Origin of the sequence: Acidovorax sp. Root70, from assembly GCF_001428225.1 — a bacterium.
GTDB lineage: Bacteria > Pseudomonadota > Gammaproteobacteria > Burkholderiales > Burkholderiaceae_C > Acidovorax.
In genome coordinates, this window is sequence record NZ_LMHQ01000012.1 from 55956 (window position 1) to 111776 (window position 55821).

Genomic DNA, 55821 nt, shown 5'->3' on the forward strand with positions numbered 1-55821 from the left:
GTGGCACGAGCCCCTGGCAAGAATGTTGTCTATCTGGGTTGCGCCTTGCTGATCCTGGGCGTTTTTGCCATGCTCTACGTGCGCGAGCGACGCGTGTGGGTCTGGGTGGCACCTCAGGACGGCCGCACACAAGCCACCATGGCGTTGTCCACCAACCGCAAGACCATGGACGGCGACCGGGAGTTTGTCCAGCTCGCACAAAAACTGATCGGGGCGTCGCCCCGCGAAGGCACCGCATGAACACCGCGACTTCTTCCTCGACCGCTACCACGATCACCTTGAACGAGGGGTTCTTCTCCCGTCGCAACTGGCTGGACTGGTTGTTTGCTGCCATCGTGGCTGTGGGCGGCTTGTATGCATTGCAGCGCTATGGCGCCTACATGGATGTCTATGAAAAAGGCATTCTGCTGAGTGCCATTCCGTGCACGGTCTGGCTGGGCTGGTTCTGGCGCCCGTTGCGGGTGCTGATGCTGGTGGTGGCGGCCGTGGCGCTCATGGCCATCGGCCTGTACCAGCAGGACGGGGCGGGCAGCCTGGCCCGGGCGGACACGGTGTTTGGCCTCAAGTATTTCCTCTCCAGCCAGTCTGCCATCCTGTGGATGAGCATGCTGTTTTTCATCAGCACCGCGTTCTACTGGATCGGCATGTTCTCCCGCGGCGAGGGCCAGACCATGAGCATGCTGGGCTCGCGCATTGCATGGGTGGCGGTGGCCATGGCGCTCATCGGCACGCTGGTGCGCTGGTACGAAAGCTACCTCATTGGCCCGGATATTGGCCACATCCCGGTCAGCAACCTGTATGAAGTGTTCGTGCTGTTCTGCTGGATGACGGCAGCGTTCTACTTGTACTACGAGCAGCAGTACGGCACGCGGGCCCTGGGCGGCTTTGTGATGCTGGTGGTCAGCGCCGCCGTGGGCTTCCTGCTCTGGTACACCGTGGTGCGCGAGGCGCATGAGATCCAGCCGCTGGTCCCTGCGCTCAAGAGCTGGTGGATGAAGCTGCATGTGCCTGCCAACTTCATTGGCTATGGCACGTTTGCCCTGTCGGCCATGGTGGCGTTTGCCTATCTCATCAAGCTCCAGGCCACCGAGACCCGCTGGTACAAGCTGGCCCCGCTGTGGCTGCTGGGCGTGGTGCTGTGTTTCGAGCCCATCGTGTTTCGCCAAGGTGCGACGGAAAATGGTGGCAGCTACTGGATGGTGTACTTCGGTATTTCGGCGTTGATCGTGGCGGGCATCCTGCTGGGGCGCAAGCGCATTGCCGAGCGCCTGCCCTCGTTCGAAATTCTGGATGACGTGATGTACAAGTCCATCGCCGTGGGCTTTGCGTTCTTCACCATCGCCACGGTGCTGGGCGCGCTGTGGGCCGCCGAAGCCTGGGGCGGCTACTGGAGCTGGGACCCGAAGGAAACCTGGGCGCTGATCGTCTGGCTCAACTACGCGGCCTGGCTGCACATGCGGCTCATGAAGGGCCTGCGCGGTACCGTGTCCGCCTGGTGGGCACTGGTCGGTCTGGCGGTGACGACGTTCGCGTTCCTGGGCGTCAACATGTTCCTGAGCGGCCTGCACAGCTACGGCACGCTGTGAGAGGGTGAGGCGGCGGGGCGCGCATCCGGGTATCGCGCGTGCGTCGGGCATTCGCAGCTCGACAGCAACTATTGCGTCTTCGGTGTAACCTGAGCGGTCCAGGGAACGAACTAACAGTTGTTCTGCTCTACCGCTGCAGCTGTTCCCTCCCACCATGACCGGAGCCCCCTATGCTGATCCCTGCGCGCGATTCGGGTTTTAACCACCCGCACTCCTCCGAAATCACTCCCCGCTCGGTGTATGAAGACCGCCGCCAGATGCTCAAGCTCATGGCAGGCGGTGCTGCAGGTGCTGCGATGGCGGCCTGGGCAGGCCGTGAGGCGCTGGCGCAGCAGGCTGCTGTTACGCGCCCCGGCAAGCTGGCTCCGCTGGCGGGTGCCAAGTCGGCGGTGGCAGGGGCGGTGTCCATGGAGAAGCTCACCGACTACAAGGACGCGAGCACCTACAACAACTTTTACGAATTCGGTACCGACAAGGCCGACCCCGCCCGCAATGCGCACACCCTCAAGACCGCGCCATGGACGGTGGAGGTTGAAGGGCTGGTCAAGAAGCCCGGCAAATACGGCATCGAGGACCTGATCAAGCTCAGCGCTCAGGAAGAACGCATCTACCGACTGCGGTGCGTGGAAGGCTGGTCCATGGTCATCCCCTGGGTGGGCTACTCGCTGGCAGAGCTGATCAAGCGGGTGGAGCCACAAGGCGGCGCCAAGTACGTCGAGTTCGTGACCTTGGCCGACAAGGCCACCATGCCGTTTGTCGGCTCGCGCGTGCTCGACTGGCCCTATGTGGAAGGCCTGCGCATGGATGAAGCCATGCACCCACTGACCTTGCTGGCCTTCGGCATGTACGGTGAAGTGCTGCCCAACCAGAACGGCGCCCCTGTGCGTCTGGTGGTGCCGTGGAAGTACGGCTTCAAGAGCGCCAAGAGCATCGTCAAGATCCGCTTTGTCGAGAAGGAGCCGGGCACGGCCTGGAACAAGGCGGCTCAGCAGGAATACGGGTTTTATTCCAACGTGAACCCCAATGTGGACCACCCGCGCTGGAGCCAGGCGACCGAGCGGCGCATCGGCGAAGACGGCCTGTTTGCCAAGAAGCGCAAGACGCTGATGTTCAACGGCTACGAAGCCCAGGTCGGCCAGCTCTATGCGGGCATGGACCTCAAGAAGTTTTACTGATTGCCCTGGTCTCGTCGCTGTCATGGCGGTGTGCGAGGCAGTGGTGTTCACGGGATAGCGATGCGAAAACTATTGCTCCACCCCGCCGCAAAACCGGTGGTGTTTGTGCTGTGCCTGTTGCCACTGGCGTGGCTTGTCTATGCAGCATTTGCAGACCAATTGGGTGCCAACCCTGCAGAGGCCTTGGTGCGCGCGACCGGTGACTGGACGCTGCGGGCGCTGTGCGTGGTCTTGGCCGTTACGCCGCTGCGTGTCATTGCCTCCACCCCGCAATTGGCGCGGTTTCGGCGCATGCTGGGGCTGTTTGTGTTTTTTTATGGCGTGCTGCACCTGCTGAGCTACAGCTGGTTCGACATGGGTTTCGATGTTCCGGACATCCTGCGCGACATCGCCAAGCGGCCCTTCATCCTGGTGGGCACGCTAGCCCTGGTGCTGCTGGCCGTGTTGGCTGCTACTTCATTCAATCGCGCCATCAAAGCCCTGGGGGGCAAACGCTGGCAGGCGCTGCACCGCACCGTCTACGCAGTGGCCGGGTTGGCCATCCTGCATTTTTTCTGGATGCGTGCTGGCAAGAACAACTTTGGCGAAGTGGCGGTCTACGCCGGCATTCTCTGCGTGCTGCTGGGCTGGCGGCTTTGGCACCGGCTGCGCAAGCGTGCCACCACCTCGGCTGGTGCTGCTGCAAGGCGGTCTGCGGTAGGGGCACCTTGATAAGTGAAGCTATAAAAAATATAGCTGATGGCGTATGTAAATCATGCGCTATCAGCTGATTTGGCTTGATTTTTAGCTGTTGACCGCCCGGAGTGCAGGACGCATCTGTCGGGTTACAGGGTCGATGTATGCGCTGGGAATCTGGTAGGCGCGGTCATCGAACAGGTCGATGCCACACATCAGGTTCTCGATCCATTCAAAGAAGTCGTTGATGGCTTCCTTGCCCATGATGGGTGCGCCATGCTGAGGGACCAGCATGGCAATGTCGAGCTGCCGCACCATGCGCACCCACAGGCGCAGGATCTTGTTGGACACCATGTAGCGGCGGTGAAAACCTTCCATGCGCGGGATGTGCGCCTTGAGGTCGGTCACCGGCACGCGGGCCTCGGCCCCCGACATCATGGATACGCCCAGATCGCCCGTGAACAGGATGCGGCTGACCGGATCGTAGAAGTGGAAGTTGCCTTCGGAGTGCATGAAGTGCGCGGGCAGCAGCACCAGTTCATGGCGGCCCAGGGGCAGGTGGCCGCCGCCGTCCGGCACGCCGATCACGCGGTTTTCCGTCTTGCCGACTTTGGTGAAGTGGGGGGCAAAGCGCTCCCACACGCGGGAAATCACCAGATCGGCCTTGGTGCTGGTCATCCAGCGGTCCAGCGAAGCAATGATGTCTGGGTCCGCGTGTGAGGCGATCAAGTACGACAGCTTGTGCGGCGGAAAGTGCTTGGTCATGCCCATGAACAACTCGTTGAACGCGAGATTGCCGCCCGGATCGATGATGGCGCCCGTGTCATCGTCCACGATCAGGAACTGATTGGCCTGCACGGCCAGGCCGTCCTCCTCGATGAGGTCGGTGAACATCAGGCAAGCATGATTTTTGTCGCGGTAGAGTTCCAGGGCCATGGCCATCCTGCGGTGCAATAAAGCGCAGACTGTACGAGTACCCCTATGGGTGATGCTTGATAGAAATCAAGCGAAGCCGCATTGCGCGGCTTTCGGGCGCTGGCGGTTGAATTGTCAGCGGGGCTGGGAGGCGCTGGGGGCGGGCGCGGGCATGCCGGTGGTGGCGTCCTTGCCTGGTGTGAGTGTCTGCGGCAGCGTGGCGCGCTGCCCCGCAGCAGGGCCGGTCGGCAGATACAACGGCCCCCGCTGACCGCAGCCGAGGAGGGCCGCCGCACTGGCAGCAAGGACAAATGTCCTGACTAGAATTTGGGGAGCTTTCAACATGCGCAAATTGTAATGACCGACCTCGAATTCATGGACCACGCCGAACAACTGCTGCTTGCCGTCGAGCGCAGCTGTGATCGCATCAACGACACTTCGGATGCCGACGTGGACAGCCAGCGCTCGGGAGGCATGGTGATTTTGACGTTCCCTAACCGTAGTCAGATCGTGATCAATCTGCAAAAGCCGCTTCACGAGGTGTGGATGGCTGCCCGGTCTGGCGGCTATCACTATCGTTTCGATGGCAGCCACTGGCAGGACACCAAGGGCGCAGGTGAATTTTTTGCCTGCCTCACGCGCGATGCTTCGCAGCAGTCCGGGATGTCGCTGCAGTTTGCCGCCTGACATCCTCCGCACTCGCCCACGCCAGAGGGGGCTCGGCGGAGTATGCAAGGGATCAGTTGCGAAACAGGTCCAAGATGCGGCTGCGCTCTTCGGAGGGCGGCGGTGCTTTAGGGGCCACAGCAGATGATGCAGAGCGATCCTCTACACCCACGCTGGAGACGCCCGCATTGCGCGCATATTCCTCGTAGAACCATTCGCCGCCAACATTGATCACGCCCGGTGGCACGGTAGGCTCCATGACAGGCACGCCCTTAAGAGCGCGCTCCATGAAGCTAATCCACACCGGAAGGCTGAGGCCCCCACCAGTTTCCCGACTGCCTAGATTGCGCGGGGTGTCGTATCCGATCCAGGTGACGGCCGCGATTGTGGGCTGGAACCCTGCGAACCAGGCGTCCACTGAATCGTTGGTCGTCCCGGTTTTGCCATAAAGGTCGGGGCGCTTGAGGGTGGCTTGGGCCCGTGCTGCGGTACCGGTGCGGGTCACTTCCTGCAACAGGCTGCTCATCACGAACGCGTTGCGCGCGTCGATGGCCCGGGGCTGCTCGTTGAGCGCCGGAGGCGTCATTTCCGAAATAACCCGCCCCTTGTGGTCGGTGACCTTTGCGATCAGCCAAGGATTGACGCGGTAGCCGCCATTGGCAAACACTGAGTAAGCAGACGCCATTTGTAGGGGCGTGACTGAGCCCGCGCCCAGCGCCATGGTCAAGTAAGCCGGGTGCTTTTCAGGGTCGAATCCGAAGCGTCCCACCCATTCCTGCGCGGTTTTGGGTCCCACGGCCTGCAGGATACGGATGGAGATCATGTTCTTGGATTTCGCCAAGCCAGTGCGCATGCTCATCGGGCCGTCGTACTTGCCGTCGTAGTTTTTGGGCTCCCACGGCTGGCCCCCGGTCACACCCGCGTCGAAGAACAGTGGAGCGTCATTGATCACGGTGGCAGGTGTGAAACCTTTTTCAAGCGCGGCCGAATAAATGAATGGCTTGAAGCTGGAGCCAGGCTGGCGCCAAGCCTGCGCCGCGTGGTTGAACTTGTTCTTGTCGAAGTCAAAGCCGCCCACCAGCGCGCGGATGGAGCCGTTGCGAGGGTCCAGAGCAACAAATGCGCCTTCCACTTCGGGCAGCTGGGTGATTTCCCAAGCCCCTTTGGGCGTCTTGACCACGCGGATGATTGCACCGCGCCGGATCTTGATGTTGGGCGGTGCCTTGTCGCTGAGGCCCGACTGCACAGGCTTCAGGCCATCGCCGGTGATCTCTAGCGAGTCGCCATTGGCACGGGCGGCGAGGATGCGCTTGGGAGACGCCTCCAGCACCACGGCGGAAAGCAGGTCGCCGTTGTCTGGGTGGTTGGCGAGGGCGTCATCGATAGCGTCCTCCACTTCCTGGGCCGATGTGGGCAACACCACAAACTTCTCAGGCCCCCGGTAATGCTGGCGCCGCTCGTAGTCCATGATCCCGCGTCGCAAGGCAACGTAGGCGGCCTCTTGCTCGGCTGCATTGAGGGTTGTGTAGACGTTGAGGCCGCGCGTGTAGGCCTCATTGCCGTACTGGGCGAAGATCAGTTGGCGGGTCATTTCGGCAACGTACTCGGCGTGGATGCGCGTGTTGTCGGGCCCGGTTCGAATTTTCAGTTCTTCTTTCTTGGCTTGCTCGGCTTGCTGCGCAGTGATGAAGCCGTTTTCTTCCATCCGTTCAATGATGTACTGCTGTCGGGCCCGAGCGCGCTTGGGATTGCTGATCGGGTTGTACGCCGAAGGTGCCTTTGGCAGTCCGGCAAGCATCGCAGCTTCAGCGATGGAAACGGATTTCAGCGGCTTACCAAAATATGCTTCGGATGCTGCCGCAAAACCATAGGCACGGTTGCCAAGGAAAATCTGATTCATGTATATCTCAAGAATCTGGTCCTTGGTCAGCAGGTGCTCTAATTTGAAAGTTAGTAAAATTTCGTAAATCTTGCGAGTAAATGTTTTTTCCGACGAGAGATAAACATTGCGCGCCACCTGCATGGTGATCGTTGAGGCGCCCTGGCTTTTAACTCGCCCTAGATTGGCAAGGCCCGCGCGCAGTACACCCTTGTAGTCCACCCCCCCGTGCTGAAAAAATCGAGAGTCTTCAATCGCCAGCACTGCGTCCTTCATCACTTGCGGAATCTCGTCGATGGGAGTCAGGTTGCGACGCTCTTCACCAAACTCGCCCAGCAAAGCACCCTCGGCGGAGTACACGCGCAGCGGCAACTTGGGACGATAGTCCGCCAGATCCGAAATATCGGGCAGGTTGGGGTAGGCCACCGACAATGCCACTGCAATCGTGAGTGCCAGCCCCAGCGCCGCTGCGGCCGCCAACCCGGTGATCCATGCGGTGATGCGAACCAACCAGCGAAGCCATCCGGGCCGGGTGCGAGCGGGAGAGGTATCCGACTTGTCGGAGGACTTCGAGGGGGAGGGCGGCATATCGCTCCGATGAGGTAAGACCGCGCATTATAAAAATGTCTGCCTCAAGAGGCTGGAAATCCGATTCCGGGCTGGGCAGGTCGCCGCCGAAAGGCTTCGTGTGCCGGTCAGAAGGTATTGCAGTGCATAGAAATTTCGTCTGCTTTTGGCAACGCTCTACGGACGTTACAGGGGGAAAAATCTTTGCTGGAGAACTATCTTACTGATAGCATTCATGTGAAGTGTTAAGTTTTGTTGCCTCATTTTGGCAAGTTACAGGGGACCAATCTTGATCTCAATGGGGTCTTTGTTCAGTCGCCAGTCTGCTCCGCTGCTGGGAATCGACATCAGCTCCTCCAGTGTCAAGCTGGTGGAGTTGGGACGCGATAAGGCAGGTAGTCTGGTCCTAGAGCGTTGCGCGATCGAGCCTTTGGAGAGGGGCTGGATCACCGATGGCAACATCGAAAAATTTGACGAAGTTGCGGACGCATTGCGTCGGCTAGTCAAGAAGAGTGGCACCAGAACCAAAAATGTAGCCTTGGCACTGCCTCCCTCTGCAGTGATTACCAAGAAAATCACCTTGCCTGGTGGCATGACGGAGCAGGAGCTGGAAGTCCAGGTTGAGTCCGAAGCCAATCAGTACATACCTTTTTCACTTGATGAGGTGAGTCTGGATTTCTGCGTCATTGGCCCGAGCAAAAACGCGCCGGGGGATGTGGACGTTCTGATCGCTGCGTCTCGACGCGAAAAAGTGCAGGACAGGCAGGGGCTGGCAGAGGCTGCTGGACTAAAGCCTGTCGTGGTCGACATTGAGTCCCATGCGTCGCGTCTCGCGGCTGGGAGACTCATTGAGGCACTGCCAAACAAAGGCGTGGACGCCATGGTCGCGCTTTTCGAGGTGGGCGCCTTGACGACCAGCATGCAGGTGATTCGTAACGAAGAAGTCCTGTATGACCGCGATCAAGCCTTCGGTGGGGCGCAATTGACCCAGCTGATCGTCCGCCAATACGGTTTTTCTGTGGAAGAAGCCGAGAGTAAAAAACGCAGCGGTGATTTGCCTGAAGACTATCAATCGGCGGTCCTTCGTCCATTTGTAGACAGCATGGCCCAAGAAATTGGCAGGGCTCTGCAATTCTTCTTCACCAGTACGCCGCACAACCGTGTAGATCACATCATGCTGGCCGGCGGTTCGGCGCCGCTGCCGGGGCTGACAGAGGCAGTTACTCAGCAAACCGGTTTTGCATGCAGCGCCGTCAACCCGTTCGACGGCATGGAAATCGGAAGTTCCGTGCGATTGAAAAAAATGGTGCGTGAAGCGCCGTCATATCTGACCTCTTGCGGTCTCGCCATGCGGAGGTTCTTGCAGTGATTCTGATCAACCTATTACCTCACCGCGAGGAGGCACGCAAACGCCGTAAGGAAGCGTTCCAGGCGACGATGTTTGCCTCGCTTCTGCTAGGTCTCGCGATTGCCGGGGCCATTTACTGGTGGTTCCAGATCATGATCACGGATCAGCAGAATAAGAACGCCTTTCTTCAGCAGGAGATCAAGGTGCTGGAAGGGCAAATCAAGGAGATCGCCTCCATTGAAGACGAGATTGCCTCTTTGCGGGCACGCCAGAAGGCGGTGGAAGATCTTCAGTCTGATCGGAACCTGCCCGTCCACTTGCTTACCGAATTGGTCAAGCAGCTTCCCGACGGGGTGTACGTCACGGCAATCAGGCAGGCCGGGCAAACGATCACGATGCAGGGGATGGCTCAGTCCAACGAGCGCGTATCGGAATTGTTGCGTAATTTGGCAAGCAACACTCCATGGTTGGCCAAGCCCGAACTCGTGGAAATTACTGCCAGCACCGTAGCCCTGACCCAGCGAGATCAACGCCGAGTTTCTTCCTTCAATCTGAGGTTCCAACTGGTGCGCGCCAGCGACGCCCAAAAGTCCATAGCTGCTGCAAGTGCTGCCGCTTCTTCGCCTGGAGGTAAGTGACATGGCGAAAACCAAAGAAAAAAAGATAAATTTCGCTGAACGGATGGAATCTGTCCAGCGGCAGTTTAAGAACCTAGATACCCGAGATCCCTCAGTTTGGCCAGTTCTGCCAAAGGTGATTCTCTGCGTCTTTATCGCGGGTGCTGTGGCTGCGGTGTCATGGTTCGCTTTTTTGCAAGATTATGAAGTGCAGCTAGATGGGGAGCGAAACAAAGAACTTGCGCTGCGAACTGATTATCAAAAGAAGCTAGTGAAAGCCGTCAGTCTGGATGCGTTGAAGAAACAGCGGGAGCAGATTCAGCAGTACGTTATACAACTGGAAAAGCAACTCCCCAGCAAGGCTGAAATGGCTGCATTGTTATCAGATATCAATCAATCTGGTTTGGGTCGCAGTCTGCAGTTCGAGCTGTTTCGGCCGGGTCAAGTAGTCGCGAAAGATTACTATGCTGAATTACCAATTTCCATTCGGGTGACGGGAAAGTATCATGATATTGGTGCCTTCGCTTCAGATGTTGCGCACTTGTCGCGTATTGTCACGCTAAATAACATGACTATCACGCCCGGAGCTCGTGATAGTTTAACGATGGATGCGACTGCTCGCACTTTTAGATATTTGGATCCTGAGGAGATCCAGGCGCAGAAGAAAGCCGGGGGGGCTAAGTGATGAGAACTTATGCTGGGCTACTTCTTGTTGGCGGCGCTTTAATTCTTTCTGGCTGTACCCCCTCGGGTGAAGACGAGTTGAGGGGGTGGATGGCTGAGCAACGAGCGAGCACGAAGCCGAGCGTTCAGCCTTTGACTGAGCCGAAAAAATTTATTCCTGAGCCTTATACTCAAGACGGTGTTGTAGAACCTTTCAATCAAATTAAATTGACCCAAGCTTTGAAGCGAGATTCAAATCAGGTTGCATCGAACGCTGCTCTGATTGCGCCGGAAATGGCTCGTCGCAAAGAGCCTCTGGAGGCTTTTCCATTGGATGCGATGGCTATGGTCGGGAGCTTGAATAAGTCTGGTGCCCCCACCGCGCTGGTTAAAGTTGATAATTTGATTTATCAAATAAAAATTGGAAATTATCTTGGTCAAAATTATGGAAAAGTAACTCGAATTACTGAGAATTCCATTCAGCTGCGTGAAATAGCGCAGGACGCAACTGGGGATTGGATAGAGCGTTCAGCTTCGCTTGATCTGCAAGAGGGTAAAAAATGAAACAACATAGTGGCAATTTTTTTAGTTACTGCCGTGGCGCTGCTGTTGGCGTTTCAGCTATTTTTATATCCCTTGGAGCGGCTGCGCAAGGAGCTATTAGTTCAATCTCTGCAAGCGTTCAAGCAGGGGTTGAGACGTTGAAAATTGATTTTACTGAGTCGATTGTTAATAATCCAACAGGTTTTGCTACGCAATCTCCTGCGAGAATTGCTTTGGATTTTCAAGGGGTTGGTAATTCATCCGGAAAATCGGCCTATGAGGTCAATCTTGGTAATTTGAAATCTGTTAACGTCGTTCAAGCAGGCGAGCGCGCTCGCGTCGTCCTTAACTTAAAGTCCCCGGCGGCTTACAAAACCGAGCTCCAAGGTAAATCCCTTTTTCTATCGTTGGAGCCTATTTCGGGTGTATCGCCGGCCGCTCCAAATTCTGTAGTCGCTTTTTCGGAAGGTCAAAATAGAGATGTGTTACCGCTGAGGGATATCGATTTCCGCCGTGGTTCCGATGGCTCAGGGAGGGTGATTGTTAATTTAACAAGCAATCAAGTGGGTGTTGATCTGCAGCAACAGGCCAAAGGCATCGTTGTGGAATTCATGCGGTCGTCTTTGCCAGAAGGATTGCGCCGTCGGCTGGACGTTACAGACTTTGGTACGCCAGTGCAGACGGTGACTGCAACGCAGTCTGGTGAACGGGTGCGCATGCTGATTGAGTCCAATGGTGACTGGGAACATAGCGCTTACCAGACAGATAACCAATTTGTGGTCGAAATACGCCAGAAAAAAGTCGATCTTAGTAAGCTGACCCAAGGTCCTGGCTATTCTGGTGAAAAACTTTCATTGAATTTCCAAAATATCGAAGTTCGATCCTTGTTGCAAGTCATTGCTGATTTTACCAATTTTAATATTGTTACTTCGGATACAGTCACAGGCGCCTTGACTTTGCGACTTAAGGACGTTCCTTGGGATCAGGCGCTTCAAATTATCATGGATGCTAAGGGTCTCGGTATGCGCAAGACTGGCTCTGTGCTCTGGATCGCGCCTAAAGACGAAATTGATGCTCGGACAAAGAAGGATTTTGAAGCCGCTCAGGCTATTCAAAAATTGGAGCCACTGAAAACTCAGGCGTATCAACTTAACTATGCAAAGGCCGCTGATATTCTTACACAGTTAACGACGAGTTCTGGTTCCTCGGGCGGGGCGACGGGCACTCGATTCCTGTCAGAGCGAGGAAGTGCTATCTCTGAGCCTAGAACCAACCAGTTGTTTGTTACTGATACAGCTAGTAAGTTGGAAGAGGTTCGTTTGTTGCTGGCAAGTTTGGATGTTGCCGTGCGTCAAGTGCTCATTGAAGCGCGGATTGTCGAAGCGCGAGATACCTTCGGTCGCTCGCTCGGGGTTCGACTAGGGGGTACAGATTTGCGTGCCAATCGTGGTGGCGATGGCGGGTATGGGCTTGGCGGTAATAATCGCGTCGCTTTCGGCACTTCTTACAATGACGCCGTTGCATCGAGTGGTGCTGGTGGAACAACGAGTACTAGTGGTAATTTTGTGAATTTACCAGCCAGCCTCTCCAATGTGACCGGTGTTGGTAGCTTTGCACTTTCGATTTTTAATTCTGCTGCGAATCGCTTCTTGACGCTTGAGTTGTCTGCCATGGAGGCAGATGGAAAAGGTCGTATTGTTTCAAGTCCCCGTATCATTACAGCAGATCAAACCAAGGCATTGATCGAGCAGGGTACAGAGTATCCCTATGCTGTTACTGCGCCGAATGGAGCCACTACCCTTGCATTCAAAAAGGCTGTTCTCAAGCTAGAGGTCACGCCGCAGATCACTCCAGAAGGAAATATCATTCTGGATCTGGATGTTAATAAAGATAGTCGCGGCGAGACTACCACTCAGGGCGTGGCAATCGATACCAAACACGTGAAGACACAGATTCTGATTGAAAACGGTGGAACTGTGGTTATTGGCGGTATTTTTGAGATGGAAGAAACCAATCAGGAAAATAAGATACCGGTTTTGGGAGATGTTCCTGTTGTTGGGAATCTTTTCAAAAGCAGAACAAAAGAATCTACAAAACGCGAGATGCTGGTTTTCATTACACCCAAGGTGATTTCTGACAACGGGCCTAGAAAATAATTCACCACTCTTTGATTGACATGAAAAATATACTGAAAACTCTACTGATAGTGGCTGCAAGTACACTAATTGCTGCATGTGGTGGCGGTGGCGGTGGCGGCGGAACTCCTAATGGGCCTTCTGCGACCTTGAGAGTTTATCCACCGGTGGATGCCATCAGTTTACCTGTTGGTGCCAGTGGATCGACTGGTATTGAGGTGCGCGGAGGCAAGGCGCCTTACGGCGTCATCAGCTCCGACGCTTCGGTCAGTGCCATGTTGTCTACGGATGGGATATTGTTTATTTCTGGAAACAGTGACGGTACATCTACGCTGACTGTGTACGATGAGAGCCTGCCTGTCCAGCAGGTGAAAATCACGGTGACCGCAAAAGCGGTTCCTTTGGCGAGTAGCGCGGGTACTGCGATTACATTGCGGCCGAACCAATCCGTTCAATTCAATGTTCGCGGTGGTGTTGCCCCCTATTCTGTAAATAGTTCGGATACCGGTGTCGTCAGCGCTTCTATTTCAGGCTCTACGGTGACTCTGGTGGGTATGCCAAAATCGGGCTCTGCAACTATTTTGATTACTGATGCGGCTGGTGCGACTCTGAGCGTAACGGCCACCGTTCAGATTAGCTCATTGAGTGTATCTCCGGCGTCGATCACGGGTCCGGCTGGTACCGCAAACACTGTGGCAATCAGCGGAGGGGTTGCTCCATATACCGTGAGTTCGACGAATACGGCTGTGGCTACGGCGACCCTTTCTGGTTCTTCCGTCAATGTGAGCCTGGTCTCTCAGGGCGCTTCAGAGGTTAAAATCACGGACGCTGCTAATACCTCCTTGGTCGTCTCCGTCACGGTTACGAGCAATGTGTTGCAAGTTTCTCCCGCGAATCAAACGGTAGACGAAAAGAGCGCAACTTCCACAACGTTGACCTATTTGATTGCGGGTGGTACTGCGCCCTACACACCGCTGGTGAGTCCTGCGGACAGAAGTTACTTCACGACACTTTCGATTGCCGGTACCGCGCTGACCGCTACGCTTCCTGATTCAACGACAGGACCAAGGTGCGTTACTGCCGACAAAGTTATTCCAATCGATATTTATGACTCGAAGCTTGTCAAGCAGACTGTTTCCGTCACCATCAAGGATGGTGGTGCTGTGGCATGCCCATGACAAGATAATATGTTAAGTAAAAAAGGCCAATTTCTAATTGGCCTTTTTTCTTTGGAAATTGTTTTGGCTAAGATTGGTGTATTTTACAAATGAGCCTTGTGAAAATAGATTTGGGTGACAGAGCATACCAAATTCAAATTGGCAATGATGTCGACATAGCGCAGTCCCTTGCTTCTGCCAATGTACGCGCCAAAATTGCAGTTGTTGTTACAAATGTGATTGTTGCCAAATTGCATCTTGATCGCGTGGTCGCTGTATTGGGTGAAGTATTTGACAAAGTTCATGTGATTGAGCTGCCGGATGGCGAGTCATTTAAAACTTGGAATTCGCTCGACCAAATATTCACCTCACTTTTGAGCTGGGAGTGTGATCGAAAGACCGTACTGTTTGCTTTGGGCGGCGGTGTGATCGGTGATTTGACGGGATTTGCGGCAGCGACTTACATGCGTGGCGTGCCCTTTGTGCAACTCCCAACGACGTTGCTCGCTCAGGTTGACTCTTCGGTGGGCGGAAAAACCGCCATCAATCACCCGTTGGGGAAAAATATGATTGGGGCTTTCTACCAGCCGCAATTGGTCGTCTGCGATCTGAGTACATTGAACACCTTGCCTGCAGGGGAGCTCAGTGCCGGCTTGGCTGAGGTTATTAAATACGGACCTATTGCAGATGCTGAGTTCATGGCGTGGCTCGAACGCAACTTGGATTCGGTTCTATCGAGGGAGCCCAATGCGCTCGCTTATGTGGTCCAGCGAAGCTGTGAAATCAAAGCGTGGGTGGTAAGCCAAGACGAGAAAGAGTTTGGCCTGCGCGCTATCTTGAATTTCGGCCACACATTTGGTCACGCGATTGAGGCCGGCATGGGCTACGGTGTCTGGCTGCATGGCGAGGGTGTCGCGGCCGGTATGGTGATGGCGGCCGAGCTTTCCAGGCGGTTGGGTTTGGTGGATGCTGATTTTGTTCAGCGATTGACCGCGCTGATTCGGCGAGCTGGGCTGCCAATCAAAGGGGCTGTTATAGATGCGAATGACAATGCGGGCCGCTACTTGGAGTTGATGCGGGTGGATAAAAAGGCCGAGGGCGGCGAAATTCGTTTTGTGTTGATTGATGGCCTTGGTAAGGCGATAGTGCGTACCGCGCCAGACGCTCTGGTGCGTGAGGTCATCGATGCTTGCTGCGAATGAATGTCAGTCCTAGCTTCAATGCCCGTGGCGCTGAGGCGCATGCAACACTTCGCGCAAGGGCTGGGTCGTGACCGAGGGGGGCGAATTGCTGCCTTGTGCATGTGATCCAGTTCGTACCCGAGGGCGGCGCTATCCAGAGGCGCCTCCTCCCACGCGCTCCGAATACCAGCGTGACCGCGACCGGATCGTGCATTCCACTGCGTTTCGTCGGCTGGTCTACAAGACCCAGGTATTTCTCAACCACGAGGGGGATCTGTTTCGTACGCGGTTGACCCATTCGTTAGAAGTGGCACAGCTGGGGCGTTCTATTGCGCGTTCGTTGCAGATCAACGAAGACTTGGTCGAGGCCATCGCTTTGGCCCATGACCTTGGGCATACCCCGTTTGGACATGCTGGACAGGATGCCTTGAATGGTTGCATGGCCGGCTTTGGCGGCTTTGAGCACAACCTCCAAAGCCTGAGGGTCGTGGACCAGTTGGAAGAGCGCTATCCGGTGTACGACGGACTGAACCTCACGTTTGAAACTCGCGAAGGAATTCTCAAGCACTGCTCACGCGCGCACGCCAGGCAGTTGGAAGACCTGGAGCCTAACGGAGTTGGCGTGCGGTTCCTGCGCAACGAGCGGCCGAGCCTGGAGGCGCAGTTGTGCAATTTGGCCGACGAGATTGCGTACAACGCGCACGACATTGACGACGGTGTGCGTTCGGGGTTAATCACCCTTGCCCAATTGCAGGATGTTCCCTTGTTCGACGCGTACCGTTTGTCAGCCGAGGCGGAGCATCCCGCCCTGATCGAACCATCGATGCACCGCCGGCTGCTGTACGAGGCGATCCGGCGGATGCTGAGCGCGCAGGTGTATGACGTGATCGACGCCACCAAAGCGGCATTGCTTGCGCATGCGCCTACTCACTCAGATGAGGTGCGGCGACTCCCGGTCCTGGTGCGATTCAGCGACGACATGCGCGAACGCTCCAAGGTTCTGAAGCAGTTCCTCTTTCGGCACCTGTACCGACACCCCCGCGTGATGGAAACCACCGGTCATGCAAGAGACATCGTGCGCGAGTTGTTTGAGGCTTACACCACCGAGCCTCGAGAAATGAAACCAGCGTTCGCCGCGCAGGCGTTGGCGGGTGACGGGCAGGGGCGGGCTCGGGCCGTGGCTGACTTTATTGCCGGAATGACGGATCGCTTTGCTGTGCGAGAGCATGAGCGCCTCACGGGGCGGCGACTGCTGCAGGAGCAGTGAGAGGCCTCTAGGCGCTCACCGGGCAGCGCATTTTGACGGTTGGGGTGCCAGTTCGCGAGATCCGTGGAGCGAGCATCAAGGCAAATAGAGGAGGCATTCCTGCAACGGATTCCTTCATAACGGTGCTAGATTCATTCGTCGATGTAGATCGGTAGTCACTCAATGGCGCGCGCGCGGTGACCCGTCTTGTCGGCGTCTCATCGCGGTGTATCCGCTATTGTTCGATGGTCGGATGACGGGTCCCGATAAAATCCAAGCTTCCTCTTCAGCGCTCGCGCGCGCGCTCATGACATCCTCCGTTACGGCCGCCGACGCGGCGACTCTCCCTCATTCTGTTGACCCCTACATCTACGACACCGTTCGGTGGTTGGAGAGGGCGGTCATTGGGTTGAATCTTTGCCCTTTTGCGAAGGCAGTGCATGTCAAAGGGCAGATCCACTATGTGGTGACTTTGACTACGGCAACCCAGGATGTGCTGGACTTGCTGCGCGTAGAACTCGCAGCGCTCGCAAATATGCCGTCAGAGGTCCGGGACACCACCTTGCTGGTGATTCCGCACTGTTTGCAGGATTTTCTGGACTTCAATGATTTCCTGGGCGAGGCAGAGGAGGTGCTGTGCGCCCTGGGGCTGGAAGGTACGCTCCAAGTAGCGAGCTTTCACCCGCAATTCCAGTTCGCGGGCACCGATATGGACGACGTGACCAATTGCACCAACCGCTCACCGTACCCTATGCTGCATCTACTCAGAGAGGCCAGCATCGATCGTGCCGTTGCGGTGTTCCCGGAGGCAGAGGCCATCTTCGAGCGCAACATGGAAGTGCTGGAGGAGATGGGCATGGCCGGTTGGCAGTCGCTGGACGTTGGACCTCATGCCGGCGAAGTTGACAAAGCGGCGGTCAACATTGCAGGCGGCAGCAACGAGCCCGCACAAGGCACCGTTCTATGAAGCAGCAAAAACCATCGCCAGCGGCGTCCGGCGAACGGGTTCGTGGCAAAGGCAAACCCCAAAGCGAGAGTGCTGAGTTGCAGGAGCTGCGGCCTGGCCAATCCATCGAGCTGCTCAAGGAGTTGCATATCCTCACACGCGAGGGACGTCTCAACCAGGACTCGCGTCGCAAGCTCAAGCAAGTGTACCACCTGTTCAATTTCATCGAACCCTTGCTGACAGAGCCTTCTGCACACGGCGGCGGGCCCACGTTGGCTGACCACGGCGCGGGCAAGTCCTATCTGGGCTTCATCCTGTACGACCTGTATTTCAGGGCTTTGGGCCACGGGCATATCTACGGGGTGGAAACACGGGGTGAACTGGTGGAGAAGTCGCGGGCACTTGCCCAGCGACTTCACTTTGAGCGGATGTCGTTCCTGAATCTGTCGGTGGCCGAGTCGGCTGATGCGCGTGAACTGCCAGCCCAGATCGACGTGGTCACCGCTTTGCACGCCTGCGATACAGCGACCGATGACGCTATTGCCTTCGGGCTGCAAAAAAAGGCCCGGGCCATGGTTTTGGTGCCTTGCTGCCAGGCCGAAATGGCGGCCTGCCTGCGCCAAGGCAAGGCCCTCCAACTGGCGCGTACGCCCCTGGCGGAGTTGTGGCGTCATCCCTTGCACACCCGCGAGCTGGGCAGTCAGGTGACCAACGTGCTGCGTTGCCTGTACCTGGAGGCCAGCGGTTACCAGGTCACTGTGACGGAGCTGGTGGGGTGGGAGCACAGCATGAAGAACGAACTCATCATCGCGCGCTACACAGGGCAGAAAAAACGCAGTGCCGCCGAGCGGTTGCGGGCACTCTTGGGCGAGTTTGGCCTGGAGCAGGCCATGGGTGCGCGTTTTGGCGTGTCCGCGTTGACAGATTCGCTGCTGGATGGGGCAGAGGCGGCGATCTCGGGCTGACGGTGACTTGGTGATTGGCGAGAGGTGGCGTGCAGTTTGGCGCACCTCCCAACCATGGGGGCTGCCGATCTGGCTGTCGGGGTCTTGTTGGAATAAATAGGGACAGGTTTATGATCGCGGCCATTCCACTCCCGATCCATGACCCATGGCCCGTTTGCCCCGCCTGACCCTGCCGGGTCATCTGCACCACGTCATCTTGCGGGGCAACAACCGCCAACCCATCTTTGCTGGAGCGGACGATTTTGAGACCCTGCTGGCGCTGCTGACAGATCACGCGCAGAAATACGCCGTCGCCGTCCATGCTTACGTGCTGATGGACAACCACTTCCATTTGCTGGTCACACCTACCACGCCAGATGGGTTGCCCCAGATGATGCAGGCAGTGGGGCGCCGGTACGTGCAGTACTTCAACCGTCGACATGCCCGCACCGGCACGCTTTGGGAGGGCCGCTACCGCTCTACCGTGCTGCAGCCAGAACGTTACCTGTTGGCGTGCATGGTGTACCTGGATCTCAATCCCGTGCGGGCCGGACTGGTGCAGCAGCCTGCTGACTACCCGTGGTCGAGCCACGCCCACTGGCTGGGCCTGCGCAACGACCGGTGGTTGACACCGCACGCGCTGTATTGGGCGCTGGGCAACACCCCCTTTGCGCGCGAGGCGGCCTACGCCGCGCTGGTGCAGGCAGGCTTGGGCGCGTCGGTCCTAGCGTCGCTGACCGATTCAGCACTCAGCGGCTGGGCCCTGGGGGACGCCGATTTCCTTGGGAGTCTGCAACAGCAGACCCCGCGGCGTGTGACTCGCGGGATGCCTGGCAGACCTCGAACTGCAGAAAAGGCATAAAAACAAACTGATGTGCTGGTGCTATATGGGCAACATGCTATAGATTTTAATATGTCCCCAATATTGTGGCGGCGCTTGTCATTGGTTGTTAAATAAGAATCTGACCCCAATTAATTTGCTTGCCAAAATATGCTGCAATGCACTAATCTCAGCTCCCCTGCGAAAAATATAGGAGTGCGCCATGACCACGGCTGCCGAGATCCAGCATCTGCAACAACACGGTTTGTATTCATCGGGTAACGAACACGACGCCTGTGGCCTCGGGTTTGTGGCCCACATCAAGGGCATCAAGCGCCACGACATCGTGACGCAGGCCCTGAAGATTCTGGAAAACATCGACCACCGTGGTGCGGTGGGTGCTGACCCGCTGATGGGCGACGGCGCCGGCATCTTGATCCAGATTCCTGACGCGCTGTACCGCGAAGAAATGGCCAAGCAAGGCGTGACCTTGCCAGCTGCTGGCGAATACGGCGTGGGCATGATCTTCCTGCCCAAGGAGCATGCCTCCCGCTTGGCTTGCGAGCAGGAGATGGAGCGCGCCATCAAGGCCGAAGGCCAGGTGCTGCTTGGCTGGCGCGATGTACCGGTGAACGTGGACATGCCCATGTCCCCCACCGTGCGCAAGAAGGAGCCCATCCTGCGCCAGGTCTTCATCGGCCGCGGCAACGACGTGATCGTGCAGGACGCGTTGGAGCGCAAGCTGTACGTGATCCGCAAGACTGCCAGCGCCAACATCCAGGCCCTCAAGCTCAAGCACAGCAAGGAATACTACGTTCCCAGCATGTCCAGCCGCACGGTGGTCTACAAGGGCCTGCTGCTGGCCGATCAGGTGGGCGTGTACTACAAGGACCTGTCGGACGAGCGCTGCGTCTCGGCCATCGGCCTGGTGCACCAGCGGTTCTCCACCAACACCTTCCCTGAGTGGCCGCTGGCCCACCCGTACCGCTATGTAGCGCACAATGGTGAAATCAACACCGTCAAGGGCAACTACAACTGGATGAAGGCCCGCGAAGGCGTGATGGCCTCGCCCGTGCTGGCTGCCGACCTGCAAAAGTTGTACCCCATCAGCTTTGCCGACCAGTCCGACACCGCCACGTTCGACAACTGCCTCGAACTGCTGACCATGGCCGGCTACCCCATCAGCCAGGCTGTGATGATGATGATTCCCGAGCCCTGGGAGCAGCACACCACCATGGACGAGCGCCGCCGTGCCTTCTATGAATACCACGCTGCCATGCTCGAGCCCTGGGACGGCCCGGCTTCCATCGTGTTCACCGACGGCCGCCAGATCGGCGCCACGCTGGACCGCAACGGCCTGCGCCCCTCGCGCTACTGCATCACCGACGACGACCTGGTCATCATGGGCTCGGAGTCGGGCGTGCTGCCTGTGCCGGAGAACAAGATCGTGCGCAAGTGGCGCCTGCAGCCCGGCAAAATGTTCCTGATCGACCTGGAACAGGGCCGCATGATCGACGACGACGAGCTCAAGGCCAACGTCGTCAACACCAAGCCCTACAAGCAGTGGATCGAGAACCTGCGCATCAAGCTCGACAGCATCGAAGCTGGTGCCCAGGCTGCCGCGCCCCAGGCCGCTGACCTGCCCCTGCTGGACCGCCAGCAGGCCTTTGGCTACACCCAGGAAGACATCAAGTTCCTGATGGCGCCCATGGCCAAGAACGGCGAAGAAGGCATTGGCTCCATGGGCAACGACAGCCCGCTGGCCGTGCTCTCGGGCAAGAACAAGCCGCTGTACAACTACTTCAAGCAGCTGTTCGCCCAGGTGACGAACCCGCCGATCGACCCGATCCGCGAGGCCATCGTGATGTCGCTCAACAGCTTCATCGGTCCCAAGCCCAACCTGCTGGACATCAACCAGGTCAACCCACCGATGCGGCTCGAAGTGAGCCAGCCCGTGCTCGACTTTGCCGACATGGCCAAGCTGCGCGATATTGCGCAGTACACGCAAGGCAAGTTCAAGAGCGCGACCATTGATATTACCTACCCGCTGAGCTGGGGCCGTGAAGGCGTGGAAGCCAAGCTGGCGTCGCTGTGCGCGCAGGCCGTGGACGCCATCAAGGGTGGCGCCAACATCCTGATCATCAGCGACCGCGCCGTGAGCGCCACGCAAGTGGCCATCCCCGCGCTGCTGGCACTGTCGGCCATCCACCAGCACCTGGTGGGCGCAGGCCTGCGCACTACGGCCGGCCTGGTGGTCGAGACCGGCACCGCCCGCGAAGTGCACCACTTCGCAGTGTTGGCAGGCTACGGCGCCGAGGCCGTGCACCCCTACCTGGCCATGGAAACCCTGGCCGAGATGCACAAGGATCTGGGGGGTGACCTGTCGGCCGACAAGGCCATCTACAACTACGTCAAGGCGATTGGCAAGGGCCTGTCCAAGATCATGTCCAAGATGGGCGTGAGCACCTACATGAGCTACTGCGGCGCGCAGCTGTTCGAGGCCATCGGCCTGAACACCGACACCGTGGGCAAGTACTTCACAGGCACCGCCAGCCGGGTGGAAGGCATCGGCGTGTTTGAGATTGCCGAAGAAGCCATCCGCATGCACAAGGCCGCCTTTGGGGATGACCCTGTGCTCGAAACCATGCTGGACGCGGGCGGTGAATACGCCTGGCGCGCCCGGGGCGAAGAGCACATGTGGAGCCCTGACGCGATTGCCAAGCTGCAGCACAGCACGCGTGCCAACAACTGGAACACGTACAAGGAGTACGCCCAGCTGATCAACGACCAGAGCAAGCGCCACATGACGTTGCGCGGCCTGTTCGAGTTCAAGATCGACCCCTCCAAGGCGATCTCCATCGACGAAGTGGAGCCTGCCAAGGAAATCGTCAAGCGCTTCGCCACCGGCGCCATGTCTCTGGGCTCCATCTCCACCGAGGCGCATGCCACCCTTGCCGTGGCCATGAACCGCATCGGCGGCAAGAGCAACACGGGCGAAGGTGGTGAAGACGCTGCCCGGTACCGCAACGAACTGAAGGGCATCCCGATCAAGAAGGGCGATACGCTCAAGAGCGTGATCGGTGCCGAGAACGTCGAAGTCGATCTGCCCCTGCAGGACGGCGACTCGCTGCGCAGCCGTATCAAGCAGGTGGCCTCGGGCCGCTTCGGCGTCACCGCCGAATACCTGTCGTCGGCCGACCAGATCCAGATCAAGATGGCCCAGGGCGCCAAGCCCGGCGAAGGCGGCCAGCTGCCTGGCGGCAAGGTCTCCAACTACATCGGCAAGCTGCGCCACAGCGTGCCCGGTGTGGGTCTGATCTCGCCCCCTCCGCACCACGACATCTATTCCATCGAGGACTTGGCCCAGCTGATCCACGATCTGAAGAACGTGGCACCGCATGCCGGTATCAGCGTCAAGCTGGTATCCGAAGTGGGCGTGGGCACCATCGCCGCAGGCGTGGCCAAGTGCAAGAGCGACCACGTGGTGATCGCTGGGCATGACGGCGGCACGGGTGCATCGCCTTGGTCTTCCATCAAGCACGCAGGTGGTCCCTGGGAAATCGGCTTGGCCGAAACCCAGCAGACCCTGGTGCTCAACCGCCTGCGCGGCCGCATTCGCGTGCAGGCCGACGGCCAGATGAAGACCGGCCGCGACGTCGCCATCGGCGCGCTGTTGGGTGCCGATGAATTCGGCTTCGCGACGGCGCCGCTGGTGGTCGAGGGCTGCATCATGATGCGCAAGTGCCACCTGAACACCTGCCCCGTGGGCGTGGCCACGCAAGACCCTGAGCTGCGCAAGAAGTTCTCGGGCAAGCCCGAGCACGTGGTCAACTACTTCTTCTTCATTGCCGAAGAAGTGCGCCAGATCATGGCCCAGCTCGGCATCAAGAAGTTCGACGACCTGATCGGCCGCACCGATCTGCTCGACATGCGCCAGGGTCTGGAACACTGGAAGGCACGCGGCCTGGATTTTGGCCGTCTGTTCGCCCAGCCCAATGTGCCTGCCGATGTGCCGCGTTTCCATGTGGACGTGCAAGACCACAACATCGAGCACACCCTAGACCGCAAGCTCATCGAGCGCAGCAAGCCCGCCATTGAAAAGGGTGAGCGCGTGCAGTTCATCGAAGTGGCGCGCAACGTCAACCGTTCCGTGGGCGCCATGCTGTCCGGCGCGGTGACCCGCGTGCACCCCGAAGGCCTGCCCGACGACACCATCCGCATCCAGCTCGAAGGCACGGGCGGGCAGTCGTTCGGCGCGTTCCTCACGCGTGGCATCACGCTGTACCTGATCGGCGACGCCAACGACTACACGGGCAAGGGCCTGTCGGGGGGCCGCGTCATCGTGCGCCCCAGCATCGACTTCCGGGGCGAGGCAGTGCGCAACACCATCGTGGGCAACACCGTGATGTACGGTGCCACCACAGGTGAGGCTTTCTTCAGCGGCGTGGCCGGCGAACGTTTTGCGGTGCGCCTGTCGGGCGCCACGGCGGTCGTCGAAGGCACGGGTGATCATGGCTGCGAGTACATGACCGGCGGTACGGTGGCGGTGCTGGGCAAGACCGGCCGCAACTTTGCGGCGGGCATGAGCGGCGGCGTGGCTTACGTCTATGACGAAGACGGCCAGTTCGACACCCGCTGCAACCTGTCGATGGTGACGCTGGAGCGCATCCTGCCCGCCACCGAGCAGGAAGCCACGGTGCCACGCTCGATCTGGCACAACGGTCAGACCGATGAAGCCCAGCTCAAAAAGCTGCTGGAAGACCACAACCGCTGGACGGGTAGCAAGCGTGCGCGCGAGCTGCTGGACAACTGGGCCGCATCACGCAGCAAGTTCGTCAAGGTCTTCCCGACCGAGTACAAGCGTGCGTTGTCTGAAATTTATGAACGGAAAGTGCTGGAAGAGTCCGCTACACCAGCGGTAGCTGCTACCAAAAAAGAAGTGGCCCCCGCCAAGTAAGGCGTCGCCATCCCCCTTCGCACAGCATTCATAGACAAGGATATCGTCATGGGAAAAACTACCGGCTTCATGGAATACGAGCGCATCGAAGAGGGCTACAAGCCCGTGCCCGAGCGCCTGAAGCACTACAAGGAATTTGTCATCGGCCTCGACGAAAGCCAGGCCAAAGTACAAGGCGCTCGCTGCATGGACTGCGGCACGCCCTTCTGCAACAACGGTTGCCCGGTGAACAACATCATTCCGGACTTCAACGATCTGGTGTACCACTCGGACTGGAAGAGCGCGATCGAGGTGCTGCACAGCACCAACAACTTCCCCGAGTTCACCGGCCGCATCTGCCCCGCACCGTGCGAGGCGGCGTGTGTGCTCAACGTGAACGATGACGCGGTGGGCATCAAGTCCATCGAACACGCGATCATTGACCGTGCCTGGGCCGAAGGCTGGGTGCAGCCGCGCCCTGCCAAGCACCAGACGGGCAAGAAGGTGGCTGTGGTGGGTTCCGGGCCCGCTGGCCTGGCCGCCGCCCAGCAACTGGCCCGCGCAGGCCACAGCGTCACGCTGTTTGAAAAGAACGACCGCGTGGGCGGCCTGCTGCGCTACGGCATCCCCGACTTCAAGATGGAGAAGTCGCACATCGACCGCCGCGTCAAGCAGCTCGAAGCCGAAGGCGTGGTCATTCGCACCAGCGTGTTCGTGGGCGCTGCCAAGGACGGCCTGGGCAAGGACTCCAAGGTCACTAACTGGGCCAAGGAAACCGTCACGCCCGAGCAGCTGAACAAGGAGTTCGACGCTGTGCTGCTGACGGGGGGCGCCGAGCAGTCGCGCGACTTGCCCGTGCCGGGTCGCGAGCTCGATGGCATCCACTTTGCCATGGAGTTCCTGCCCCAGCAGAACAAAATCAACGCGGGCGACAAGCTCAAGGGCCAGATCCTGGCCACGGGCAAGCATGTCATCGTGATCGGTGGCGGCGATACAGGCAGCGACTGCGTGGGCACCAGCAACCGCCACGGAGCGGCCAGCGTGACCCAGTTTGAGGTGATGCCCCAGCCCCCCGAAGTGGAAAACCGCCCCCTGACCTGGCCCTACTGGCCGCTCAAGCTGCGCACCAGCTCCAGCCACGAAGAAGGTTGCGTGCGCGAGTTTGCCATCTCCACCAAGGAGTTCACGGGCGAAAAGGGCAAGGTCAAGAGCCTGACCACCGTGCAGGTCGAGTTCAAGGACGGCAAGCTGGTTGAGGTGCCCGGCACCGAAAAGCACTACCAGGCCGACCTGGTGCTGTTGGCCATGGGCTTTGTGAGCCCCGTGGCGCCGGTGCTCGATGCCTTTGGCGTGGACAAGGATGCCCGCGGCAACGCCCGCGCCACCACGGAGTTCGACGGCGGCTATGCCACCAATGTGCCCAAGGTGTTTGCGGCCGGCGACATTCGCCGGGGCCAGTCGCTGGTGGTCTGGGCCATCCGCGAAGGCCGTCAGGCCGCGCGCGCTGTGGACGAGTTCCTGATGGGTTACTCGGACCTGCCACGCTGATCCTGCGCATTGCGCACTTTCCCTGCAACGGCGCCTTCGGGCGCCGTTTGTCCATGTGCTTGGGCTTGGGTTGGTGGCAGGAGGGTTGGAGGGTGAAGCGCAGGCAGGGCGCTACCATGCCCCGAAAGGCCCGTGGGCGGCCGGTAGCCCGGGCCGTAGTGTGTGGTGCCCGCAACCCCCAAGGGTGGGGAATGGCGGGGCGTCAGCCTGATGGATGCTTTGTTGGCACAATCAGAGGTTCTGTCAATCCGGGCTTGCCTCGGTCCCGCACGATCCGGGGCCGCCGTCAGGTGTACTTTTTCTTTACAAACATGCATGAATGTATGTTTGTGTCTTCGGCTACCATCTGCGCTCCGTTTCTGGGGGAGCTGGTGCCGTTTTGGCAGGCCCGAGTCCCGAAACCCCTTTTTTTGCATGCCCGAGTCCTCCTTCCTTGCCGAGTTGCGCAACGTCACGTTTTCATACGGTGACCGTGTGATCCTGCGCGACGTGACGCTGGCAGTCCCGCGCGGCAAGGTCACGGCGCTGATGGGTGCATCGGGCGGTGGCAAGACCACCGTGTTGCGCCTGATTGGTGGCCAACACAAGGCCCAGAGCGGCCAGGTTCTGATCAATGGTCAGGATGTGGGGCGCATGGATGTGCCGGCGCTGTATGCGGCGCGCCGGCGCATGGGCATGCTGTTCCAGTTCGGGGCGCTTTTTACCGACTTGAGCGTGTTCGAGAACGTGGCGTTTCCGCTGCGCGAGCACACCGATTTGTCAGAGGATTTGATCCGCGATGTGGTGCTGATGAAGCTGCATGCGGTGGGCCTGCGTGGCGCCCGCGACCTGATGCCCAGTCAGATTTCGGGCGGCATGGCGCGCCGTGTGGCGCTGGCACGTGCGATCGTGCTGGACCCTGAACTAGTCATGTATGACGAGCCCTTCGCGGGCCTGGATCCCATCTCGCTGGGTACGGCGGCGCAATTGATTCGCCAGCTCAACGATGCGATGGGACTCACCAGCATTGTGGTGTCGCACGACCTGGAAGAGACATTCCGTCTGGCGGACCACGTGATCATCCTGGGCGAAGGCGTGGTGGCGGCCCAAGGCACGCCCGAAGAGGTGCTTGCCAGCCGTGATCCGCTGGTGCACCAGTTCGTGAATGCCCTGCCCACGGGGCCTGTGCCGTTCCATTACCCGGGCCCCGCTGTGGCGGAGGATTTCGGGCCGGTGGGAGGACGTGCGCTGTGAGCTGGTACAAGCCCTCCGATGTTGGCTTTGCGGTGCGCCACAAGCTGGCCGATATCGGCATGGGTGCGCGGTTATTCGGTCGGCTGGTGCGGTCCCTGGGTGCGACTTTTCTGCGGCCCTCGCTGGTGCGCGACCAAGTGCATTTCCTGGGCAACTATTCGTTGGCCATCATTGCGGTGTCAGGTCTGTTCGTCGGGTTTGTGCTGGGCTTGCAGGGCTATTACACGCTGCAGCGCTACGGCTCGTCCGAAGCGCTAGGCCTGCTGGTGGCCTTGAGTCTGGTGCGCGAGCTGGGTCCCGTGGTCACGGCGCTGTTGTTTGCGGGCCGCGCAGGCACTTCGCTCACCGCCGAAATCGGCCTGATGCGCGCGGGGGAGCAGCTCAGCGCCATGGAGATGATGGCGGTGGACCCGGTGCAGCGCATCCTGGCGCCCCGCTTCTGGGCAGGGGTGATCGCCATGCCGCTGCTGGCGGCGGTGTTCAGTGCGGTGGGCATCGTCGGCGGCTGGATCGTCGGGGTGCTCATGATCGGCATTGATCCCGGGGCGTTCTGGAGCCAGATGCAGGGCGGGGTGGATGTCTGGAAAGACCTGGGCAACGGCGTGCTCAAGAGTGTGGTCTTTGGCTTCACGGTAACTTTTGTGGCGCTGCTGCAGGGCTATGCAGCCAAACCCACCCCCGAAGGGGTGTCGCGCGCTACCACGCGCACCGTGGTCATGGCGTCCTTGGCGGTGTTGGCACTGGACTTCGTGCTCACTGCGCTGATGTTCAGTATCTGACGCTGGCGGTGCTGGCAGTTCTAGGAATCAAACGTATGCAACGCTCCAAAAACGATCTGTGGGTAGGGCTCTTCGTGATGTTGGGCGCAGTGGCACTGGTGTTTCTGGCGCTGCAATCGGCCAACCTGCTGAGCCTGCAATTCCATTCGGGCTACCGTGTCACCGCCAAGTTCGACAACATCGGCGGCCTCAAGCCCCAGGCGGCGGTGCGCAGCGCTGGGGTGGTGGTGGGGCGCGTGGAGTCCATCACTTTTGACGACAAGACCTTCCAGGCGCGGGTCACGCTGGCCATGGAAGACCGCTATGCCTTCCCCAAGGACAGCTCCCTCAAGATCCTGACCAGCGGCCTGCTGGGCGAGCAATACATCGGAATCGAGGCGGGTGCCGACGAAAAGAACCTGGCCGCGGGCGACACGATCACGTCCACCCAGTCGGCGGTGGTGCTTGAGAACCTCATTGGACAATTTCTTTACAGCAAAGCCGAAGACGGCGGAAAGCCTGCTGGGGCAGGTGGCAAAAAATGACGAATTCACTCCCTACACTCCGCGCCACCATTGCAGGCGACCGGTTGTCGATCGCGCGTCTTGCGGCGGGCCTGGCGCTGCTGCTGGGCGCGGTGTTGCTCACCGGATGCGCCACGGTGGCCAACCCCGACCCCCGCGACCCGCTGGAGTCCTACAACCGCAGCATGACCAACTTCAATGAGCAGGTCGATGCCATGGTGCTCAAGCCCGTGGCAACGGCCTACAAGGAGGTCACGCCCGCCCCCGTGCGCACGGGGGTCAGCAATTTCTTCGGGAACCTGGGCGACGTCTGGTCGTTCGTGAACAACGTGCTGCAGCTGCGTGGCGAAGCCGCTGCGTCCAGCTTCATGCGGGTCAATGTGAACACCTTCATGGGCCTGGGCGGGCTGCTGGACATCGCCAGCGAGCTGGGCATCGACCGCTACAAGCAGGACTTCGGCCTGACCCTGGGGCGCTGGGGCGTGGGCACCGGTCCTTACCTGGTGCTGCCCATCCTGGGGCCTTCCACCGTGCGCGACACCTTTGCGCTGCCGGTGGACATGAAGGGCAACGTGGTGAGCTATGTGGACCCGGTCTCGGCCCGCAACTCGCTGTATGCGCTGCGCGCCGTGGAGGTGCGTTCCAACCTGCTGCGCGCGGGCTCGGTGCTCGACAGTGCGGCCTTGGACAAGTACAGCTTTACGCGCGATGTGTATCTGCAGGTTCGCAGCCACGCGGGAGATGCGCAAAACGCAGACGGCAAGGACGACGGCGGCTCCGGCAACGGCGTGTTGCCGGAGGAGCCCGCCCGCTGATGGCGTCCCGGGCGAAGGATGGGCCCCTGCCTCGGGTGCCGGTGCTGTTGCACTTGCTTGCAACCCGCAACCGCAGCGACGCATGCCCGCCAGCCCACACCCCCACAATGATTTGACGGGCACAAGCCCGCACCGATGAAAGCCAAGAAGATGATGAACCGACGTTCCCTGGGGCGTACCGCCCTTTGCCTCGCAGCCAGTGCCTTGCTGAGCCTGCCGCTGTCCGCACTGGCGGCCGACGAGGCGCCCGACGCGCTCATCAAGCGCCTGTCTGCCGACGTGCTTAACACGGTGAAGTCCGACAAGGCCATCCAGGCCGGTGACCTGAGCAAGGTGATTGCCCTGGTCGATAAAACCGTGATGCCCAACGTCAACTTCCGCCGCATGACCGCCGCCGCCGTCGGCCCCGGCTGGCGCCAGGCCACGCCCGAGCAGCAAAAGCGCCTGCAGGACGAGTTCAAGATCCTGCTGGTGCGCACCTATGCCGGTGCGCTGGCCCAGGTCAATGACCAGACCATCCAGGTCAAGCCCCTGCGCGCTGCGGCCGAAGACAAGGACGTGCTGGTGCGCACCGAGATCGTGGGCCGCGGCGACCCCATCCAGCTCGACTACCGCCTTGAAAAGACTCCCGGCGATGGTGCAGGCTGGAAGATCTACAACCTCAACGTGCTCGGCGTCTGGCTGGTGGAAACCTACCGCGGTCAGTTCGCGCAGGAGATCAATGCCAAGGGCATCGATGGTCTGATCGACACACTGGTGGCCCGCAACAAGACCAATGCGGGTTCTGCCAAGGGCTGACCGCTATCTCGCCATGCTGGTGCTGCCCCCCGAACTCACCCACCGCCAGGCCACGGCCTGCCTGCACATGCTCAAACAGGGGCTGCGGGTGCACCGCGACAGCGCAGTGGTGGTGGACGCCCATGCGCTGACGGTGTTTGATACCTCGGCCCTCGCGGTACTGCTGGAATGCCGGCGCGAAGCCCTGTCCGAGGGCAAGCAATTTGCGGTGCAAGGCATGCCGGCCGCCTTGGCGGGCATGGCGGGGTTGTACGGGGTGGATGCGCTGCTGGCTGCGGCGCCCTAGCTTTCGGTGTGGCCGGTGGTGCCGGGCAGCGCTGTCGATGCTGTGGGCCCGGGCCAGGGGCGCTTGCCAAGGGCCATTGCATCGGCCGCCCGTCCCGCCGAGGCCTGAGGCCTTAAAATCAAAGGCTTCATGCCCGCAGTCTCCTTCCAAGCCATCTCCAAGACCTTTGCCACGCCCAAAGGCCCTTTCCAGGCGCTGAACCAGGTCAATCTGGACATTGAGGAGGGCGAGTTCTTCGGGCTCCTCGGCCCCAACGGTGCCGGCAAGACCACTCTGATCAGCATCCTGGCAGGCCTGGCGCGCGCCACGAGCGGCCGTGTGCTGGTGCAGGGCAGTGATGTGCAGGCCCAGTACGCCGATGCCCGCCGCAAGCTGGGCATCGTGCCGCAAGAGTTGGTGTTCGACCCCTTCTTCAATGTGCGCGAGGCGTTGCGCATCCAGTCGGGCTACTTCGGCGTGAAGAACAACGACGCCTGGATCGACGAGCTGCTCGAAAACCTGGGCCTGGCCGACAAGGCCAACGCCAACATGCGCCAGCTGTCGGGCGGCATGAAGCGCCGCGTGCTCGTGGCACAAGCCCTGGTGCACAAGCCGCCCATCATCGTGCTCGACGAGCCGACCGCGGGCGTGGACGTGGAACTGCGCCAGACCTTGTGGCACTTCATCGCCCGCCTGAACAAAGAGGGGCACACCGTGCTGCTCACCACCCATTACCTGGAAGAAGCCGAGGCCCTGTGCGGCCGCATTGCCATGCTCAAGGCCGGGCAGGTGGTCGCGCTCAACCGCACCAGCGAGCTGCTCAAGGCCGCCTCGGGCAGCGTGCTGCAGTTCAAGACCGACACGGCCCTGCCGCCCGCGCTGGCTGCGGTGGCGCGTGTCACCGGCCGCATCGTGCAGCTGCCCGCCCAGGACGCGGCGGAGATTGAAAACCACCTCGCCGCATTGCGCGTGGCGGGTGTCGAGGTGCAGGACATGGAGATTCGCCGGCCCGATCTGGAGGATGTGTTCTTGCAGGTGATGTCTGGCACATCGGCGTCCAACCTCCCGCTGGAGGGCGTTGCACTATGACCGGCTGGCAAACCCTCTTTTACAAAGAAGTGCTGCGCTTCTGGAAGGTCAGCTTCCAGACCGTTGCCGCCCCTGTGCTCACCGCCGTGCTGTATCTGCTGATCTTTGGCCATGTGCTCGAAGACCATGTGAAGGTCTACGACCGCATCAGCTATACGGCCTTCCTGGTGCCGGGCCTCGTGATGATGAGCGTGTTGCAGAACGCCTTTGCCAACAGCTCGTCCAGCATCATCCAGAGCAAGATCATGGGCAGCCTGGTGTTTGTGCTGCTCACGCCGCTGTCGCACTGGGCTTGGTTCTGCGCGTACGTGGGCTCGTCCATCGTGCGCGGGTTGGCGGTGGGGCTGGGCGTGTTCATCGTCACGCTGGCGTTTGCCCGGCCAGAGTTTGCGGCGCCGCTGTGGATTCTTGCCTTTGCCCTGCTAGGCGCGGCGCTGCTGGCCACGCTGGGGCTGATTGCGGGGCTGTGGGCCGACAAGTTCGACCAGATGGCCGCATTCCAGAACTTCATCATCGTGCCCATGACCTTCCTGTCGGGCGTGTTCTATTCGATCCAGTCGCTGCCGCCGTTTTGGCAGGCCGTGAGCCACCTCAACCCGTTCTTCTACATGATCGACGGCTTCCGCTACGGCTTCTTCGGCCAGAGTGACACCTCGCCCTGGCTCAGCCTGGGCATCGTGGGCATCGCCTGGCTGGCCGTGAGTGCCCTGGCCGTGCACCTGCTGCGCACCGGCTACAAAATTCGCAACTGATTCCGAGCGCCCCACCATGACCGCTGACCAACTCAAAGACCTCATCGCCGCTGGCCTGGCCTGCGAATACATCACGCTCGAGGGCGATGGCCGCCACTGGTACGCCACCATCGTCTCGGCCGAGTTCGAGGGCAAGCGTGCCATCCAGCGCCACCAGCGCGTGTATGCCACTCTGGGCGCCAAAATGCACACCGACGAAGTGCATGCGCTGTCGATGAAGACCTTCACCCCGGCCGAATGGGCCGCCCAGGCGCAGTAGCGCCTGCACACCCACTAGAACTCACTTTTTGATAGCTGCTGGCGCATGTTCCACTAGCGCAAGCGGCACTTTTGACCCAATTTTGGTGATTTGAGATGGACAAACTCCTGATTCGTGGCGGACGCAGCTTGCAAGGCGAGGTGCTGGTCTCCGGCGCCAAGAACGCCGCCTTGCCGGAGTTGTGCGCCGCCCTGCTCACGGCCGAGCCCGTGACGTTGCTCAACGTGCCCCAGTTGCAGGACGTGAGCACCATGCTCAAGCTGATCCGCAACATGGGTGTGGCGGCGGAGCGGGCCGATGACGGCACGGTGCGCATCAACGCCAGCGCGCTGAGCACGCCCGAGGCGCCCTACGAGCTGGTCAAGACCATGCGCGCTTCCGTGCTGGCCCTGGGCCCACTGCTGGCGCGCTTTGGCGAGGCCACGGTGTCGCTGCCCGGCGGCTGCGCCATTGGCTCGCGCCCGGTGGATCAGCACATCAAGGGCCTGGCTGCCATGGGCGCCGAGATCGTGGTCGAACACGGCTACATGATCGCCAAGCTGCCCGCCGGCTGGAAGCGCCTGAAGGGCGCCCGCATCACCACCGACATGGTCACGGTGACGGGCACCGAAAATTTCCTCATGGCCGCCGCGCTGGCCGAGGGCGAAACGGTGCTCGAAAACGCCGCGCAAGAGCCCGAGATCTCAGACCTGGCCGAGATGCTGATCGCCATGGGCGCAAAGATCGAAGGCCACGGCACCAGCCGCATCCGCATCCAGGGCGTGGACCAACTGCACGGCTGCACCCACCGCGTGGTGGCCGACCGCATCGAGGCCGGCACCTTCCTGTGCGCGGTGGCGGCCACGGGCGGTGATGTGGTGCTGCGCCATGGCCGCGCCGACCACCTCGACGCCGTCATCGACAAGCTGCGCGAAGCCGGTGCCACTGTGCAAGCGGTGGACGGTGGTATCCGCGTGCAAAGCGCAGGCGGTGCCACGCTCAAGGCTCAGGGCTTTCGCACCACCGAATATCCCGGTTTTCCCACCGACATGCAGGCGCAGTTCATGGCGCTCAATTGCATTGCCCAAGGCACGGCCACGGTGACGGAGACCATTTTTGAAAACCGTTTCATGCACGTCAACGAGCTGGTTCGCCTGGGCGCCAAAATCCAGGTGGATGGCAAGGTGGCGGTCATCGAAGGCGTGCCCCGCTTGTCCGGCGCCACCGTGATGGCCACCGACCTGCGCGCGTCCGCCAGCCTCGTCATCGCGGGCCTGGTGGCCGACGGCGAAACCGTGGTGGACCGCATCTACCACCTGGACCGAGGCTACGACTGCATGGAAGCCAAACTGCGCGGCATCGGCGCTGATATCGAACGAGTAAGAGCATGAGCAGCAGCAACATGATCACCCTGGCGCTTTCCAAGGGCCGCATCTTTGACGAAACCCTGCCGCTGCTGGCCGCCGCAGGCATCGAGGTGCTCGAAGACCCCGAAAAATCGCGCAAGCTCATCCTGCCCACCAACCAGCCCAACGTGCGCGTGGTGCTGGTGCGCGCCACCGACGTGCCCACCTATGTGGAATACGGCGGCGCCGACATCGGCGTGACTGGCAAGGACACCCTCATTGAGCATGGCGGTCAGGGCCTGTACCAGCCGCTGGACCTGCGCATTGCCAAGTGCCGCGTGAGCGTGGCCGTGCGCAACGACTTCGACTACGCCCAGGCGGTCAAGCAGGGCTCGCGCCTGAAGGTCGCCACCAAGTACACCGGCATTGCGCGCGACTTCTTTGCCAGCAAGGGCGTGCACGTGGACATGGTCAAGCTCTACGGCAGCATGGAGCTGGCGCCGCTCACGGGCCTGGCCGATGCCATCGTGGACCTGGTCTCCACCGGCAACACCCTCAAGGCTAACAACCTCATCGAAGTCGAGCGCATCATGGACATCAGCTCCTACCTGGTCGTGAACCAGGCCGCGCTCAAGCTCAAGCAGGCGCCGCTGCGCCGCATCATCGATGCGTTTGCCTCGGCCATACCGGCCGAAAAGAACTGATCCACCTCCAACGACTGACACTATGACTTTGGTAGCTGCTCCCGCCCGTCTGTCCACCACTGCGGCCACTTTTGAGGCTGAATTTGCAGCCCGCCTGCATTGGTCTGCCGACACCGACGCGGCCATCGAGCAGCGCGTGGCCGACATCCTGGCCGATGTGCAAAAGCGCGGCGACGCGGCCGTGCTGGAGTACACAGCCCGCTTTGATGGCCTCAGCGCCTCCAATATGGCGGCGCTGGAGTTGACGCAAGCCGACTTCAAGGCCGCGTTCGACGCCATTCCGCAGGCCCAGCGCGACGCGCTGCAGGCCGCCGCCAAGCGCGTGCGCAGCTACCACGAGGCACAGAAGAAAGCCTCTGGCGAAAGCTGGAGCTACCGCGACGAAGACGGCACGCTGCTGGGCCAGAAGGTCACGCCGCTGGACCATGTGGGCATCTACGTGCCCGGCGGCAAGGCCGCGTACCCGTCGAGCCTGCTGATGAACGCCATCCCGGCCCATGTGGCGGGTGTGCAGGAAATCATCATGGTCGTGCCCACGCCGGTGCGCGGCAGCGTGGCCACGGGCGGAGCGGGCGAGGGCACCTCCACCAAGGGCGAGCGCAACGAGCTGGTGCTGGCGGCCGCCTATGTGGCGGGCGTGACCCGAGCCTTCACCATCGGCGGCGCCCAGGCCGTGGCCGCGCTGGCCTACGGCACGGCCACCGTGCCCAAGGTCGACAAGATCACCGGCCCTGGCAACGCCTACGTGGCCAGCGCCAAGAAGCGCGTGTTCGGCACCGTGGGCATCGACATGATCGCGGGCCCGAGCGAGATCCTGGTGCTGGCCGACGGCACCACACCGCCCGACTGGGTGGCGATGGATCTCTTCAGCCAGGCCGAACACGACGAACTGGCCCAGAGCATCCTGCTGTGCCCCGACGCCGCCTACCTCGACGCCGTGCAGCGCGAGATCGACCGCCTGCTGCCCACCATGCCGCGCGCCGAGATCATCGCCAAGAGCCTCAATGGCCGGGGCGCACTGATCCTGACGAAGGACATGGAAGAAGCCTGTGCGATCAGCAACCGCATTGCGCCGGAACACCTGGAAGTGAGCAGCACTGACCCGCACCGCTGGGAGCCTTTGCTGCGCCACGCCGGAGCGATCTTTCTAGGGGCCTACACCTCCGAAAGCCTGGGCGACTACTGCGCGGGCCCCAACCACGTGCTGCCCACCAGCGGCACGGCACGCTTTTCGTCCCCGCTGGGCGTGTACGACTTCCAGAAGCGCAGCAGCATCATCGAAGTGAGCGAAGCCGGTGCCCAGGTGCTGGGCACGATTGCTGCCGAGCTGGCCTACGGCGAGGGCCTGCAGGCCCACGCGCAGGCGGCCGAGATGCGGCTCAAGGCTGGGGTCAAGCCGCGCTGATCGCCCCCCGGGGCAGGGCACCCTGTGTGGGTGCCGACGCCTTGGGCTGAGATGCGGCGGGTGCAGGCGGACAGGCGGCTCCTTCCACTGCCCGGTGCTGCGCCCAGCTCAGCCTTGCAGGCCGGTGGCCTTCGGCGCTGACGCGCAGCCGCACCGGTCCGGCGAACGACAGGCGCTGTCCGGCCTCCAGAAAGTAATCTTCCAGCAGACCATCACAGGTCACCCAGACGCGGCCCTGTTCCACTTCGAGCAGGGCGATCTCGCCCGCGCGGAAGTCCAGCACCTGGACGGCCTGCAGCGGCGGCAGGGGCTGGCGCTTCCATTGCAGGGTGAGGGGCACCGCAGGCTGGGTGGGCAGCGTGGGCGACGGCGGGGTGGGGGTGTGCAGCGTTTTCATGCCTTCACTGTGCGGCCAGCTGCTGCGCGCCACCAGCCACAGGCGCGTGCGATCTGGCCCAGTACAGAACAGTGAACCAGCCCATCTGTACTGTACGCACTGGGTCATTTCTGTACTGTCTGCTTGCCAAGGTGCCAGTACAGAATGCAGCATGGCCACCGATGACGCACCCCCGCTGTACCTGCAAATCGCCGAGCAGCTTGCGCAGCTGATCCGCAACGGCACCCTGGCGCGCGGCGAGAAGCTGCCCTCGGTGCGCGAGCTGGCGCGCCAGCACGGCGTGGCGCAGACCACGGTGGTGCAGGCCTACCACTGGCTGGAGGATGCGCGCCTGATCACCGCGCGACCGCGCTCGGGCTTTTTTGTGGCGGCGCGGCCGGTGAGCCTGCCCGAGCCCAGTACTCCGCGCCCCATGCGCCGCCCGCGCGAGGTCTCGGTGGACTGGCTGGGTCAGCGCATCCTGGGGCGCAAACAGCCGGTGGACATCATTTCGTACAGCAGCGGCACGCCGGGCCCAGAGCTGTTCAACCCCGACCGCGTGCGCCGCGCCGTGGTGCGTGCCGCGCAGCGCCACCGCAATCTGCTGTGCACCTACCCCGGTTCATCGGGCCACGAAGACGCGCGCCGTGCCCTGGCGCGCTACGCCGTCAGCCTGGGCTGCAGCCTGGACCCCGAGAACATCGTGATCACCGGCGGCTGCATGGACAGCATTGCGCTGTGCCTGCGCGCCGTGACGCAGCCGGGCGACGTGGTGGCGCTGGAGTCACCCACGCATTTCTCGTTTCTGGAGGTGCTGCAGGGCCTGCACCTCAAGGCGCTGGAGATTCCCACCCACCCGCGCCACGGCCTGTCGCTCGATGCGCTGCAGTTGGCGCTGGACACCCAGCCGGTCAAGGCCGTGATGGTGGTGCCCACGCTCAGCAACCCGCTGGGCAGCTGCATGCCGCAGGCCGAGCGCAAGCGCCTGGTGCAGATGGCGGCGCGGTACGACATGGCGGTGATCGAGGACGCGATCTACAACGACCTGGTCGAGGTGGACGAGATGCGCCGCACCGTCAAGTCGTACGACACCACGGGCCACGTGATGCTGTGCGACTCGTTCTCCAAGACGCTGGCGCCGGGCCTGCGCCTTGGCTGGCTGGAGGCCGGTCGCTGGGCCGAGAAGCTGCGCGCCATCAAGGACCTGCAGGCCGGCGGCCAGTCGGCCGTGCTGGAGCTGGCGCTGGCCGACCTCATCACCCAGGCGGGCCACGCCGCCGCCATGCGCCAGCTGCGCACGGCCGTGGCAGCGCGCATGGACGAGGTGCGCCACGTGATTGCGGCGCATTTCCCGCAAGGCACGCGCGTGAGCGACCCGCCCGGCGGCCTGCTGCTGTGGCTGGAGCTGCCGCGCGCGCTCGATTCGGTGCAACTGCACGAAGCCTGCCTGGCCCGGCAGATATTGATCGCGCCCGGCACCGTGTTCAGCGCCAGCGGTCGGTTTCGCAACTGCCTGCGCATCGGCGTTGGCGGCGACTGGTCGCCCGCGCACTTGGAGGCCCTGCGCACCGTGGGCGACATGGCCTGCCGGATGCTGCAAAGCGGGGCACCGCGCAAGGCAGTGTGAATTCAAAAACAACACGAAGTTCGTGGAACACGAAGTTCGTGTAATATTTGATCCATGAAAAACATCACCGTGACCATGGACGACACCGTTGCCGAATGGGTGCGCGTGGAAGCCGCCAAGCGCGGCAGCAGCGTCTCGCGCCTGCTCGGTGAATGGCTGGCCGAAAAGATGCGCCAGGAGGACGCCTACGCCCAGGCCATGCGCGAGGCGCTGGGGTTTGAATCCTGGGGCGCGTCCAGCGGGCCCTATGTGCCGCGCGAAACCCTGTTCCTGCGCTGAACAGGGAAGACCATATGGCCACCGTCCCCATCTTTGTCGATACCGAAATCCTGCTCGCCAGCGTGGACGACCGCGATGCCGAGCGCCAGGCGCGGGCGCGTGAATGGGTCGCCTTTTGCTGGCAGATGCGCAGCGGCCGCATCAGCTCGCAGGTGCTCAACGAGCTGTACAACCAGGCCATCCAGCGTTTTGACGGCCCCCACGTGCTGCAGCAGGTGCGCGCCCAGGTCCGCCGCCTGCGTGTGTGGCTGCCGCCGCACCTTGACTCGTACACCGTGGACGGCGCCTGGGACCTGCAGGACCGTTACCGCCTGGGCTACTGGGATGCGCTCATCCTCTCGTCCGCCCACCAGCAGGGCTGCCGCTACCTGCTGACCGAGGCACTGCCGCACGACCAGCCGATGGACGCCGTGCGCCCCATCAACCCTTTCCTCGTCACCCCCAACGAACTGGACACCACCGAATGACTACTCCCGCGTCGTCCCCCCTCCAGGCCCTGGCCCGCATCCGCCCCGACGTGCGCGCCATGCACTCCTATGTCGTGCAGCCCTCCACCGGCATGCTCAAGATGGACGCGATGGAGAACCCCTTCCGCCTGCCCGCGCACCTGCAGGCCGCGCTGGGTCAGCGCCTGGGCACGGTGGCACTCAACCGCTACCCCGGCGACCGCATTGCCGACCTGAAGGCCGCCCTGGCGCAGTACGCCGGCATGCCCGAAGGCTACGGCATCGTGCTGGGCAACGGCTCGGACGAGCTCATCACCCTGCTGGCGCTGGCCTGCGCACAGCCAGGCACGGGCCAGCGCGCCACCATGCTGGCGCCCATGCCGGGTTTTGTGATGTACCCGCTGTCCGCGCAGCTGCAGGGGCTGGACTTTGTTGGCGTGCCGCTCACGCCCGACTTTGAGCTGGATGAGCCCGCCATGCTGGCTGCCATCGCAAAGCACCAGCCGGCCATCACCTACATCGCCTACCCCAACAACCCCACGGCTACGCTGTGGGACGAGGGCGCAGTGCAGCGCATCATCGACGCCGCGGGCGCGCAGGGCGGCATTGTGGTGATGGACGAGGCCTACCAGCCCTTTGCCAGCCGCACCTGGATCGATCGCATGCGCGCCGAACCCGCGCGCAACGCCCACGTGCTGCTCATGCGCACGCTCAGCAAGTTTGGCCTGGCAGGCGTGCGCCTGGGCTACCTCATCGGGCCCGCCGCATTGGTGAGCGAGATCGACAAGGTGCGCCCGCCCTACAACGTGAGCGTGCTCAACTGCGAGGCCGCCCTGTTTGCGCTGGAACATGCCGAGGTTTTCGCCGCCCAGGCCGCCGAAATCCGTGCCGAACGCGCCACACTCATCGCCGCGCTGCGCCAGATGCCCGGGGTCGAAAAGTGCTGGGACAGCGAGGCCAACATGGTCCTCCTGCGTGTGGCGGATTCCGCCAAGGCCTACGAGGGCATGAAAAACCGCAAGGTGCTGGTCAAGAACGTTTCTACAATGCACCCATTGCTGGCCAACTGCCTGCGCCTGACCGTAGGCAATGCCGAAGACAACGCGCAGATGCTGGCCGCACTCCAAGCCTCCCTATGACTTCCTCCGCACTCGTACCTTCCGCCCCATCGGCTGACCCGATGGCCGACCGCATCGCCGAGGTCAGCCGCAACACCGCCGAGACGCGCATCAGCGTGCGCATCAACCTCGACGGTACCGGCCAAGCCAAGTTGCACACCGGCATCGGTTTCTTCGACCACATGCTCGACCAGATCGCCCGCCACGGGCTGATCGACCTCGACATCGACTGCGAAGGCGACCTGCACATCGACGGCCACCACACGGTGGAAGACGTGGGCATCACCCTGGGCCAGGCCTTTGCGCGCGCTGTGGGCGACAAGAAGGGCATTCGCCGCTACGGCCATGCCTACGTGCCGCTGGATGAAGCGCTGTCGCGCGTGGTGGTGGACTTTTCGGGCCGCCCCGGGCTGCACATGGACGTGAAGTTCACGGCGGGCAGCATCGGCCAGCTGGACACACAACTGGTGTTCGAGTTCTTCCAGGGCTTTGTGAACCACGCGGGCGTGACGCTGCACATCGACAACCTCAAGGGCGTCAACGCGCACCACCAGTGCGAGACCCTCTTCAAGGCGTTCGGGCGCACGCTGCGTGCGGCGCTGGAGCGCGATCCGCGCTCGGCCGGTGTCATCCCCTCCACCAAGGGTTCTCTGTGAATTTTTCAGCCAAATCGGGCGAAAGCGCTTGATTTGTATGCGCTAGCAGCTATGAATATGGAAGCAAAAACAGTGGCGGTCGTGGACTACGGCATGGGCAACCTGCGCTCGGTGTCGCAGGCCGTGCAGGCCGCCGCCGAGGGTACGGGCTGGACCGTGGTCGTCACCCAGCGCCCCGAAGACGTGCGGGCCGCCCAGCGCATCGTGCTGCCAGGCCAGGGCGCCATGCCCGACTGCATGCGCGAGCTGCGCGAGTCCGGTCTGCAGGAATCGGTGCTCGAAGCCGCTGCCTCCAAACCGATGTTTGGCGTGTGCGTGGGCATGCAGATGCTGCTGGACCACAGCGCCGAGGGGGACACCCCTGGGCTGGGCCTGATCCCTGGCGACGTGCTCAAGTTCGACCTGGCAGGCCGCACCCAGCCCGATGGCAGCCGCTTTAAGGTGCCCCAGATGGGCTGGAACCAGGTGCGGCAGATGCCCCACGCGCACCATGGCGGCGGCGTGCACCCGGTGTGGGCGGGCGTGCCGGACAACAGTTACTTCTACTTCGTGCACAGTTTCTACGCTGTGCCGCAAAATCCTGCCCATTGCGCAGGGCAGGCCGACTACGGCGGTTGGTTTGCTGCCGCGGTTGCACGCGATAATATTTTTGCCACCCAGTTTCACCCGGAGAAGAGCGCGGAGCACGGTCTGGCCCTGTACCGCAATTTTCTGCACTGGAATCCCTGATCCCTTAACCCCCACCCGTTCGGGCCGAGCTGCGTCTCGCCCTTTTTCACCCGAACTTCACCACCATGCTGCTCATCCCCGCCATCGACCTCAAAGACGGCCACTGCGTACGCCTCAAGCAAGGCGATATGGACCAATCCACCACCTTTGGTGAAGACCCCGCCGCCATGGCGCGCAAGTGGGTGGATGCCGGCGCACGCCGCCTGCACCTGGTGGACCTCAATGGCGCCTTCGCGGGCGTGCCCAAGAACTACGGCGCCATCAAATCCATCCTCAAAGAGGTCGGGTCCGATATCCCGGTGCAGCTCGGTGGCGGCATCCGCGACCTGGACACCATCGAGAAATACATCGACGGCGGCCTGCGCTACGTGATCATCGGTACGGCGGCCGTGAAGAACCCCGGCTTCCTCAAGGACGCGTGCAGCGCCTTCGGCGGCCACATCATCGTGGGGCTCGACGCCAAGGACGGCAAGGTGGCCACCGACGGCTGGAGCAAGCTCACCGGCCACGAGGTGGTGGACCTGGCCAAGAAGTTCGAGGACTGGGGCGTCGAGTCCATCATCTACACCGACATCGGCCGCGACGGCATGTTGTCGGGCATCAACATCGACGCCACAGTGAAGCTGGCCCAGGCTTTGAGCATCCCCGTGATCGCATCGGGCGGCCTGTCCAACATGGCCGACATCGAGCAGCTGTGCGCGGTGGAAGACGAAGGCGTCGAAGGCGTGATCTGTGGTCGCGCCATCTACAGCGGCGACCTGGACTTTGCCGCAGCGCAAGCGCGTGCCGACGAACTGAACGGCTAAGGACTGCATGCTCGCCAAACGCATCATCCCTTGCCTGGACGTCACCGGAGGCCGTGTGGTCAAGGGCGTCAATTTCGTCGAGCTGCGCGACGCAGGCGACCCGGTCGAAATTGCCGCGCGCTACAACGCGCAGGGCGCTGACGAGCTGACTTTCCTGGACATCACCGCCACCAGCGATGGCCGTGACCTCATCCTGCACATCATCGAGGCCGTGGCCAGCCAGGTGTTCATTCCGCTCACCGTGGGTGGCGGTGTGCGCACCGTGGACGACGTGCGCCGCCTGCTCAATGCCGGTGCGGACAAGACCAGCTTCAATTCGGCCGCCATTGCCAACCCTGAGGTGATCAACGCCGTGTCGACCAAGTACGGCGCGCAGTGCATCGTGGTGGCCATCGACGCCAAGCGCCGCTCGGCCGAAGACGCGCTGCGCCTGGGCGCCAACGGTCAGCCGGTGGGTGCGGGCTGGGATGTGTACAGCCACGGCGGCCGCAAGAACACGGGCCTGGACGCCATTGCCTGGGCCACCGAGATGGCGCAGCGCGGTGCGGGCGAGATCCTGCTGACCAGCATGGACCGCGACGGCACCAAGGCGGGCTTTGACCTGGAACTGACCCGCGCCGTGAGCGATGCTGTGAGCGTGCCCGTGATCGCCTCGGGCGGCGTGGGCAATCTCGACCACCTGGCCGACGGCATCCAGACCGGCGGCGCCGACGCGGTGCTGGCCGCCAGCATCTTCCACTACGGCGAATACACCGTGGGCCAGGCGAAGCAGCGCATGGCAGAGCGTGGCATTCCCGTGCGGATGTGATCAATATTCACTCCTGATTTGATAGCTGCTGGCGCATGTAATGTCTGCGCTAGCGGCCAAAAATGCCTGAAAATTGTGGATGCACGCCCTGGCGGGCACGGGCGCGCCACCCGGATCACCGACAATGGCTCTCATGAACTGGCTCAACGAAGTGAAATGGGATGCGCAGGGCCTGGTGCCCGTGATTGCGCAAGAGCAGGGCACGGGCGACGTGCTGATGTTTGCGTGGATGAACCGCGAGGCCCTGGCGAAAACCGCTGAACTGGGCCGTGCCGTGTACTTCAGCCGCTCGCGCAAGAAGCTGTGGTTCAAGGGCGAAGAGTCCGGCCACGTGCAGACGGTGCACGAGATCCGCCTGGACTGCGACAACGATGTGGTGCTGCTCAAGGTCACCCAGAAAGGCCACGAGCCCGGCATTGCCTGCCACACCGGCCGCCACAGCTGCTTTTTCAGCGTGTTCAAAGACGGTGCCTGGCATGCGGTCGATCCGGTCTTGAAAGACCCCGAATCCATCTACAAGTAATGGCAATGGACGACAAGACCATGAGTTCCCACGATTCCCTGGCGCGCTTGGCCGCCGTCATCGAGAGCCGCAAGCCCGCCAACGGCGGCGACCCGGCCACCAGCTACGTGTCGCGCCTGCTGCACAAGGGGCCCGATGCCTTCCTGAAGAAAATCGGGGAAGAGGCCACCGAGGTGGTCATGGCTGCCAAGGACGTGGACCACGGCGCCGACAAGTCCAAGATCGTCTACGAAGTGGCCGACCTGTGGTTCCACACCATGGTGGCTTTGGCCCATTACGGTCTCACGCCCGCCGATGTGGTGGCCGAGCTGGAGCGCCGCGAAGGCACCAGCGGCATCGAGGAAAAGGCCCTGCGCAAGGTGGCGGAGCGCGCTGCCGAAGAAGGCACGCCGTGAGCGACATCATTGATGTGCAGACCAACGACCAGAAGGCCGAGGACCTCAAGGCCATTGGCTGGGTCAGCTATGTGCTGCACCTGATCGTGGCGCTCGGGGCGGTCATCCCGGGCGCACAGCCCGGCGCTGCGCTACTGATCGTGGCGCTGGTGATCGACCTGGTGAAAAAAGGCGATGCCGAAGGCACCTGGCAGGCCAACCATTTCTCGTGGCGCATCCGCACCGTGATCTGGGCGGGCGTGCTCTACATCGTCACCGCGCCGCTGTGGCTGCTGTTCTTCCTGCCCGGCTGGATCGCCTGGGGCCTGATCTCCATCTGGTTCCTGTACCGCATCGTGCGTGGCATGGTCGCCATGAACAAGAGCCAGGCCGTGGATGCCTGAAGCAGGTCGTCCCCGCCCGCGTCTGAACCTGGCGCTACAGGGCGGCGGCTCGCACGGCGCGCTCACCTGGGGCGTGCTGGATGCGCTGCTGGAGGACGGTCAATGGCAGCTTGACGGTGTCAGTGGCACCAGCGCAGGCGCCATGAACGCGGTGGCCCTGGCGCACGGGTTTGCGCAGGCCGCGCAGCAGCACAAGGACCCCGAAGACGCCCACCTGGCGGGCTGCGCCTCGGCCCGCGAGTCGCTCACCCGCCTGTGGGAAGGGGTGGGCGCGCTGGGCAGTCTGACCTGGGGAACGCCCCTGTCCGCTGCCAACCCGCTGGTGGGCATGATGTCGCAGTGGTTCTCGCCCTACCAGACCAATCCGCTGGGCATCAACCCCTTGCGCAAGCTGCTGGAGCGCGAGGTGGATTTCAGCCTGCTGTGCTCCGCCCGCACCGGCGTGGTCGGCCCCAAGGTGTTTGTGTGTGCGACCAATGTGCGCACCGGCCGGGGCGAGATTTTCTTTGGGCCCCGGCTCAGTGCCGATGCCGTGATGGCATCGGCCTGCCTGCCCATGCTGTTCAAGGCGGTCGAGATCGAAGGCGAGGCGTACTGGGACGGCGGCTATTCCGGCAACCCCGCGCTGCATCCGTTGATCTACCAGACCGATACCTCGGACATCCTGCTCGTGCAGATCAACCCCGTGGAGCACCTGGACGTGCCCAGCAGCGCCTCCGAGATCATGGAGCGCATGAACGAAGTCACCTTCAACGCCAGCCTGCTGGCCGAGCTGCGCGCCATCGAGTTTGTGCGCCGCCTGCTCGCCGAGGGCAAGCTCGACGCCCGCCGTTACAAAAGCGTGCGCATGCACCGCATCGATGGCGGCTCGGTGCTGGCGCCCTTTGGGGCCGACAGCAAGCTGCGCGCGGACCTGGCCTTTGTGCGCAAGCTGTTTGCGCTGGGCCGCACAGCGGGGCAGGACTGGCTTCATGCGCACCGCAAGGACGTGGGCGTGCGCCCCAGCATCAAGATCGCTGACAATGCCTAGGGATGTCCTGCATAACTCCCTGCGGTCTGTGATAGCGCGGTCTCGGGCGGTCCGCTGCGTTGCTTTTCTTGCCAATAGCCGGGCTATTGGCTGCAAAAAGACGCCTTGCGGCCCATCCCGATCCGCACTACCACCGCCTCGCGAGGGTTATGCAGGACATCCCTCGCTCGCGCGCGAGGCGCCCTCTGGGTTGATCCGCGCCTGTACCCCTGATTTCCTTTGCTCCGATCCCTTCCATGCACGATCCGAACTGCCTTTTCTGCAAAATCATCGCGGGCCAGATTCCTTCCAAGAAGGTCTATGAGGACGAAGAAATCTTCGCCTTCCACGACATCCACCCGTGGGCGCCGGTGCACTTTTTGATGGTGCCCAAGCTGCATATCCCTTCCATGGCACAGGTCACCCCGGAGCACGCTGGCATGCTGGGGCGCATGATGGCGCTGGCGCCGAAGCTGGCGCTGGAGCAGGGCTGCAACCCGTACCCGGATGGTGGCTTTCGCGTCGTGGTAAACACGGGGCTTGAAGGTGGGCAGGAAATCCACCACCTGCATATCCACGTGATGGGCGGCCCCCGCCCGTGGCTCAAAAGCTGAACCAGGCTGACGATCAGGGCAGATACAGAGGTGCCGGCATGTCCCGACATTGAACTCCTGTCACGCCCCCCGTCTAAAATGATTGCAATTCGTTAGGAGATATTTCATGGGCTCTTTTTCCATCTGGCACTGGCTGATCGTGCTGTTGATCGTTGTGATGGTGTTCGGTACCAAGAAGCTCAAGAACATGGGCTCCGACCTGGGCGGCGCCGTCAAGGGCTTCAAGGACGGCATGAAGGATGGCTCGTCTGACGCTCCCGCTGCTTCCACGCCCCCCGCTGGCCAGGTGGCCAACAGCCAGGCTGCCGACAAGACCACCATCGATGTCGAAGCCAAGCAAAAGAGCTGAGCGGGTGCCCTTGACCTGCAGCCTTTGCCTGCCTTGCACGGGCGCCTGATCCATGATTGATATTGGTCTGTCCAAAATGGCGCTGATCGGTGCCGTGGCGTTGATCGTCATCGGCCCCGAAAAGCTGCCCCGCGTGGCCCGCACCGTCGGCACCTTGCTGGGCAAGGCGCAGCGCTATGTCTCCGACGTGAAGGCGGAGGTCAACCGGTCCATGGAGCTCGACGAGCTCAAGAAGATGAAGGACACGGTGGAGAACGCCGCGCGCGACGTGCACAACACCATCCAGACCAGCGCCAGCGAGTTCGAGAAAGACTGGTCTGAAGCCATCGATTCCAGCAGCAACGCCGATCTGCGTGAGCAGGCGGCCGTGGTGCCTGCCTACAAGCACCCTGGCAAGAACTGGCGCCTCAAGCGCGGCGCGGTGCCCCAGTGGTACAAGGCGCGCAGCGGTGTGCGCACCAAGGCACAGTCTGGCGCAGCCCGCGTAGCACGCTATCGCCCCCAAAAATTCCACTGACGCAGCCTGCCGCGCCCCCTGCGCTGCATGGGCGGCCTTGACGCCCACGAAAACCCACCATGTCCGAAACCCCCTCCAAAGAAGACGAACTGGCCGGCACCGAGCAGCCGTTCGTACAGCACCTCATGGAGCTGCGCGACCGCCTGGTCAAGGCCATGATCGCCATCGCCATCGCGGCGGCGATCCTGTTCTTCTTCCCGGGCCCCGGCGCGCTGTACGACTTTCTGGCCGCCCCCCTGGTGGCCCATCTGCCCAAGGGGGCCACGCTGATCGCCACCTCGGTGATCTCGCCCTTCATGGTGCCGCTCAAGATCTTGCTGATGTCGGCGTTCCTGCTGGCGCTGCCCTTTGTGCTGTGGCAGATCTGGGCTTTTGTGGCGCCCGGCCTGTATTCGCATGAGAAAAAGCTGGTGCTGCCGCTGGTGATCTCCAGCACGCTGCTGTTCTTCATCGGCGTGGCGTTTTGCTACTACCTGGTGTTTGGCCAGGTGTTCGCCTTCATCCAGAGCTTTGCGCCCAAGAGCATCACGGCGGCACCTGACATCGAGGCCTACCTGAGTTTTGTGCTGTCCATGTTCCTGGCGTTCGGCATGGCCTTCGAGGTGCCGATTGCCGTGGTGGTGCTGGCGCGCATGGGTATCGTGAGCGTGCAGAAGCTGCGCGAGTTTCGCGGCTATTTCATTGTGCTGGCCTTTGTGGTGGCTGCCGTCGTGACGCCGCCCGATGTGGTGTCGCAGCTGTCGCTGGCCGTGCCGATGTGCCTGCTGTACGAGGTGGGCATCTGGGCCGCACAGATCTTCATCAAGCACACCCAGGCGCCCGAAGAGCCTGGCGAGTCCGCTTCCGCATCCTGACCCTTTGGCTTGGCAGGCGGACGGGGCTGCCACGGGGTCGGCGCAGATCGCGTCCCTGGGGCTTCGCCCAGGCTGTGGAAGGGAATATTGAATAAAAATAGCTGCAAGCGCTAGTGCCATATGCGCTGGCAGCACTATTTTTCATAGTGCTATGTGGGGGTTGGTTGCACACGCGTTGGCATGACATGCGTCATTCGATCTCGTCCGCTTGGCCTGTGCTTTACTCCCGCCTGACCTTGCACCAAGGCCATCGAGGCTGCCACCCTTCGCCGATCTAGCCCCACACCTCGCTGCGTTGACGACTCGTGCCCGGCGTTGGTAAGAACGATCCGGGCCTGCGCAGGCGTCAGCGCTTCACATTGCGCTGGGGCCGGGGGCGCACGCCCGGGTTGATGCTCAGCTCCACCCGCTTGTCAGCCCGCTGCACGTCAAACGCCGCCGCCTGGCCGGGCTTGAGCGCTGCCACGGCGGTCAGCAGCTGCGACACGTTGCTCACGGCCTTGCCGTCCACCTGCACGATCACGTCACCGGGCCGCATGCCGGCCTGGGCGGCGGGGCCGTCCTGCAGCACGCCGGTGATGATCACGCCCTCGGTGGCCTTCTTCACGCCAAAGGTTTCTGCGAGTTCGGGCGAGAGTTCGTTGGGCTCCACGCCGATCCAGCCGCGCGTGACCTGGCCATCCTTCACGATGCCATCGAGCACCATGCGGGCTGTGGAAACGGGAATGGCAAAGCCGATGCCCATGCTGCCGCCGGAGCGCGAGTAGATCGCGGTGTTGATGCCCATGAGGTTGCCGTTCACATCAACCAGCGCACCGCCCGAATTGCCGGGGTTGATGGCCGCGTCGGTCTGGATGAAGTTTTCAAAGGTGTTGATGCCCAGCTGGCTGCGGCCCAGCGCGCTCACGATGCCACTGGTGACCGTCTGGCCCACACCGAAGGGGTTGCCGATGGCCAGCACCTGATCGCCCACGTCCAAGGCGTCGGAATTGCCCAGCACGATCACGGGCAGCTTGTCGAGTTCGATTTTGAGGATGGCCAGGTCGGTGTCGGGGTCGGTGCCGATCACGCGCGCACGGGCGCGGCGGCTGTCGGTAAGGGTCACCTCGATCTCGTCCGCGCCTTCCACCACGTGGTTGTTGGTCAGGATGTAGCCCTCGGGGCTCACGATCACGCCGCTGCCCAGACCGGCTTGCGCCTGGCTGCCCTGGTCGCCAAAGAAGAACTGGAACCAGGGGTCGTTGCTGCGCGGGTGGCGCACTTCCTTGCTGGTGTTGATGCTGACCACGGCAGGTGCCGCCTTGCGGGCTGCGGCGCTGAAGCTGCCTGCCACCGGCTGGGATGACGGCGCGGCGGGTGCCTCCAGCAGTGCAATGCCTGCCCCTGAGCGTGTGGTGCCCCGGCCCAGCCAGTCGGGCTGGAGCGTGGCAACAACAAAGTAGGCCGCAACGAGGACCGTCACGGACTGGGAAAACAGCAGCCAGAGTCGCTTCATGTAATGTGCTTACCGGTGGTGGAACGGGGTGGGACGAGGGGGGCGCGGTCTGCCGGTTCGCCGTGGCGGCCCGGGCGTTCGCTCCGTCGTGGCATTGTCTCCCAATGTGGGGGTGATGACGGCGCGCCACAATAGAGGCATGAGCATTCCCCGCAGTCAACTTTTGCAGGCGTTTGACAGCCTGCTGCAACCCGAGCGCTTCAGGGACTACGGCCCCAACGGCCTGCAGGTCGAGGGCAAGGCCGAGATCCAGCGTGTGGTGAGCGGCGTCACGGCCAGCCGAGCGCTGATCGAGGCCGCCATTGCCGCGCAGGCCGACGCCATTTTTGTGCACCACGGCCTGTTCTGGCGCGGGCAGGATGGCCGTGTCACGGGTTGGATGAAGCAGCGGCTGCAGCTGCTGCTGGCGCACGACATCAACCTGTTTGCCTACCATCTGCCGCTCGATGCCCATGGCGAGCTGGGCAACAACGCGCAGCTGGGCCGGGTTCTGGGCTGGGCGGCCGATGCGCGGTTTGGCGAGCAGGACCTTGGCTTTGCGGCGCCTGCGGCGTTTGAGAATGCCCAGGCGGTGGCCGACCACGTCGCCAAGGCGCTGGGCCGCCCCGTGACCCTGGTGTCGCCGGGTGAGGCGGGTGGTGGTGCCTCTGTGCAGCGCCCCGTGCGCCGCGTGGCATGGTGCACGGGGGGGGCGCAGGGGTATTTCGAATCGGCCATTGCTGCGGGGGCAGATGTCTTCATTACCGGTGAAATCTCCGAGCCGCAAGCCCACCTGGCGCGCGAGACGGGTGTGAGCTTCATTGCCGCTGGGCACCATGCCACCGAGCGCTATGGGGCCCCCGCCGTGGCGGCCCATGTGGCGGACCAGTGCGGACTCAGCCACGAGTTCATCGAGATCGACAACCCCGCGTAGTCCATGGCAAGACACTGCACAACAAGGCACCGCACCGTGCGGTTGTGTGGTGCTTTTTGCTCACTTATTAATAGCTGGCAGCGCATGAAAGACTAGCGCTATAGGCACTTTCGGTTCCAAACCCATGCAACCCATCGCCATCACCCAGGGAGACCCCGCCGGCATCGGCCCCGAGATCGTGGCCAAGGCCTTTCGCGATGCGCCCGATGCGCTGCGCCACTGCTTTGTTGTCGGTGACCTGGCCACCTTGCGGCGCGCCGCAGGCGTCATCACGCGGCCCGGCGTGCCCAGCTTGCCCGTGGCGCAGATCAGCGCACCGTGCGAGGCGGTAGATGTGCCGCCTCGCTGCGTGCCCGTGCTTCCCTTGCCCCGCATTCCGGGCCCTCAGCCTTGGGGTTTGATCAGCGCGGCTGCGGGCCGTGCGGCTGCCGACAGCGTGGTCTGGGCAGCGCGTGCAGCGCTGCGTGAAGAAGTCGCGGCGCTGGTCACTGCCCCGTTGCACAAGGAGGCGCTGTCGGCGGCGGGGGTGGACTTCCCGGGGCACACGGAGCTGTTGCAGGCGGAGGCCGCCGCGCACCATGGCGTGCCGCTGGCCCGCATGCCGGTGCGCATGATGCTGGCCAACGACGAACTGCGCACCGTGCTCGTCAGCATCCACGTGTCGTTGCGCGACGCGATCGCTGCCGTCACGCAAGACAATGTGCTGCAGACGCTGCAAATCACCCACGCCGCCTTGCAGCGCAGCCTGGGCCGCGTGCCGCGCATCGGTGTGGCGGGGCTCAATCCCCATGCGGGCGAGGGCGGGCTGTTTGGCCGCGAGGAGCTGGAGGTGATCGTCCCGGCGATGGCAGCCGCGCGTGCGCAGGGGCTGGATGTGCACGGCCCCTTCGCGCCGGACACGGTGTTCATGCGTGCACGCAGCACCCCGCAGCGTGCGGGCGAGTTCGACGTGGTCATCGCGATGTACCACGACCAGGGCCTGATCCCGGTGAAGTATCTGGGGGTGGAGAAGGGGGTGAACGTGACCCTGGGCCTGCCGCTGGTGCGCACCAGCCCGGATCACGGCACGGCGTTTGATATTGCAGGGCAGGGCGTTGCAGACGCCTCCAGCCTCATCGAGGCCGTGCGGATGGCGCGTGCGCTGTGTGGTTGACCGGTGTGGGTGAGGTCTGCGGCTGAAGTCTTGAGGCCAAGCGCTGATCGACATCAAATGAAGCGCTGAAAAATACGACCCCCACCCAGGGTGCCATCCTGCAGGCAGGGCTGCCCAAAAACCGACGCCACCGGCGGCTGGCTGTTCCAGCGCAGCGGTGGCGTTTCTCATTCTTGCGGCCAGAAATGCCGCGGCCCCAGGGGTTTTTTACTTCTTCAGGCTGTCGCGAATCTCGCGCAACAGCACGATGTCCTCGGGAGGTGCCACCGGCGCGGCGGGCGCGGCAGGCGCCTCGCGCTTGAGGCGGTTGATCTGCTTGATCATCATGAAGATGATGAACGCAAGGATCACGAAGTTGACTGCCACGGTCAGGAAGTTGCCATAGGCAAACACCGGTACGCCGGCCTTTTTGAGGGCATCGAGTGTGGTGCCGGTGCCTGGGGGCACGTTGCCCAGCACGATGAACAGGTTGGAAAAATCGAGCTTGCCAAAGACCAGTCCCACCACCGGCATGATCAGGTCCGCCACCACCGAATCCACGATCTTGCCAAATGCCCCGCCAATGATGACGCCCACCGCCAGGTCAATCACATTGCCCTTGACCGCGAACTCCCTGAACTCTTGCATCATCCCCATGCTGGTGCTCCTTGTAAAACGGTGATGCGGGAGTATTGCCCGGTTCGTGCCCCTGTCAAGCCAGCAAACCACTTGGAAATAACCATTTTCACTCCGCTACAATTCGCGGTTGACCCCAATCTAGCGATGTTCATCGAGGATCCCCATGAGTGACACTCCAATCGACTCCAGCAAGCGGACGTGGATCATCACGTCAGCATGTGCTGGTGCGGTGGGCGGCGTGGCAACCGCCGTTCCTTTCGTGAGTACTTTCCAGCCCTCAGAGCGTGCCAAAGCCGCTGGTGCTGCCGTTGAGGTGGATATCTCCGCCCTCAAACCTGGAGAAAAGGTCACTGTGGAGTGGCGCGGCAAGCCCGTCTGGATCATCAAGCGCACCCCCGAGCAGCTGGCAGAGTTGCCCAAGCTCGACGGCCAGCTTGCCGACCCCAAGTCGGAGCGCAAGCCCTCTGAACTCACGCCCGAATACGCCCGCAACGAGGCGCGTTCGATCAAGCCGGAAATTTTCGTGGGCGTAGGCATCTGCTCGCACCTGGGCTGCTCGCCGTCGGACAAGTTCCAGCCCGGCGCACAGCCTTCGCTGCCTGACGATTGGAAGGGCGGTTTCCTCTGCCCCTGCCACGGCTCCACTTTCGATATGGCGGGCCGTGTCTTCAAGAACAAGCCGGCTCCGGACAACCTCGAAGTGCCTCCGCACATGTACCTGTCCGACACACGCCTCGTGATCGGTGAAGACAAGAAGGCTTGACGGAGAACGACATGGCCCACGAATTCAAAGAAATCTCGCCGAACGCCTCTGCTGGCGCCAAGGTCACCAACTGGTTCGAGAACCGGTTCCCGACGGCCTTTGACGCCTACAAGGTGCACATGTCGGAGTACTACGCTCCGAAGAATTTCAACTTCTGGTACATCTTCGGCTCGCTCGCGCTGGTCGTGCTGGTGATCCAGATCGTGACCGGGATCTTTCTGGTCATGCACTACAAGCCCGATGCCAGCCTGGCGTTCGCATCGGTCGAGTACATCATGCGGGACGTGCCCTGGGGCTGGCTGATCCGCTACATGCACTCCACGGGCGCATCGGCATTCTTCGTGGTGGTGTACCTGCACATGTTCCGTGGCCTGATCTACGGTAGCTATCGCAAGCCCCGCGAGCTGGTCTGGATCTTCGGCTGTGCGATCTTCCTGTGCCTGATGGCCGAGGCTTTCATGGGCTATCTGCTGCCCTGGGGCCAGATGTCGTACTGGGGCGCCCAGGTGATCGTGAACCTGTTTGCCGCCATTCCGTTCGTCGGTCCTGATCTGGCATTGCTGATCCGCGGCGACTATGTGGTGGGCGACGCTACCCTGAATCGCTTCTTCAGCTTCCACGTGATTGCCGTGCCTCTGGTGCTGCTGGGCCTGGTGGTGGCGCACTTGCTGGCGCTGCACGATGTGGGCTCCAACAACCCCGACGGCGTGGAAATCAAGGGCCCCAAGGCGCCCAAGGATGCCAACGGCAAGCCGCTCGATGGCGTGCCCTTCCACCCCTACTACACGGTGCATGACATCTTCGCGCTGAGCATGTTCCTGATGGCGTTCACGGCCGTGGTGTTCTTCGCACCCGAGTTCGGTGGCTACTTCCTCGAATACAACAACTTCATTCCTGCGGATCCGCTCAAGACCCCTGCGCACATTGCTCCGGTCTGGTACTTCACGCCGTTCTATTCGATGCTGCGTGCCATCACCAGCGAAATGATGTACGCCCTGATCGCCTGCGTGCTGGGTGGTGCAGCTGTTGGCGTGATCAAGGCAAAGCTGCCCAGCTTCATCAAGGCCGGTATCGCTGGTGCGGCCGTGGTGGTCGTGCTGCTGATGCTGTCGATCGATGCCAAATTCTGGGGTGTCGTGGTGATGGGTGGCGCGGTGATCATTCTGTTCTTCCTGCCATGGCTGGATTTCAGCCCGGTCAAGTCGATCCGCTATCGCCCTGACTGGCACAAGTACCTGTACGGCATCTTTGTGATCAACTTCCTGATCCTGGGCTATCTGGGTGTGCAGCCCCCGTCGCCCATCGGCGAGCGTGTGTCGCAAGTGGGCACCTTGTTCTACTTTGGCTTCTTCCTGCTGATGCCCTGGTGGAGCCGCATTGGTCAAACCAAGCCAGTGCCCGATCGCGTGACCTTTGTGGCGCACTGAGCCTGGAGATAACCACAATGAAAAAAATCATTCTCACGTTGATCGCCGCTGTGGGCCTGGCCGCAGGGGCTGCCCATGCGGCGGGTGCCGACACCATCGCCTGGGACAAGGCGCCCAACAAGACCAATGACCTGGCCTCGTTGCAAAACGGCGCCAAGGTGTTCGTCAACTACTGCCTGAGCTGCCACTCGGCGGCTTACATGCGGTTCAACCGCCTGCGCGACATCGGCCTGACCGAGCAGCAGATCAAGGACAACCTGCTGTTCACCACCGATAAGGTGGGTGAAACCATGAAGGCTTCCATTGATCCCAAGCAGGCCAAGGAATGGTTTGGTGCCAACCCCCCCGACCTCACCGTGATCGCGCGTTCGCGCGCAGGGCACGGTGGCACCGGGGCTGACTACCTGTACACGTTCCTGCGCACGTTCTACCGGGACGACACCAAGGCCACGGGCTGGAACAACCTGGTTTTCCCCAGCGTGGGCATGCCCCATGTGCTCTGGCAGCTTCAGGGCGATCGCCGCCCGGTGTTTGAAGAGCACGAGAGCCACGGCCACAAGACCCAGGTGTTCAAGGGCTGGGAGCAGATCACGCCCGGCACGATGACACCTCTGCAGTTCGACCAGAACATTGGTGATCTGGTGAACTATCTGCAGTGGATGGGTGAGCCCGCACAAAATACCCGCTGGCGCGTGGGCGTCTGGGTGTTGATTTTCCTGGGCGTGTTCACGGTGATTGCCTGGCGCCTGAACGCTGCGTTCTGGAAGGACGTGAAGTAAACGCCAGATCCATTTCCCGCACCCTTCGGGGTGCCATTGGATTTATTGCAGAGTGGGCGCTTTTGGCGTCCCACTCTTTTGATTTTTAGGAGCCTCCCACCATGATGGTGCTTTACTCGGGTACGACCTGTCCCTTCTCCCACCGCTGCCGTTTTGTCCTGTTTGAAAAGGGCATGGACTTTGAAATCCGCGATGTGGACCTGTACAACAAGCCCGAAGACATCAGCGTGATGAATCCGTACGGCCAGGTGCCGATTCTGGTTGAGCGCGACCTGATTCTGTACGAGTCGAACATCATCAACGAGTACATCGACGAGCGCTTCCCCCATCCGCAGCTGATGCCCGGTGACCCGGTGGATCGCGCCCGCGTGCGCCTGTTCCTGCTCAACTTCGAGAAGGAGCTGTTCGTGCATGTGAACACGCTTGAGTCGCGTGCGACCAAGGGCAACGAAAAGGCGCTGGAGAAGGCGCGCGCGCACATTCGCGACCGCCTGACCCAGCTGGCCCCCGTGTTCCTCAAGAACAAGTACATGCTGGGCGACAACTTCTCGATGCTGGACGTGGCCATCGCGCCGCTGCTGTGGCGCCTGGATTACTACGGCATTGACCTCTCCAAGAATGCGGCCCCGCTGCTGAAGTACGCCGAGCGCATCTTCTCGCGCCCGGCCTATATCGAAGCACTGACGCCGTCCGAAAAGGTCATGCGCAAGTAAGCAGCGGCCTGCAGACTTCATTTCCTCCACCGCAGCCGTAACACCGCCTCATGACCGCACAGGAATCGACCTCCACGCGCCCCTATCTCATTCGTGCCCTGTACGAATGGTGCACCGACAACGGGCTGACGCCTTATGTGGCGGTGCGTGTGGACGAGTCCGTGCAGGTGCCCCGCGAGTATGTGAAGGACGGCGAGATTGTCCTGAACATCAGTTTTGATGCAACGAGCGCGCTGCAACTGGGCAACGAATTCATTGAATTCAAGGCCCGGTTTGGTGGCAAGCCCCGTGAAATCTTGGTGCCCGTGGGCCGTGTGATCGCCATCTATGCCCGTGAGAATGGTCAGGGCATGGCGTTCCCGCCTCCGGTGGATCTGTTGTCGTCTGCGGACGGTGCTCCCGGCGTGCTGCCTTCAACTGCGGCACCGACCCCCTTGCAAAACGAAGAGGCTGTCGCTGCCCCTGCCGAAGACCGCGTCGTGCAGCTGGTGGGCGTGGAAGAGGGCCACAAGGACGATGGCGGCGATGCGCCCCGGCCGCCGCCCGCCCAAGGCGGTGCACGCCCCTCGCTCAAGCGCATCAAATAGCTGCAGTTTCAAATTTCAGGCAGTTTTTACGGGATAAAATACTGCCTTCGCCGGTTTAGCTCAGTTGGTAGAGCACCCGCCTTGTAAGCGGTAGGTCGTCAGTTCGATTCCGACAACCGGCACCATGTTTCTTCTTTTGTTCTGCATTCCCTGGCACTGACGCTGGCCGTCAGGTTTGAACTTTCAGGCGAATCGCGTTAATCTCCCACCCCCGACTGCGCAGATGCGCCTGCAAAGCAGGCAGCAGTTGGCGTATTTTTGCCGCCGCGGCGTTGCTCTTGACCAGCAGGCACCAGCTATCCCCGTCAATGGGGCCCGCTTGGACTGCTGGACGCAATGCGGCGGGAATCAGCAATTCAATGGCCTTGAGCCGATCCCTGGAGTCGCGTGTCAGCGCTGTGAGCTTTGCC

The 55821-nt window shown here is 61.7% G+C and carries 60 protein-coding genes and 1 tRNA gene (2 of these 61 running past the window's edge); 54 read left to right on the forward strand and 7 right to left on the reverse strand.

Features of this window, described 5'->3' with window-relative positions:
* From ASD94_RS07835 to ASD94_RS07850, 4 genes are all read left to right on the forward strand, one after another.
* A protein-coding gene (locus ASD94_RS07835) for a cytochrome c biogenesis protein ResB (RefSeq protein WP_056640957.1) crosses the window boundary here: on the forward strand, positions 1-240 show its end. 1914 nt of this gene lie to the left of the window's left edge; 240 of the gene's 2154 nt are visible here — the last part of the coding sequence; its start codon lies beyond the left edge, outside the window; the stop codon is at positions 238-240.
* Positions 237-1586, forward strand: a complete 1350-nt coding sequence (gene ccsB / locus ASD94_RS07840; RefSeq protein ID WP_056640959.1) for a c-type cytochrome biogenesis protein CcsB — start codon at positions 237-239, stop codon at positions 1584-1586. Before ASD94_RS07835 ends, ccsB begins: the two co-directional genes overlap by 4 nt.
* 170 nt (positions 1587-1756) lie before the next feature.
* On the forward strand, positions 1757-2761 hold the full coding sequence (msrP, locus tag ASD94_RS07845; protein ID WP_056640962.1) for a protein-methionine-sulfoxide reductase catalytic subunit MsrP: 1005 nt from the start codon (positions 1757-1759) through the stop codon (positions 2759-2761).
* A 60-nt stretch (positions 2762-2821) separates the two neighbouring features.
* Positions 2822-3472 (forward strand): sulfite oxidase heme-binding subunit YedZ, encoded by a 651-nt coding sequence (locus ASD94_RS07850; RefSeq protein WP_056640964.1) that lies wholly within the window; start codon positions 2822-2824, stop codon positions 3470-3472.
* A 72-nt stretch (positions 3473-3544) separates the two neighbouring features.
* On the opposite strand, the gene ASD94_RS07855 is transcribed toward ASD94_RS07850, so the two are convergent.
* Positions 3545-4372, reverse strand: coding sequence for an MBL fold metallo-hydrolase (locus ASD94_RS07855; RefSeq protein WP_056641750.1), 828 nt, complete (start codon positions 4370-4372; stop codon positions 3545-3547).
* A 114-nt stretch (positions 4373-4486) separates the two neighbouring features.
* Complete coding sequence (locus ASD94_RS23095; RefSeq protein WP_082576798.1) at positions 4487-4696, reverse strand: lipoprotein; 210 nt, start codon at positions 4694-4696, stop codon at positions 4487-4489.
* 12 nt (positions 4697-4708) lie between these two features.
* On the opposite strand from ASD94_RS23095, the gene cyaY reads away from it, so the two are divergent.
* Entirely contained in the window at positions 4709-5038 is a 330-nt protein-coding gene (gene cyaY, locus ASD94_RS07860; protein WP_056640967.1) for an iron donor protein CyaY, read from the forward strand.
* Between the two features lie 52 nt (positions 5039-5090).
* On the opposite strand, the gene ASD94_RS07865 is transcribed toward cyaY, so the two are convergent.
* Entirely contained in the window at positions 5091-7484 is a 2394-nt protein-coding gene (locus tag ASD94_RS07865; protein WP_056640970.1) for a penicillin-binding protein 1A, read from the reverse strand.
* A 268-nt stretch (positions 7485-7752) separates the two neighbouring features.
* On the opposite strand from ASD94_RS07865, the gene ASD94_RS07870 reads away from it, so the two are divergent.
* The 25 genes from ASD94_RS07870 (at position 7753) to hisD (ending at position 35474) form a co-directional block, all read left to right on the forward strand.
* Positions 7753-8832, forward strand: a complete 1080-nt coding sequence (locus ASD94_RS07870) for a pilus assembly protein PilM (RefSeq protein WP_056640973.1) — start codon at positions 7753-7755, stop codon at positions 8830-8832.
* Positions 8829-9449, forward strand: coding sequence for a PilN domain-containing protein (locus tag ASD94_RS07875; protein ID WP_056640975.1), 621 nt, complete (start codon positions 8829-8831; stop codon positions 9447-9449). The genes ASD94_RS07870 and ASD94_RS07875 overlap by 4 nt, the downstream gene beginning before the upstream one ends.
* A 1-nt stretch (position 9450) precedes the next feature.
* Entirely contained in the window at positions 9451-10113 is a 663-nt protein-coding gene (locus ASD94_RS07880) for a type 4a pilus biogenesis protein PilO (protein ID WP_056640979.1), read from the forward strand.
* A complete protein-coding gene (locus ASD94_RS23100) occupies positions 10113-10655 on the forward strand; it encodes a pilus assembly protein PilP (protein ID WP_082576799.1) in 543 nt (180 codons plus the stop codon). The genes ASD94_RS07880 and ASD94_RS23100 overlap by 1 nt, the downstream gene beginning before the upstream one ends.
* The gene (gene pilQ / locus ASD94_RS23105; protein WP_082576800.1) at positions 10652-12790 is read left to right on the forward strand and encodes a type IV pilus secretin PilQ; all 2139 of its coding nucleotides are present in this window, start codon (positions 10652-10654) and stop codon (positions 12788-12790) included. Before ASD94_RS23100 ends, pilQ begins: the two co-directional genes overlap by 4 nt.
* A 20-nt stretch (positions 12791-12810) precedes the next feature.
* Positions 12811-13947, forward strand: coding sequence for a hypothetical protein (locus tag ASD94_RS23495; RefSeq protein ID WP_146186033.1), 1137 nt, complete (start codon positions 12811-12813; stop codon positions 13945-13947).
* Positions 13948-14036: 89 nt separating this feature from the next.
* Positions 14037-15128: a 3-dehydroquinate synthase gene (gene aroB, locus ASD94_RS07885; protein ID WP_082576801.1), complete on the forward strand. Its 1092-nt coding sequence runs from the start codon at positions 14037-14039 to the stop codon at positions 15126-15128.
* Positions 15129-15195: 67 nt separating this feature from the next.
* Positions 15196-16374, forward strand: coding sequence for a deoxyguanosinetriphosphate triphosphohydrolase (locus ASD94_RS07890; RefSeq protein ID WP_082576802.1), 1179 nt, complete (start codon positions 15196-15198; stop codon positions 16372-16374).
* 286 nt (positions 16375-16660) lie between these two features.
* A complete protein-coding gene (locus ASD94_RS07895) occupies positions 16661-17320 on the forward strand; it encodes a DUF1415 domain-containing protein (RefSeq protein ID WP_082576803.1) in 660 nt (219 codons plus the stop codon).
* Positions 17317-18264, forward strand: a complete 948-nt coding sequence (locus tag ASD94_RS07900) for an SAM-dependent methyltransferase (protein WP_056640985.1) — start codon at positions 17317-17319, stop codon at positions 18262-18264. The genes ASD94_RS07895 and ASD94_RS07900 overlap by 4 nt, the downstream gene beginning before the upstream one ends.
* Positions 18265-18409: 145 nt before the next feature.
* Entirely contained in the window at positions 18410-19105 is a 696-nt protein-coding gene (locus tag ASD94_RS07905) for a transposase (RefSeq protein ID WP_056640988.1), read from the forward strand.
* A gap of 181 nt (positions 19106-19286) precedes the next feature.
* A complete protein-coding gene (locus ASD94_RS07910; protein ID WP_056640991.1) occupies positions 19287-24020 on the forward strand; it encodes a glutamate synthase-related protein in 4734 nt (1577 codons plus the stop codon).
* Between the two features lie 48 nt (positions 24021-24068).
* Positions 24069-25547 (forward strand): glutamate synthase subunit beta, encoded by a 1479-nt coding sequence (locus tag ASD94_RS07915; RefSeq protein WP_056640993.1) that lies wholly within the window; start codon positions 24069-24071, stop codon positions 25545-25547.
* A gap of 414 nt (positions 25548-25961) precedes the next feature.
* Entirely contained in the window at positions 25962-26780 is an 819-nt protein-coding gene (locus tag ASD94_RS07920) for an ABC transporter ATP-binding protein (protein WP_056640996.1), read from the forward strand.
* Positions 26777-27559, forward strand: a complete 783-nt coding sequence (mlaE, locus tag ASD94_RS07925; RefSeq protein WP_056640999.1) for a lipid asymmetry maintenance ABC transporter permease subunit MlaE — start codon at positions 26777-26779, stop codon at positions 27557-27559. The genes ASD94_RS07920 and mlaE overlap by 4 nt, the downstream gene beginning before the upstream one ends.
* 35 nt (positions 27560-27594) lie before the next feature.
* Complete coding sequence (gene mlaD, locus ASD94_RS07930; RefSeq protein WP_056641001.1) at positions 27595-28083, forward strand: outer membrane lipid asymmetry maintenance protein MlaD; 489 nt, start codon at positions 27595-27597, stop codon at positions 28081-28083.
* Positions 28080-28877 carry a VacJ family lipoprotein gene (locus tag ASD94_RS07935; protein ID WP_056641004.1) on the forward strand — a complete coding sequence of 266 codons (798 nt, stop codon included), beginning with the start codon at positions 28080-28082 and terminating at the stop codon, positions 28875-28877. The genes mlaD and ASD94_RS07935 overlap by 4 nt, the downstream gene beginning before the upstream one ends.
* A 150-nt stretch (positions 28878-29027) precedes the next feature.
* Positions 29028-29675 (forward strand): phospholipid-binding protein MlaC, encoded by a 648-nt coding sequence (locus ASD94_RS07940; protein ID WP_056641757.1) that lies wholly within the window; start codon positions 29028-29030, stop codon positions 29673-29675.
* Positions 29676-29688: 13 nt separating this feature from the next.
* Complete coding sequence (locus ASD94_RS07945; RefSeq protein ID WP_056641007.1) at positions 29689-29961, forward strand: STAS domain-containing protein; 273 nt, start codon at positions 29689-29691, stop codon at positions 29959-29961.
* 129 nt (positions 29962-30090) lie between these two features.
* The gene (locus ASD94_RS07950) at positions 30091-31029 is read left to right on the forward strand and encodes an ABC transporter ATP-binding protein (protein ID WP_056641010.1); all 939 of its coding nucleotides are present in this window, start codon (positions 30091-30093) and stop codon (positions 31027-31029) included.
* Positions 31026-31781 (forward strand): ABC transporter permease, encoded by a 756-nt coding sequence (locus ASD94_RS07955; RefSeq protein WP_056641013.1) that lies wholly within the window; start codon positions 31026-31028, stop codon positions 31779-31781. Before ASD94_RS07950 ends, ASD94_RS07955 begins: the two co-directional genes overlap by 4 nt.
* 16 nt (positions 31782-31797) lie before the next feature.
* The gene (locus ASD94_RS07960; RefSeq protein ID WP_056641016.1) at positions 31798-32040 is read left to right on the forward strand and encodes a BolA family protein; all 243 of its coding nucleotides are present in this window, start codon (positions 31798-31800) and stop codon (positions 32038-32040) included.
* Between the two features lie 95 nt (positions 32041-32135).
* A complete protein-coding gene (gene murA / locus ASD94_RS07965; protein WP_056641019.1) occupies positions 32136-33410 on the forward strand; it encodes a UDP-N-acetylglucosamine 1-carboxyvinyltransferase in 1275 nt (424 codons plus the stop codon).
* A gap of 11 nt (positions 33411-33421) precedes the next feature.
* On the forward strand, positions 33422-34069 hold the full coding sequence (gene hisG, locus ASD94_RS07970) for an ATP phosphoribosyltransferase (protein ID WP_056641761.1): 648 nt from the start codon (positions 33422-33424) through the stop codon (positions 34067-34069).
* 22 nt (positions 34070-34091) lie between these two features.
* The gene (hisD, locus tag ASD94_RS07975) at positions 34092-35474 is read left to right on the forward strand and encodes a histidinol dehydrogenase (RefSeq protein ID WP_056641023.1); all 1383 of its coding nucleotides are present in this window, start codon (positions 34092-34094) and stop codon (positions 35472-35474) included.
* Here hisD and ASD94_RS07980 read toward each other — a convergent pair.
* Positions 35461-35871 carry a DUF2917 domain-containing protein gene (locus tag ASD94_RS07980; protein ID WP_056641764.1) on the reverse strand — a complete coding sequence of 137 codons (411 nt, stop codon included), beginning with the start codon at positions 35869-35871 and terminating at the stop codon, positions 35461-35463. The genes hisD and ASD94_RS07980 overlap by 14 nt on opposite strands.
* A gap of 151 nt (positions 35872-36022) precedes the next feature.
* Here ASD94_RS07980 and ASD94_RS07985 point away from each other — a divergent pair, with 151 nt between their 5' ends.
* The 16 genes from ASD94_RS07985 to tatC all read left to right on the forward strand — a co-directional run bounded on the left by ASD94_RS07985 (position 36023) and on the right by tatC (position 46963).
* Positions 36023-37477, forward strand: coding sequence for a PLP-dependent aminotransferase family protein (locus ASD94_RS07985; protein WP_056641025.1), 1455 nt, complete (start codon positions 36023-36025; stop codon positions 37475-37477).
* A 54-nt stretch (positions 37478-37531) separates the two neighbouring features.
* A complete protein-coding gene (locus ASD94_RS07990; RefSeq protein WP_015012682.1) occupies positions 37532-37756 on the forward strand; it encodes a hypothetical protein in 225 nt (74 codons plus the stop codon).
* A gap of 14 nt (positions 37757-37770) precedes the next feature.
* Positions 37771-38223 carry a PIN domain-containing protein gene (locus ASD94_RS07995; protein ID WP_056641029.1) on the forward strand — a complete coding sequence of 151 codons (453 nt, stop codon included), beginning with the start codon at positions 37771-37773 and terminating at the stop codon, positions 38221-38223.
* Positions 38220-39341: a histidinol-phosphate transaminase gene (gene hisC / locus ASD94_RS08000; RefSeq protein WP_056641032.1), complete on the forward strand. Its 1122-nt coding sequence runs from the start codon at positions 38220-38222 to the stop codon at positions 39339-39341. Before ASD94_RS07995 ends, hisC begins: the two co-directional genes overlap by 4 nt.
* On the forward strand, positions 39338-39976 hold the full coding sequence (hisB, locus tag ASD94_RS08005; RefSeq protein WP_056641035.1) for an imidazoleglycerol-phosphate dehydratase HisB: 639 nt from the start codon (positions 39338-39340) through the stop codon (positions 39974-39976). The genes hisC and hisB overlap by 4 nt, the downstream gene beginning before the upstream one ends.
* Before the next feature lie 51 nt (positions 39977-40027).
* Complete coding sequence (gene hisH, locus ASD94_RS08010; RefSeq protein WP_056641038.1) at positions 40028-40705, forward strand: imidazole glycerol phosphate synthase subunit HisH; 678 nt, start codon at positions 40028-40030, stop codon at positions 40703-40705.
* Positions 40706-40770: 65 nt separating this feature from the next.
* Positions 40771-41511 (forward strand): 1-(5-phosphoribosyl)-5-[(5-phosphoribosylamino)methylideneamino]imidazole-4-carboxamide isomerase, encoded by a 741-nt coding sequence (hisA, locus tag ASD94_RS08015; RefSeq protein ID WP_056641041.1) that lies wholly within the window; start codon positions 40771-40773, stop codon positions 41509-41511.
* Between the two features lie 7 nt (positions 41512-41518).
* Entirely contained in the window at positions 41519-42319 is an 801-nt protein-coding gene (hisF, locus tag ASD94_RS08020) for an imidazole glycerol phosphate synthase subunit HisF (protein ID WP_056641044.1), read from the forward strand.
* Positions 42320-42443: 124 nt separating this feature from the next.
* Positions 42444-42842, forward strand: a complete 399-nt coding sequence (hisI, locus tag ASD94_RS08025; RefSeq protein WP_199226458.1) for a phosphoribosyl-AMP cyclohydrolase — start codon at positions 42444-42446, stop codon at positions 42840-42842.
* Positions 42843-42862: 20 nt separating this feature from the next.
* Positions 42863-43237, forward strand: a complete 375-nt coding sequence (locus tag ASD94_RS08030; protein WP_043566048.1) for a phosphoribosyl-ATP diphosphatase — start codon at positions 42863-42865, stop codon at positions 43235-43237.
* Positions 43234-43620, forward strand: coding sequence for a hypothetical protein (locus ASD94_RS08035; RefSeq protein ID WP_056060250.1), 387 nt, complete (start codon positions 43234-43236; stop codon positions 43618-43620). Before ASD94_RS08030 ends, ASD94_RS08035 begins: the two co-directional genes overlap by 4 nt.
* The gene (locus tag ASD94_RS08040) at positions 43613-44650 is read left to right on the forward strand and encodes a patatin-like phospholipase family protein (RefSeq protein WP_056641050.1); all 1038 of its coding nucleotides are present in this window, start codon (positions 43613-43615) and stop codon (positions 44648-44650) included. Before ASD94_RS08035 ends, ASD94_RS08040 begins: the two co-directional genes overlap by 8 nt.
* Positions 44651-44886: 236 nt before the next feature.
* Positions 44887-45243: a histidine triad nucleotide-binding protein gene (locus ASD94_RS08045; RefSeq protein ID WP_056641055.1), complete on the forward strand. Its 357-nt coding sequence runs from the start codon at positions 44887-44889 to the stop codon at positions 45241-45243.
* Positions 45244-45349: 106 nt separating this feature from the next.
* Positions 45350-45592 carry a Sec-independent protein translocase subunit TatA gene (tatA, locus tag ASD94_RS08050; RefSeq protein WP_056641058.1) on the forward strand — a complete coding sequence of 81 codons (243 nt, stop codon included), beginning with the start codon at positions 45350-45352 and terminating at the stop codon, positions 45590-45592.
* Positions 45593-45644: 52 nt separating this feature from the next.
* Positions 45645-46109, forward strand: coding sequence for a Sec-independent protein translocase protein TatB (gene tatB, locus ASD94_RS08055; RefSeq protein ID WP_056641061.1), 465 nt, complete (start codon positions 45645-45647; stop codon positions 46107-46109).
* A 59-nt stretch (positions 46110-46168) separates the two neighbouring features.
* Positions 46169-46963, forward strand: a complete 795-nt coding sequence (tatC, locus tag ASD94_RS08060) for a twin-arginine translocase subunit TatC (RefSeq protein WP_056641064.1) — start codon at positions 46169-46171, stop codon at positions 46961-46963.
* Positions 46964-47309: 346 nt separating this feature from the next.
* On the opposite strand, the gene ASD94_RS08065 is transcribed toward tatC, so the two are convergent.
* Complete coding sequence (locus ASD94_RS08065; protein ID WP_056641067.1) at positions 47310-48458, reverse strand: S1C family serine protease; 1149 nt, start codon at positions 48456-48458, stop codon at positions 47310-47312.
* A 139-nt stretch (positions 48459-48597) separates the two neighbouring features.
* Here ASD94_RS08065 and ASD94_RS08070 point away from each other — a divergent pair, with 139 nt between their 5' ends.
* Complete coding sequence (locus ASD94_RS08070) at positions 48598-49371, forward strand: Nif3-like dinuclear metal center hexameric protein (RefSeq protein ID WP_056641070.1); 774 nt, start codon at positions 48598-48600, stop codon at positions 49369-49371.
* A gap of 124 nt (positions 49372-49495) precedes the next feature.
* Positions 49496-50524 (forward strand): 4-hydroxythreonine-4-phosphate dehydrogenase PdxA, encoded by a 1029-nt coding sequence (pdxA, locus tag ASD94_RS08075; RefSeq protein ID WP_056641073.1) that lies wholly within the window; start codon positions 49496-49498, stop codon positions 50522-50524.
* Positions 50525-50731: 207 nt separating this feature from the next.
* On the opposite strand, the gene mscL is transcribed toward pdxA, so the two are convergent.
* Entirely contained in the window at positions 50732-51160 is a 429-nt protein-coding gene (mscL, locus tag ASD94_RS08080; RefSeq protein WP_056641077.1) for a large conductance mechanosensitive channel protein MscL, read from the reverse strand.
* Between the two features lie 145 nt (positions 51161-51305).
* Here mscL and petA point away from each other — a divergent pair, with 145 nt between their 5' ends.
* From petA to ASD94_RS08110, 6 genes are all read left to right on the forward strand, one after another.
* Positions 51306-51905, forward strand: coding sequence for a ubiquinol-cytochrome c reductase iron-sulfur subunit (gene petA, locus ASD94_RS08085; protein ID WP_056641080.1), 600 nt, complete (start codon positions 51306-51308; stop codon positions 51903-51905).
* Between the two features lie 11 nt (positions 51906-51916).
* On the forward strand, positions 51917-53332 hold the full coding sequence (locus tag ASD94_RS08090) for a cytochrome bc complex cytochrome b subunit (RefSeq protein WP_056641083.1): 1416 nt from the start codon (positions 51917-51919) through the stop codon (positions 53330-53332).
* Between the two features lie 17 nt (positions 53333-53349).
* Entirely contained in the window at positions 53350-54111 is a 762-nt protein-coding gene (locus ASD94_RS08095) for a cytochrome c1 (RefSeq protein WP_056641086.1), read from the forward strand.
* 101 nt (positions 54112-54212) lie between these two features.
* Positions 54213-54824 carry a glutathione S-transferase N-terminal domain-containing protein gene (locus ASD94_RS08100; protein WP_005794209.1) on the forward strand — a complete coding sequence of 204 codons (612 nt, stop codon included), beginning with the start codon at positions 54213-54215 and terminating at the stop codon, positions 54822-54824.
* A 50-nt stretch (positions 54825-54874) separates the two neighbouring features.
* Complete coding sequence (locus ASD94_RS08105; RefSeq protein WP_056641089.1) at positions 54875-55411, forward strand: ClpXP protease specificity-enhancing factor; 537 nt, start codon at positions 54875-54877, stop codon at positions 55409-55411.
* A gap of 49 nt (positions 55412-55460) precedes the next feature.
* Positions 55461-55536: transfer RNA gene (locus ASD94_RS08110), tRNA-Thr, on the forward strand.
* Positions 55537-55580: 44 nt separating this feature from the next.
* Here ASD94_RS08110 and ASD94_RS08115 read toward each other — a convergent pair.
* Positions 55581-55821, reverse strand: partial view of a hypothetical protein gene (locus ASD94_RS08115; RefSeq protein WP_056641091.1) — the 3' portion only. The gene runs 59 nt beyond the window's last position; only the last 241 of its 300 coding nucleotides appear in the window; its start codon lies beyond the right edge, outside the window; its stop codon occupies positions 55581-55583.

Coding starts and splice junctions, on each gene's coding strand:
- ccsB (WP_056640959.1), top strand. CDS start 237: ATGAACACCGCGACTTCTTCCTCGACCGCTACCACGATCACCTTGAAC.
- msrP (WP_056640962.1), top strand. CDS start 1,757: ATGCTGATCCCTGCGCGCGATTCGGGTTTTAACCACCCGCACTCCTCC.
- ASD94_RS07850 (WP_056640964.1), top strand. CDS start 2,822: ATGCGAAAACTATTGCTCCACCCCGCCGCAAAACCGGTGGTGTTTGTG.
- ASD94_RS07855 (WP_056641750.1), bottom strand. CDS start 4,372: ATGGCCCTGGAACTCTACCGCGACAAAAATCATGCTTGCCTGATGTTC.
- ASD94_RS23095 (WP_082576798.1), bottom strand. CDS start 4,696: ATGTTGAAAGCTCCCCAAATTCTAGTCAGGACATTTGTCCTTGCTGCC.
- cyaY (WP_056640967.1), top strand. CDS start 4,709: ATGACCGACCTCGAATTCATGGACCACGCCGAACAACTGCTGCTTGCC.
- ASD94_RS07865 (WP_056640970.1), bottom strand. CDS start 7,484: ATGCCGCCCTCCCCCTCGAAGTCCTCCGACAAGTCGGATACCTCTCCC.
- ASD94_RS07880 (WP_056640979.1), top strand. CDS start 9,451: ATGGCGAAAACCAAAGAAAAAAAGATAAATTTCGCTGAACGGATGGAA.
- ASD94_RS23100 (WP_082576799.1), top strand. CDS start 10,113: ATGAGAACTTATGCTGGGCTACTTCTTGTTGGCGGCGCTTTAATTCTT.
- pilQ (WP_082576800.1), top strand. CDS start 10,652: ATGAAACAACATAGTGGCAATTTTTTTAGTTACTGCCGTGGCGCTGCT.
- ASD94_RS23495 (WP_146186033.1), top strand. CDS start 12,811: ATGAAAAATATACTGAAAACTCTACTGATAGTGGCTGCAAGTACACTA.
- aroB (WP_082576801.1), top strand. CDS start 14,037: ATGAGCCTTGTGAAAATAGATTTGGGTGACAGAGCATACCAAATTCAA.
- ASD94_RS07895 (WP_082576803.1), top strand. CDS start 16,661: ATGACATCCTCCGTTACGGCCGCCGACGCGGCGACTCTCCCTCATTCT.
- ASD94_RS07900 (WP_056640985.1), top strand. CDS start 17,317: ATGAAGCAGCAAAAACCATCGCCAGCGGCGTCCGGCGAACGGGTTCGT.
- ASD94_RS07905 (WP_056640988.1), top strand. CDS start 18,410: ATGGCCCGTTTGCCCCGCCTGACCCTGCCGGGTCATCTGCACCACGTC.
- ASD94_RS07910 (WP_056640991.1), top strand. CDS start 19,287: ATGACCACGGCTGCCGAGATCCAGCATCTGCAACAACACGGTTTGTAT.
- ASD94_RS07915 (WP_056640993.1), top strand. CDS start 24,069: ATGGGAAAAACTACCGGCTTCATGGAATACGAGCGCATCGAAGAGGGC.
- ASD94_RS07920 (WP_056640996.1), top strand. CDS start 25,962: ATGCCCGAGTCCTCCTTCCTTGCCGAGTTGCGCAACGTCACGTTTTCA.
- mlaD (WP_056641001.1), top strand. CDS start 27,595: ATGCAACGCTCCAAAAACGATCTGTGGGTAGGGCTCTTCGTGATGTTG.
- ASD94_RS07935 (WP_056641004.1), top strand. CDS start 28,080: ATGACGAATTCACTCCCTACACTCCGCGCCACCATTGCAGGCGACCGG.
- ASD94_RS07940 (WP_056641757.1), top strand. CDS start 29,028: ATGATGAACCGACGTTCCCTGGGGCGTACCGCCCTTTGCCTCGCAGCC.
- ASD94_RS07945 (WP_056641007.1), top strand. CDS start 29,689: ATGCTGGTGCTGCCCCCCGAACTCACCCACCGCCAGGCCACGGCCTGC.
- ASD94_RS07950 (WP_056641010.1), top strand. CDS start 30,091: ATGCCCGCAGTCTCCTTCCAAGCCATCTCCAAGACCTTTGCCACGCCC.
- ASD94_RS07955 (WP_056641013.1), top strand. CDS start 31,026: ATGACCGGCTGGCAAACCCTCTTTTACAAAGAAGTGCTGCGCTTCTGG.
- ASD94_RS07960 (WP_056641016.1), top strand. CDS start 31,798: ATGACCGCTGACCAACTCAAAGACCTCATCGCCGCTGGCCTGGCCTGC.
- murA (WP_056641019.1), top strand. CDS start 32,136: ATGGACAAACTCCTGATTCGTGGCGGACGCAGCTTGCAAGGCGAGGTG.
- hisG (WP_056641761.1), top strand. CDS start 33,422: ATGATCACCCTGGCGCTTTCCAAGGGCCGCATCTTTGACGAAACCCTG.
- hisD (WP_056641023.1), top strand. CDS start 34,092: ATGACTTTGGTAGCTGCTCCCGCCCGTCTGTCCACCACTGCGGCCACT.
- ASD94_RS07980 (WP_056641764.1), bottom strand. CDS start 35,871: ATGAAAACGCTGCACACCCCCACCCCGCCGTCGCCCACGCTGCCCACC.
- ASD94_RS07985 (WP_056641025.1), top strand. CDS start 36,023: ATGGCCACCGATGACGCACCCCCGCTGTACCTGCAAATCGCCGAGCAG.
- ASD94_RS07990 (WP_015012682.1), top strand. CDS start 37,532: ATGAAAAACATCACCGTGACCATGGACGACACCGTTGCCGAATGGGTG.
- ASD94_RS07995 (WP_056641029.1), top strand. CDS start 37,771: ATGGCCACCGTCCCCATCTTTGTCGATACCGAAATCCTGCTCGCCAGC.
- hisC (WP_056641032.1), top strand. CDS start 38,220: ATGACTACTCCCGCGTCGTCCCCCCTCCAGGCCCTGGCCCGCATCCGC.
- hisB (WP_056641035.1), top strand. CDS start 39,338: ATGACTTCCTCCGCACTCGTACCTTCCGCCCCATCGGCTGACCCGATG.
- hisH (WP_056641038.1), top strand. CDS start 40,028: ATGAATATGGAAGCAAAAACAGTGGCGGTCGTGGACTACGGCATGGGC.
- hisA (WP_056641041.1), top strand. CDS start 40,771: ATGCTGCTCATCCCCGCCATCGACCTCAAAGACGGCCACTGCGTACGC.
- hisF (WP_056641044.1), top strand. CDS start 41,519: ATGCTCGCCAAACGCATCATCCCTTGCCTGGACGTCACCGGAGGCCGT.
- hisI (WP_199226458.1), top strand. CDS start 42,444: ATGGCTCTCATGAACTGGCTCAACGAAGTGAAATGGGATGCGCAGGGC.
- ASD94_RS08030 (WP_043566048.1), top strand. CDS start 42,863: ATGAGTTCCCACGATTCCCTGGCGCGCTTGGCCGCCGTCATCGAGAGC.
- ASD94_RS08040 (WP_056641050.1), top strand. CDS start 43,613: ATGCCTGAAGCAGGTCGTCCCCGCCCGCGTCTGAACCTGGCGCTACAG.
- ASD94_RS08045 (WP_056641055.1), top strand. CDS start 44,887: ATGCACGATCCGAACTGCCTTTTCTGCAAAATCATCGCGGGCCAGATT.
- tatA (WP_056641058.1), top strand. CDS start 45,350: ATGGGCTCTTTTTCCATCTGGCACTGGCTGATCGTGCTGTTGATCGTT.
- tatB (WP_056641061.1), top strand. CDS start 45,645: ATGATTGATATTGGTCTGTCCAAAATGGCGCTGATCGGTGCCGTGGCG.
- tatC (WP_056641064.1), top strand. CDS start 46,169: ATGTCCGAAACCCCCTCCAAAGAAGACGAACTGGCCGGCACCGAGCAG.
- ASD94_RS08065 (WP_056641067.1), bottom strand. CDS start 48,458: ATGAAGCGACTCTGGCTGCTGTTTTCCCAGTCCGTGACGGTCCTCGTT.
- ASD94_RS08070 (WP_056641070.1), top strand. CDS start 48,598: ATGAGCATTCCCCGCAGTCAACTTTTGCAGGCGTTTGACAGCCTGCTG.
- pdxA (WP_056641073.1), top strand. CDS start 49,496: ATGCAACCCATCGCCATCACCCAGGGAGACCCCGCCGGCATCGGCCCC.
- mscL (WP_056641077.1), bottom strand. CDS start 51,160: ATGGGGATGATGCAAGAGTTCAGGGAGTTCGCGGTCAAGGGCAATGTG.
- petA (WP_056641080.1), top strand. CDS start 51,306: ATGAGTGACACTCCAATCGACTCCAGCAAGCGGACGTGGATCATCACG.
- ASD94_RS08090 (WP_056641083.1), top strand. CDS start 51,917: ATGGCCCACGAATTCAAAGAAATCTCGCCGAACGCCTCTGCTGGCGCC.
- ASD94_RS08095 (WP_056641086.1), top strand. CDS start 53,350: ATGAAAAAAATCATTCTCACGTTGATCGCCGCTGTGGGCCTGGCCGCA.
- ASD94_RS08100 (WP_005794209.1), top strand. CDS start 54,213: ATGATGGTGCTTTACTCGGGTACGACCTGTCCCTTCTCCCACCGCTGC.
- ASD94_RS08105 (WP_056641089.1), top strand. CDS start 54,875: ATGACCGCACAGGAATCGACCTCCACGCGCCCCTATCTCATTCGTGCC.